The organism is Rhizomonospora bruguierae (assembly GCF_018397995.1).
Classification (GTDB): domain Bacteria; phylum Actinomycetota; class Actinomycetes; order Mycobacteriales; family Micromonosporaceae; genus Rhizomonospora; species Rhizomonospora bruguierae.
In genome coordinates this window covers 1-56,467 of sequence record NZ_BBQH01000029.1, presented here as the reverse complement: position 1 = coordinate 56,467, position 56,467 = coordinate 1, and the positions used below count along the sequence as shown (strand labels likewise).

Annotated in this window: 57 protein-coding genes and 2 pseudogenes (1 of these 59 cut by a window edge); 19 read left to right on the top strand and 40 right to left on the bottom strand. The window is 73.4% G+C overall.

Annotation, left to right across the window (positions count from 1 at the left end; translation table 11 throughout):
• The 6 genes from KJS59_RS16560 to KJS59_RS16535 form a co-directional block, all read right to left on the bottom strand.
• Positions 1–333: the 5' end (the start) of an ABC transporter ATP-binding protein gene (locus tag KJS59_RS16560; RefSeq protein WP_213453794.1), read on the bottom strand. The gene continues 453 nt to the left of window position 1, outside the view; the window shows 333 of its 786 coding nt (coding positions 1–333); it begins with the start codon at positions 331–333; the stop codon falls past the left edge of the window.
• Positions 334–366: 33 nt separating this feature from the next.
• Positions 367–1,242: a fumarylacetoacetate hydrolase family protein gene (locus KJS59_RS16555; RefSeq protein WP_213453793.1), complete on the bottom strand. Its 876-nt coding sequence runs from the start codon at positions 1,240–1,242 to the stop codon at positions 367–369.
• Positions 1,243–1,252: 10 nt separating this feature from the next.
• Entirely contained in the window at positions 1,253–1,885 is a 633-nt protein-coding gene (locus KJS59_RS16550) for an RraA family protein (protein WP_213453792.1), read from the bottom strand.
• 19 nt (positions 1,886–1,904) lie between these two features.
• Positions 1,905–4,127, bottom strand: coding sequence for a hydantoinase B/oxoprolinase family protein (locus KJS59_RS16545; RefSeq protein WP_213453791.1), 2,223 nt, complete (start codon positions 4,125–4,127; stop codon positions 1,905–1,907).
• Positions 4,124–6,223, bottom strand: a complete 2,100-nt coding sequence (locus KJS59_RS16540; protein WP_213453790.1) for a hydantoinase/oxoprolinase family protein — start codon at positions 6,221–6,223, stop codon at positions 4,124–4,126. Before KJS59_RS16540 ends, KJS59_RS16545 begins: the two co-directional genes overlap by 4 nt.
• Positions 6,224–6,456: 233 nt before the next feature.
• The gene (locus tag KJS59_RS16535; RefSeq protein WP_213453789.1) at positions 6,457–7,419 is read right to left on the bottom strand and encodes a GlxA family transcriptional regulator; all 963 of its coding nucleotides are present in this window, start codon (positions 7,417–7,419) and stop codon (positions 6,457–6,459) included.
• Positions 7,420–7,509: 90 nt separating this feature from the next.
• Between KJS59_RS16535 and KJS59_RS16530 the strand changes: the two genes are divergently transcribed.
• Positions 7,510–7,680: a hypothetical protein gene (locus KJS59_RS16530; protein WP_213453788.1), complete on the top strand. Its 171-nt coding sequence runs from the start codon at positions 7,510–7,512 to the stop codon at positions 7,678–7,680.
• 13 nt (positions 7,681–7,693) lie between these two features.
• Here the strand turns inward: KJS59_RS16530 and KJS59_RS16525 are convergent, their stop codons facing one another.
• On the bottom strand, positions 7,694–8,377 hold the full coding sequence (locus tag KJS59_RS16525) for a response regulator transcription factor (protein ID WP_213453787.1): 684 nt from the start codon (positions 8,375–8,377) through the stop codon (positions 7,694–7,696).
• Between the two features lie 12 nt (positions 8,378–8,389).
• Positions 8,390–9,610, bottom strand: a complete 1,221-nt coding sequence (locus tag KJS59_RS16520; RefSeq protein ID WP_249714301.1) for a sensor histidine kinase — start codon at positions 9,608–9,610, stop codon at positions 8,390–8,392.
• A 262-nt stretch (positions 9,611–9,872) separates the two neighbouring features.
• Between KJS59_RS16520 and phoU the strand changes: the two genes are divergently transcribed.
• Positions 9,873–10,520: a phosphate signaling complex protein PhoU gene (phoU, locus tag KJS59_RS16515; protein ID WP_213453841.1), complete on the top strand. Its 648-nt coding sequence runs from the start codon at positions 9,873–9,875 to the stop codon at positions 10,518–10,520.
• Positions 10,521–10,546: 26 nt separating this feature from the next.
• On the opposite strand, the gene KJS59_RS16510 is transcribed toward phoU, so the two are convergent.
• From KJS59_RS16510 to mshA, 4 genes are all read right to left on the bottom strand, one after another.
• On the bottom strand, positions 10,547–11,308 hold the full coding sequence (locus tag KJS59_RS16510; RefSeq protein WP_376771190.1) for a phosphoglyceromutase: 762 nt from the start codon (positions 11,306–11,308) through the stop codon (positions 10,547–10,549).
• 97 nt (positions 11,309–11,405) lie between these two features.
• On the bottom strand, positions 11,406–12,554 hold the full coding sequence (locus KJS59_RS16505) for a CaiB/BaiF CoA transferase family protein (protein WP_213453785.1): 1,149 nt from the start codon (positions 12,552–12,554) through the stop codon (positions 11,406–11,408).
• Between the two features lie 240 nt (positions 12,555–12,794).
• Entirely contained in the window at positions 12,795–13,301 is a 507-nt protein-coding gene (locus KJS59_RS16500; protein ID WP_249714293.1) for a type III secretion system chaperone family protein, read from the bottom strand.
• A complete protein-coding gene (gene mshA, locus KJS59_RS16495) occupies positions 13,298–14,653 on the bottom strand; it encodes a D-inositol-3-phosphate glycosyltransferase (protein WP_213453784.1) in 1,356 nt (451 codons plus the stop codon). Before mshA ends, KJS59_RS16500 begins: the two co-directional genes overlap by 4 nt.
• Positions 14,654–14,790: 137 nt before the next feature.
• On the opposite strand from mshA, the gene KJS59_RS16490 reads away from it, so the two are divergent.
• Entirely contained in the window at positions 14,791–15,567 is a 777-nt protein-coding gene (locus KJS59_RS16490) for an SDR family oxidoreductase (RefSeq protein ID WP_213453783.1), read from the top strand.
• A 17-nt stretch (positions 15,568–15,584) separates the two neighbouring features.
• Positions 15,585–16,352, top strand: coding sequence for a class I SAM-dependent methyltransferase (locus tag KJS59_RS16485; RefSeq protein WP_213453839.1), 768 nt, complete (start codon positions 15,585–15,587; stop codon positions 16,350–16,352).
• A gap of 49 nt (positions 16,353–16,401) precedes the next feature.
• Here the strand turns inward: KJS59_RS16485 and KJS59_RS16480 are convergent, their stop codons facing one another.
• Positions 16,402–17,559 carry a glycoside hydrolase family 26 protein gene (locus KJS59_RS16480; RefSeq protein ID WP_249714291.1) on the bottom strand — a complete coding sequence of 386 codons (1,158 nt, stop codon included), beginning with the start codon at positions 17,557–17,559 and terminating at the stop codon, positions 16,402–16,404.
• Between the two features lie 323 nt (positions 17,560–17,882).
• Here KJS59_RS16480 and KJS59_RS16475 point away from each other — a divergent pair, with 323 nt between their 5' ends.
• Positions 17,883–18,695, top strand: a complete 813-nt coding sequence (locus tag KJS59_RS16475; protein ID WP_249714290.1) for a sensor histidine kinase — start codon at positions 17,883–17,885, stop codon at positions 18,693–18,695.
• A 7-nt stretch (positions 18,696–18,702) separates the two neighbouring features.
• Here KJS59_RS16475 and KJS59_RS16470 read toward each other — a convergent pair whose 3' ends face one another.
• Positions 18,703–19,086: a response regulator gene (locus tag KJS59_RS16470; protein WP_213453780.1), complete on the bottom strand. Its 384-nt coding sequence runs from the start codon at positions 19,084–19,086 to the stop codon at positions 18,703–18,705.
• 162 nt (positions 19,087–19,248) lie between these two features.
• On the opposite strand from KJS59_RS16470, the gene KJS59_RS16465 reads away from it, so the two are divergent.
• Positions 19,249–20,907, top strand: a complete 1,659-nt coding sequence (locus KJS59_RS16465; RefSeq protein ID WP_213453779.1) for a sensor histidine kinase — start codon at positions 19,249–19,251, stop codon at positions 20,905–20,907.
• A gap of 4 nt (positions 20,908–20,911) precedes the next feature.
• Here the strand turns inward: KJS59_RS16465 and KJS59_RS16460 are convergent, their stop codons facing one another.
• Entirely contained in the window at positions 20,912–21,151 is a 240-nt protein-coding gene (locus KJS59_RS16460; protein WP_213453778.1) for a hypothetical protein, read from the bottom strand.
• Positions 21,152–21,273: 122 nt separating this feature from the next.
• Positions 21,274–21,687, bottom strand: coding sequence for a VOC family protein (locus tag KJS59_RS16455; protein ID WP_213453777.1), 414 nt, complete (start codon positions 21,685–21,687; stop codon positions 21,274–21,276).
• A gap of 260 nt (positions 21,688–21,947) precedes the next feature.
• On the opposite strand from KJS59_RS16455, the gene KJS59_RS16450 reads away from it, so the two are divergent.
• Positions 21,948–22,805 (top strand): sigma-70 family RNA polymerase sigma factor, encoded by an 858-nt coding sequence (locus KJS59_RS16450; protein ID WP_213453776.1) that lies wholly within the window; start codon positions 21,948–21,950, stop codon positions 22,803–22,805.
• A 152-nt stretch (positions 22,806–22,957) separates the two neighbouring features.
• On the opposite strand, the gene KJS59_RS16445 is transcribed toward KJS59_RS16450, so the two are convergent.
• The 3 genes from KJS59_RS16445 to KJS59_RS16435 all read right to left on the bottom strand — a co-directional run bounded on the left by KJS59_RS16445 (position 22,958) and on the right by KJS59_RS16435 (position 27,104).
• Positions 22,958–24,754: a glycoside hydrolase family 6 protein gene (locus KJS59_RS16445; protein ID WP_213453775.1), complete on the bottom strand. Its 1,797-nt coding sequence runs from the start codon at positions 24,752–24,754 to the stop codon at positions 22,958–22,960.
• Positions 24,755–25,109: 355 nt separating this feature from the next.
• A complete protein-coding gene (locus tag KJS59_RS16440) occupies positions 25,110–25,826 on the bottom strand; it encodes a response regulator transcription factor (protein ID WP_213453774.1) in 717 nt (238 codons plus the stop codon).
• Positions 25,827–26,018: 192 nt separating this feature from the next.
• Complete coding sequence (locus KJS59_RS16435; RefSeq protein WP_213453773.1) at positions 26,019–27,104, bottom strand: UDP-N-acetylmuramate dehydrogenase; 1,086 nt, start codon at positions 27,102–27,104, stop codon at positions 26,019–26,021.
• Positions 27,105–27,174: 70 nt separating this feature from the next.
• Between KJS59_RS16435 and KJS59_RS16430 the strand changes: the two genes are divergently transcribed.
• Both KJS59_RS16430 and KJS59_RS16425 read left to right on the top strand, forming a co-directional pair.
• Positions 27,175–27,939 (top strand): maleylpyruvate isomerase family mycothiol-dependent enzyme, encoded by a 765-nt coding sequence (locus KJS59_RS16430; RefSeq protein WP_213453772.1) that lies wholly within the window; start codon positions 27,175–27,177, stop codon positions 27,937–27,939.
• 98 nt (positions 27,940–28,037) lie between these two features.
• A complete protein-coding gene (locus KJS59_RS16425; protein WP_213453838.1) occupies positions 28,038–29,042 on the top strand; it encodes a LacI family DNA-binding transcriptional regulator in 1,005 nt (334 codons plus the stop codon).
• A gap of 58 nt (positions 29,043–29,100) precedes the next feature.
• On the opposite strand, the gene KJS59_RS16420 is transcribed toward KJS59_RS16425, so the two are convergent.
• The 11 genes and pseudogenes from KJS59_RS16420 to KJS59_RS16370 all read right to left on the bottom strand — a co-directional run bounded on the left by KJS59_RS16420 (position 29,101) and on the right by KJS59_RS16370 (position 36,720).
• Positions 29,101–29,613: an O-acetyl-ADP-ribose deacetylase gene (locus KJS59_RS16420; RefSeq protein ID WP_213453771.1), complete on the bottom strand. Its 513-nt coding sequence runs from the start codon at positions 29,611–29,613 to the stop codon at positions 29,101–29,103.
• Between the two features lie 10 nt (positions 29,614–29,623).
• A pseudogene (locus KJS59_RS16415) lies at positions 29,624–30,303 on the bottom strand (EI24 domain-containing protein).
• A 14-nt stretch (positions 30,304–30,317) separates the two neighbouring features.
• Complete coding sequence (locus KJS59_RS16410; protein WP_213453770.1) at positions 30,318–31,055, bottom strand: alanyl-tRNA editing protein; 738 nt, start codon at positions 31,053–31,055, stop codon at positions 30,318–30,320.
• Between the two features lie 10 nt (positions 31,056–31,065).
• A complete protein-coding gene (locus KJS59_RS16405; RefSeq protein ID WP_213453769.1) occupies positions 31,066–31,953 on the bottom strand; it encodes an alpha/beta fold hydrolase in 888 nt (295 codons plus the stop codon).
• A complete protein-coding gene (locus KJS59_RS16400) occupies positions 31,950–32,261 on the bottom strand; it encodes a DUF2516 family protein (protein ID WP_213453768.1) in 312 nt (103 codons plus the stop codon). The genes KJS59_RS16405 and KJS59_RS16400 overlap by 4 nt, the downstream gene beginning before the upstream one ends.
• 61 nt (positions 32,262–32,322) lie before the next feature.
• On the bottom strand, positions 32,323–32,898 hold the full coding sequence (locus KJS59_RS16395) for a hypothetical protein (protein WP_213453767.1): 576 nt from the start codon (positions 32,896–32,898) through the stop codon (positions 32,323–32,325).
• A gap of 20 nt (positions 32,899–32,918) precedes the next feature.
• A pseudogene (locus KJS59_RS16390) lies at positions 32,919–33,287 on the bottom strand (helix-turn-helix domain-containing protein); the annotation flags it as partial.
• Between the two features lie 100 nt (positions 33,288–33,387).
• Complete coding sequence (locus KJS59_RS16385) at positions 33,388–34,347, bottom strand: asparaginase (RefSeq protein WP_213453765.1); 960 nt, start codon at positions 34,345–34,347, stop codon at positions 33,388–33,390.
• 21 nt (positions 34,348–34,368) lie between these two features.
• The gene (locus KJS59_RS16380; RefSeq protein WP_213453764.1) at positions 34,369–35,214 is read right to left on the bottom strand and encodes a BKACE family enzyme; all 846 of its coding nucleotides are present in this window, start codon (positions 35,212–35,214) and stop codon (positions 34,369–34,371) included.
• Positions 35,215–35,233: 19 nt separating this feature from the next.
• Positions 35,234–36,292, bottom strand: coding sequence for a CAF17-like 4Fe-4S cluster assembly/insertion protein YgfZ (gene ygfZ / locus KJS59_RS16375; RefSeq protein WP_213453763.1), 1,059 nt, complete (start codon positions 36,290–36,292; stop codon positions 35,234–35,236).
• Positions 36,289–36,720, bottom strand: coding sequence for a Fur family transcriptional regulator (locus KJS59_RS16370; protein WP_249714288.1), 432 nt, complete (start codon positions 36,718–36,720; stop codon positions 36,289–36,291). Before KJS59_RS16370 ends, ygfZ begins: the two co-directional genes overlap by 4 nt.
• Before the next feature lie 158 nt (positions 36,721–36,878).
• Here KJS59_RS16370 and KJS59_RS16365 point away from each other — a divergent pair, with 158 nt between their 5' ends.
• Positions 36,879–37,832, top strand: coding sequence for an aminotransferase class IV (locus KJS59_RS16365; RefSeq protein WP_249714286.1), 954 nt, complete (start codon positions 36,879–36,881; stop codon positions 37,830–37,832).
• 32 nt (positions 37,833–37,864) lie between these two features.
• Here the strand turns inward: KJS59_RS16365 and KJS59_RS16360 are convergent, their stop codons facing one another.
• Positions 37,865–38,380: a winged helix-turn-helix domain-containing protein gene (locus KJS59_RS16360; protein ID WP_249714284.1), complete on the bottom strand. Its 516-nt coding sequence runs from the start codon at positions 38,378–38,380 to the stop codon at positions 37,865–37,867.
• 223 nt (positions 38,381–38,603) lie between these two features.
• Here KJS59_RS16360 and KJS59_RS16355 point away from each other — a divergent pair, with 223 nt between their 5' ends.
• Entirely contained in the window at positions 38,604–42,941 is a 4,338-nt protein-coding gene (locus KJS59_RS16355) for a S8 family serine peptidase (protein WP_213453760.1), read from the top strand.
• A gap of 92 nt (positions 42,942–43,033) precedes the next feature.
• On the opposite strand, the gene KJS59_RS16350 is transcribed toward KJS59_RS16355, so the two are convergent.
• On the bottom strand, positions 43,034–43,627 hold the full coding sequence (locus tag KJS59_RS16350; RefSeq protein WP_213453759.1) for an FABP family protein: 594 nt from the start codon (positions 43,625–43,627) through the stop codon (positions 43,034–43,036).
• A 52-nt stretch (positions 43,628–43,679) separates the two neighbouring features.
• Complete coding sequence (gene mtfM, locus KJS59_RS31815; RefSeq protein ID WP_283775789.1) at positions 43,680–43,784, bottom strand: small membrane protein MtfM; 105 nt, start codon at positions 43,782–43,784, stop codon at positions 43,680–43,682.
• 14 nt (positions 43,785–43,798) lie between these two features.
• On the opposite strand from mtfM, the gene KJS59_RS16345 reads away from it, so the two are divergent.
• Entirely contained in the window at positions 43,799–44,173 is a 375-nt protein-coding gene (locus tag KJS59_RS16345) for a DsrE family protein (RefSeq protein ID WP_213453758.1), read from the top strand.
• Here the strand turns inward: KJS59_RS16345 and KJS59_RS16340 are convergent.
• The 6 genes from KJS59_RS16340 to KJS59_RS16320 form a co-directional block, all read right to left on the bottom strand.
• Positions 44,167–44,976: a hypothetical protein gene (locus tag KJS59_RS16340; protein ID WP_213453757.1), complete on the bottom strand. Its 810-nt coding sequence runs from the start codon at positions 44,974–44,976 to the stop codon at positions 44,167–44,169. The genes KJS59_RS16345 and KJS59_RS16340 overlap by 7 nt on opposite strands.
• 113 nt (positions 44,977–45,089) lie before the next feature.
• Positions 45,090–45,431, bottom strand: a complete 342-nt coding sequence (locus KJS59_RS16335) for a DUF1416 domain-containing protein (RefSeq protein WP_213453756.1) — start codon at positions 45,429–45,431, stop codon at positions 45,090–45,092.
• Positions 45,432–45,433: 2 nt separating this feature from the next.
• Positions 45,434–46,282 (bottom strand): sulfurtransferase, encoded by an 849-nt coding sequence (locus KJS59_RS16330; protein ID WP_213453755.1) that lies wholly within the window; start codon positions 46,280–46,282, stop codon positions 45,434–45,436.
• A 161-nt stretch (positions 46,283–46,443) separates the two neighbouring features.
• Complete coding sequence (locus tag KJS59_RS32260; protein WP_376771192.1) at positions 46,444–46,521, bottom strand: Ms5788A family Cys-rich leader peptide; 78 nt, start codon at positions 46,519–46,521, stop codon at positions 46,444–46,446.
• Between the two features lie 80 nt (positions 46,522–46,601).
• Complete coding sequence (locus KJS59_RS16325; RefSeq protein ID WP_213453754.1) at positions 46,602–47,387, bottom strand: LmeA family phospholipid-binding protein; 786 nt, start codon at positions 47,385–47,387, stop codon at positions 46,602–46,604.
• A gap of 69 nt (positions 47,388–47,456) precedes the next feature.
• Entirely contained in the window at positions 47,457–48,455 is a 999-nt protein-coding gene (locus KJS59_RS16320) for a hypothetical protein (RefSeq protein WP_249714282.1), read from the bottom strand.
• Positions 48,456–48,740: 285 nt separating this feature from the next.
• Between KJS59_RS16320 and KJS59_RS16315 the strand changes: the two genes are divergently transcribed.
• From KJS59_RS16315 to pstB, 6 genes are all read left to right on the top strand, one after another.
• Positions 48,741–49,454 (top strand): winged helix-turn-helix transcriptional regulator, encoded by a 714-nt coding sequence (locus tag KJS59_RS16315; protein WP_213453753.1) that lies wholly within the window; start codon positions 48,741–48,743, stop codon positions 49,452–49,454.
• Between the two features lie 61 nt (positions 49,455–49,515).
• A complete protein-coding gene (gene mshD / locus KJS59_RS16310; protein ID WP_213453752.1) occupies positions 49,516–50,490 on the top strand; it encodes a mycothiol synthase in 975 nt (324 codons plus the stop codon).
• 216 nt (positions 50,491–50,706) lie between these two features.
• Positions 50,707–51,789, top strand: a complete 1,083-nt coding sequence (pstS, locus tag KJS59_RS16305; protein ID WP_213453751.1) for a phosphate ABC transporter substrate-binding protein PstS — start codon at positions 50,707–50,709, stop codon at positions 51,787–51,789.
• Positions 51,790–51,860: 71 nt separating this feature from the next.
• Positions 51,861–52,883 (top strand): phosphate ABC transporter permease subunit PstC, encoded by a 1,023-nt coding sequence (gene pstC / locus KJS59_RS16300; protein ID WP_249714280.1) that lies wholly within the window; start codon positions 51,861–51,863, stop codon positions 52,881–52,883.
• The gene (pstA, locus tag KJS59_RS16295) at positions 52,880–53,767 is read left to right on the top strand and encodes a phosphate ABC transporter permease PstA (RefSeq protein WP_213453750.1); all 888 of its coding nucleotides are present in this window, start codon (positions 52,880–52,882) and stop codon (positions 53,765–53,767) included. Before pstC ends, pstA begins: the two co-directional genes overlap by 4 nt.
• Before the next feature lies 1 nt (position 53,768).
• A complete protein-coding gene (gene pstB, locus KJS59_RS16290) occupies positions 53,769–54,641 on the top strand; it encodes a phosphate ABC transporter ATP-binding protein PstB (RefSeq protein ID WP_213453749.1) in 873 nt (290 codons plus the stop codon).
• On the opposite strand, the gene KJS59_RS16285 is transcribed toward pstB, so the two are convergent.
• Entirely contained in the window at positions 54,638–55,447 is an 810-nt protein-coding gene (locus tag KJS59_RS16285; RefSeq protein ID WP_213453748.1) for an NUDIX hydrolase, read from the bottom strand. The two genes, pstB and KJS59_RS16285, sit on opposite strands and share 4 nt — an antisense overlap.
• A 52-nt stretch (positions 55,448–55,499) precedes the next feature.
• Between KJS59_RS16285 and KJS59_RS16280 the strand changes: the two genes are divergently transcribed.
• On the top strand, positions 55,500–56,467 hold a 968-nt coding region (locus tag KJS59_RS16280; RefSeq protein WP_213453747.1), incomplete at its 3' end, for a Gfo/Idh/MocA family protein.

Below are 56,467 nucleotides of genomic sequence, written 5' to 3'. Positions count from 1 at the left end.
GCGCTTCGACGCGCCGCGCACCCGCACGCCGTACGCGACGTTGGCCTCCACGGTCTTCCACGGGAACAGCCCGAACTGCTGGAAAACCATGGCCACGCCGTCGGGAGTCGCCTGAACCGTCTCGCCGTCGACAACGACGGCACCCCGCGCCGGCGTCAGCAGCCCGGCGATGGCCCGCAGGAGCGTGGTCTTGCCGCAGCCCGATGGTCCGACGATGGAGAGCACCTGCCCGGCCGGGACAACCAGGTCGATGCCGCGGGTGACCTCGCGCTCGCCGAACCGCATCCCGACGTCGCGCAGCTCGACCTGCGCCGCCCTTGTCCCTGCCCTCATTTCTTGCTCCTCCCGACCGTTCCTGGTCACTTCCTAGCGGCCATCGTTCCGGTAGGCGGGGTCGAGCTCGACGGTGTTACCGATCCGGCCCAGCCCGGCGATTTCGCACTCCACGGTGTCGCCGGGCTGGAGGAAGACCGGCGGGCGGAAGCCCAGGCCCACTCCGGGCGGGGTGCCGGTGAGAATGACGTCACCCGGATACAGGGTCATGGTCGAACTCAGGTACACGAGAAGCTCCCGAACGGAAAAGAGCATCTGCGCCGTCGTGGAGTCCTGTCGGACCTCGCCGTTGACCCGCGAGGTGATCCGCAGATCCTGCGGATCGGCGATCTCGTCGGCGGAGGTGAGCCAGGGACCGATGGGGCAGAAGGTGTCGTAGCTCTTCGAGCGGGAGAATTGCGCGTCGGTGCGCTGCCAGTCGCGGGCCGAGACATCGTTGGCCACCGCGTAGCCAAAGACGCTGTCCAGCGCGTTCTCATCGGTGAGGCGGCGAGCCGCCCGGCCGATGATCACGGCGAGTTCGGCCTCGTAGTCGAGCTCGCTGGTCAGGCGCGGGTCGAGGATCGTCGGGTCCGTCGGCCCGGCGAGCGCGTTGGCGTACTTCGCGAACAGGATCGGCCGTTCCGGCTGGGTGGCCCCGGTTTCCTTGATGTGGTCCAGGTAGTTCAGGCCGATGGCAAGAATCTTCGACGGGGCGACGACGGGGCACTCCAGCGCCGGCTGGCCATCGGCAAGCGTCGAGGCATTGCCCTGCGCCAGACGCGCCCGAATTGTGGCCGACTGTTCGATGACGTCAGCCGTGGTGCGTGCTTCGACGCCCAGGTTCGGCACCGGCACCCACGCGTCCTGTTCGCTCAACCGGGCGGCGAACTGGGTGACACCGCACTGCCTCAGCCGTGAAATCTGCACGATTGGTTCCTCAACTCTCGTCCGGATCGGCTAATCCCATAACGACACTGCTGGGGATTCCGGCCCTGATCTTTTCTTTCCAAGTGTGCTCGAGCTCGAGTCGGGCCCGGGCACGCTGATAGGTGGCATCCACGAGGTCGCCGGGCACCACGGTGACCCCGTCGGAGTCGCCGACAATCAGGTCGCCCGGATTCACCGGCACCCCGCCGCAACTGATGCGGGTGGCGGAAACGCCGCCGCCGCTCTTGTGCGGCCCGGCCGGGGAGGTTCCCCGGGCGAAGACCGGGAACCCCGCGGCGGTCATGTCGTCGACGTCGCGAACGGCCCCGTCGATCACCACGCCCAGGATGCCACGCATGGTGGCGGCGAGGGCCAGCACGTCACCCCAGACGGCACGGTCGTCGTACCCGCCGGCATCGATGACGAGCACGCTGCCCGCGGCGACCGAGGTGAGCTCCCGGTGGATGGAGGCGTTGTCGCCGACCACCGTTCGCAGCGTGTGCGCCGGGCCGACGACCCCCATCCCGGTCAACGGGCGGATCGCCGAGGACATCGCCGCGAAGCGATCCAGGCAATCCGACGCGACGGACGACGGGATGTCCGACCAGGGCGCGTAGTCCGGATGTACGACGTTGCGTGCCATGTCACCCACCGCCGCCCGGTCAGTCCTGCCCCGCCGGGGACCGCAGGTGGAACAGAGCGTGCGGACCCTCGGGGGCGGCCACCTCCGCCTCGATCTGGCGGGCACAGCCGGGGCAGTAGAACCGGCGGAGCATGACGGCGTCGCGTCCGTAGTCCTGGCCGCGGGCGGGTCCGGCCACGGCGACCGGGCTCACCTCCACCAGGCATCCGTACTTGAAGTCGGCGTCCGCGCTGCCCAGGTTCCAGGAGCAACGCGCGCACCGGGCCTCGTTGGCGGCGAAGTCGAAGTCCACGAGGTCGCCGTAGCTCGACCGGCCGGTCGCACCGGCCACCCGGGGCTCGCCGGTTGCCGCGTCCAGGATCGGATCCGGCCGCCCGAGGACATCGCGGGCGGGCTTTGCCGTGGCCAGGCGCCCGCTCACGATCGCGTCCCGCGCGGCGGCCGTCGCTTCGACGTCGACCTCGCCGCCGTCGGTCACGACCACTCCGTAGACGTCCAGCGCCACCCGCACCGAAACGGCCTGGGCCAGGACGTCGGCCGCCACCCGGTCGGCGGAGCGTTCGATGGGGTCGCCGTACCCGCCGCCGCCCTGCCAGTTGTGGTACTCGATGGTGTCGGTCTCGAACAGCGCGAGCGCGCGGTTGATGCCCGTGACCCGGGCGTCACCCGGCAGGGTCTCCTCGGAGCCCGGCAGTTCCGCGCCCGCCGCGAGGAGGTCGGGCAGGCCAGAATCCACGTAGCGCACGAACCGCACCGCCGCACCCGGCAGGCCGCCGCCCAGGCCGAAGGCGTTCGGGGTGTCGGCGCCGACACCGGCGAAGGTCGTGTGCATGTCCCCCATCGCCCCGTACGGGGCGATGGCCACTCCGGCCGACATGCCGCCGCGGTACTTGCCGGGGCCGCCCGAGTCCCGAAGCTGCCGCCGGAAGAGATAGAGCAACGGGTACTCGGCCTCGGTCTGCTCGATCGAGGGGATGTTGGCCGTGGTGTTGATGATGATGCCGCCGGTGTCGACGCCGTCGGCATAGGTGCGGGCCCCGCCGCCGGCGGCGAAGTGACTGGATTCGGGGGCCACGGTCATCAGGCCGCGGTCGTTGTACCCGAGCATCGAGACGCCGAGCGAGGTACCGCACCAGTTGGCCATGGCCTCGTCGTGGTGCTTGGGGCTGGAGAGCAGCATCTTCGACAGGGCCGCGAACACCAGGTTGAGGTTGACGATGATCGCCGAGATGGTGGCCATCGACACCGGAGTGGGGTATTCCGCGGTCATCGCGGTGCCCGGCGGCGCCACGATGTCCACGCAGCGGGCGATGCCGTCGTTCCAGGTGAGGTCGTAGCCGAGCAGGATGCACACGGCGCTGAGGGTGGAGGCGCGCAGGCCGCCGTACGCGGCGTTCGCGAAGCCCTCGACCTGGGGATCGGTGCCGGTAAAGTCGATACTCAGCCGGTCGCCGCGCTTGGTGATCGTGCAGACGATGCGGCGCAGGTTCGGCTTGTGGCCGTCGTGGTCGAGGAACTGCACCTCGCGCCAGACGCCGTCGGGCAGGGAGCGCAGCCGGGCGCGCAGCCGGCGCTCCACATGCGAGATTCCCTCCTTCATCACCGCGGTGACCGCGTCGCTGCCGTAGTCGTCGAAAATCTCGGTGAGGCGCTGGATTCCGGCCTCGTTGGAGACGATCTGGCCGCGCAGGTCCAACTCCACCAGCGGCTCACGCACCTGGCTCATGATCAGTTCAACGAGGTCCTCGCGGACGGAGCCGTTCTCGACGATCCGGGTCGGCGGCAGGCGCAGCCCCTCGTCGAAGACGCTCGTCGCGTTCATGTTGAAGCCACCGGGCTCGGATCCGCCGATGTCGAGCCAGTGTCCGGAGGAGCCGACCCAGGCGCTGAGCTGGTCGCCGACGAAGAACGGCGCCACGGTGGCGACGTCCGGCTGGTGGGTGGCACCCAGGTAGGGGTCGTTGCAGATGTACATGTCGCCGGGGCCGAGACCGGGAGCCGCCTGGCGCTTCTTGATCACCGAGTCGATGATCAGCCGGAGGACGTGCGCCTGCGTGGTGATGTAGGGCCCCATGGCGACGAGCTGGCCGTCGGGCAGGCAGATTCCGGTACTGGCGTCGTACGCGCCGACGAGGATGGGCGATCCGGAGGTGCGCATGTACTTGATGCCCATTTCCTCCGTGGTGTCCAGCAGCCGGTGCCAGATCACCTCGAAGGTGACGGGGTCAAGGTTCTCGCTCACTTGCTGCCTCCTACGGCCAGGTGGATGACGTTGTTTCCGAAACGGTCGACCGTGGAGGTGGCGCCGGGCGGCACAACGATGGTGGTACCGGGCTGCTCGATAATCGCGGCGCCGGCAAAAACGTTGCCTGGCCGCAGCAAAGTTCCGTCGTAGATCGGCGTCTCCGCCCATTCCATGAGCTCGGGCCAGAACACCTGCCGGGTACCTGACCGGGCTGCGCCGGCGTCTTCGCCCTCCAGCTCGAGCTCGTGAACGGTGGGCTTGGTGATCGCCCCGACGACGTCGACGCCGATCCGCAGCAGTTGCGGCGAGGCGTTCGGCAGGGTGGCGCTGCTGCCGTAAAGCGCCTCATAGCGTTCGATGAATGCCTCCCGCAGCCCAGCGGAGACCTGCTCACCGACGGCGTCCTTGGCATCGACGCGCACGTCGTGGAGTTGCCGCTCGTAGCGCATTTCCGCCCACCGGGAAGAGCTGATGTCCGACCGGGAGACGTTCTGCTTCTCGACGAGCGCGCGGGCCTCTTCTTCGATGTCGAGGTATGCCCGGTCGAGCGCGGCGGGGTCGTCCAGCAGGTCGGCGCGAACCGAACGATGGATGGAGTGCTGGATGTCGCTGGCCGCGGCGCCGTAGGCGGAGAATCCGGTGGCGGCCTGGGGAACCAGAATCGTCTTGACGCCGATACCCCGGGAATACCCGCTGGCGTGCAACGGCCCCGCCCCGCCGTAGGCGACCAGGACGAAGCCTCGCGGGTCGTGGCCGCGTTCGATCGTGGCCTTGCGAACCAGGTCGCCCATCTGGGAGTCGACGATGTGCCGGATCCCGGCCGCGGCCTTGACCACGTCACCGCCGAACAACCGGTCGGCCACCTGCTCCTTGATGGCGGCTTCCGCCTTCTCGCGGCTGAGCGAGAGCCGGCCGGCGAGGAACCGGTCGGGGTTGAGGAAGCCGAGCACCAGGTCGGCATCGGTAACCGTGGGCTGGGTGCCGCCCCAGCCGTAGCAGGCCGGGCCCGGATCGCCGCCCGCGCTCAGCGGGCCGATCCGCAGACGCGTGTCGTCGACCCAGGCGATGCTGCCGCCGCCGGCTCCGATCGAGACCAGGTCGATCATGGGGATGAGCAGGCTGTACTGGTTGATGATGGTCTCTTGGGTCACCGACCACTGGCCGTTGACGAGCAGGCCGACCTTGAACGTGGTGCCCCCCACGTCGGTGGCGATCACGTTGTCGTAGCCCACGTTGTCCATCAGCGCCTTGACGCCGACCATGCCGGCGGCGGGGCCGCTTTCGATCGTCTTGATCGGCACGGTCTCCTCGGCGCTGTTGACGCCGCCGCTGGCCTGGAGCACGAGAAGGGGCGCCTGAAGTTTCAGGTCGGTCATGCGCCCCACGAGCCGGTCTAGGTAGTGCTCGACGGTCGGAGCGACGAATGCGTTGATGACTGCCGTTGAGGCCCGCTCGTACTCGCCGGCCACGCGGGCCAGTTCGTGACCGAGGCTGACGTGCATACCGGGGGCCAGCTCGTTGATGATCTCTTTGATGAGCAGTTCGTGCGCCGAGTTCTCCTGCGCCCACAGCAGCGAGACGGCGATCGACTCGACGCCCTTGTCCAGCAGTTCGGTGACGACCCGGGTGGCCTCTTCCCGGGTGAGTCCGGTCAGGACCCGGCCGCGGTGGTCGATCCGCTCGGCGGCCTCGGCGATGAGGTGCCTGGGCACGATCTGCGGCGGCTTCTGCGTCTCGCGCAGCTTGCGGCGATCGGCCAGCCCGAGCCCGGCGACCCGGCCGCGGGCCCGCATGATGAGGATCTCGTCGGCGAATCCCCGCGTGGTGATCAGGCCGGTCTTCGCACCCACCCAGGTGAAGATGACATTGGAGGTCTGGGTCGTTCCATGGGCGAACTTCACCGTGTCGGCGAGCAGTTCCTCCGTGGTCAGCCCGGCCTGCTCGGCAACGAGACCCAGGCCCTCCACCAGCCCCTCGACGAGGTCCCACGGGGTGGAACGAGCCTTCGCCGTGTAGATGGCTCCGGTCTCTACCGAGACTGCGGACACGTCGGTGAACGTTCCGCCGATATCGAGTCCGGTTATGTAGCCCATGGAGTTCCTTCCCACCGCGCCAAACGATTGCACGCAACGTAGCCCGGTCCGGCGAGGCTGTAAAGACTCGCGATGAAAAACCTGGTCGGGGCCGGTTTGTCGGACCGTGAGCTACGATCGGTGACCCATCGTCGGCTAGCCGACGATGGGTCACCTCGCGCGTCCGCCGGTGGCCAGGTCAGCAGGAGTCGAAGATCCCAGCGGCATGGCCGGGAAACCCGCAGAATACGGGCCTAGCGGGTGTGGGAGAAGGTGCGGCGGTAGTCGCGGGGCGGGATGCCGCGGCGGCGGATGAACTGCTCGCGCAGCGCGGCGGCGGTGCCGAAGCCGACCCGGCGGGCGATCTGCTCGATCGGCACGTCGGCGGTCTCGAGCAGTTCCTCGGCGCGGTGCAGGCGCTGGCCGAGCAGCCAGGCGTGCGGGGTGGCGCCGGTGGCGGCCTTGAAATGGCGGGCGAAGGAGCGGGGGCTCATCAGCGCGCGGGCGGCGAGGGTCTCCACGGTGAGGGGTTCGTGGAGGTTGCCGCGGGCCCAGTTGATGACGTCGGAGAGGCGGTCGTCGTCGCAGTCGGCGGGGACGGGCGAGGTGACGAACTGGGCCTGGCCGCCGTCGCGGTGCGGCGGGACGACCATGTCGCGGGCGATGGCGGTCGCCACGGCGGCGCCGTACTCCCGGCGGACCAGGTAGAGGCACAGGTCGACGCCGGCGGCGGCGCCCGCGCCGGTGACCAGACGACCCTCGTCGATGTAGAGCACCTCGGGGAGTACCTCGACGGCGGGGAACCGGCGCGCGAGGGCGTCCGCCCAGCGCCAGTGGGTGGTGGCGCGCCTGCCGTCGAGCAGGCCGGTCGCGGCCAGGACGAAGGTGCCGGTGCAGTGGGTGGCGATGGTGGCGCCGTTGTCGTACGCGGCGCGGATGGCCGCCAGGACCGGGGGCGACGGCTCGCGGCCGAAGTCGTCCCAGGACATGATCATGACCAGGTCGGCGGCGGCGAGGCGGTCCAGGCCGTGGTCGACGATCAGGGTGAGGCCGGTGTCCGTGCGGACCGGGCCGGGGGTCTCGGCGCACACGGTGAAGTCGAACGCGGGGATGCCGTGGTCGGTGCGGTCGTAGCCGAACACCTCGCTGACGATCCCCACACCGAACCCGCCCGTGCGGGTGTGCACGTAGGCCGCGACCGACCGGAAGGGCGCCATGGACGGCAGCGTACGCCGTTGGCAGGAAACTTGCGATGGTCGGCCCGACTGCCACTCGTGCGGCCGCCCGCACGGCGCGAGCATCGAGGCATGTTCACCATTGACTGCCCCACGCACGGGGCCAGGATGCTCCTGACCGAGCGGCGCATCCGCAGCCTGCGCAACACCGACGCCGGCATCGTGCTGGAGGTGGAGTGCTACTGCGGGTACCGCGAAGCGATCACCACCGGCCGGCGGCGACCCGCCGCGGCGGCGGCCTGAGCGACCAGCCGGGCTACGGCTCGAACTTGTACCCGAGGCCGCGGACCGTGACGATGAACCGCGGCGCGGAGGGCTCCGGCTCCACCTTCGAGCGCAGCCGCTTCACGTGCACGTCCAGCGTCTTGGTGTCACCGACGTAGTCGGCGCCCCAGACCCGGTCGATGAGCTGGCCGCGGGTCAGCACCCGGCCGGCGTTGCGCAGCAGCAGTTCGAGCAGCTCGAACTCCTTGAGCGGCAACTGCACCGGGGCGCCGCCGACGGTCACCACGTGCCGTTCGACGTCCATCCGGACCGGCCCGGCGGACAGCGTCGGCGTGGTCACCTCGGCCACCTCGCCGCCCTGCCGGCGCAGCACCGCGCGGATGCGGGCGACCAGTTCGCGGGGCGAGTAGGGCTTGGTGACGTAGTCGTCGGCCCCGATCTCCAGGCCGACCACCTTGTCGATCTCGCTGTCCCGGGCGGTGACCATGATGATCGGCACGTACGAGCGCTGCCGCAGTTGCCGGCAGACCTCGGTGCCGGACATCTCCGGCAGCATGAGGTCGAGCAGCACGATGTCGGCGCCGGTCCGGTCGAACTCGGTCAGCGCCGCGGTACCGGTCGCCGCGACGGAGACCTCGAACCCCTCCTTGCGCAGCATGTACGACAGCGCGTCCGAGAACGATTCCTCATCCTCGACGACGAGCACACGGGCCACGTGCGTTCCTTCCTAAGTACCCGGCACGGCCGCGGCCGAGTCGGATTCGATCTCAACCGAGGGTGGTAGCGGCAGGGCTGCATCCGGTGGGCGGGCCGGCAGCCGCAGAGTGAACGTCGAACCGGCGCCGACCGAGCTGGATACGTCCACCCGGCCGCTGTGGTTGGTGGCGATGTGTTTGACGATCGCGAGACCCAGGCCGGTCCCGCCGGTGGCACGCGAGCGGGCCTGGTCGGCGCGGTAGAAGCGCTCGAAGATCCGATCGACGTCACCGGGGGCGATGCCGATGCCCTGGTCGGTGACCGCGATCGCAACCATCTCCTCGTCGCCGCCGACGATGACCGTGACCGTGGTCTCCTCCGGCGAGTACGCGATCGCGTTCTCCACAAGATTAACCACCGCGGTGGCGACCTGGCTGTCGCTGCCGTAGACGGTCCGGCCGCGCTCGCCGCCCACTGTCAACTCGATGCGCTTGGCGCTGGCGGCGGTGCGGGTGCGGTCCACCACCTCGGCGAGCACCCAGTCCACGGAGACCGGCTCGGGGGTGGGCAGCGGGTCCGCGCCCTGCAGCCGGGTCAGCTCGATCAGCTCACTGACCAGTCGGCCCAGCCGGGTGGACTCGTGCTGGATGCGCTCGGCGAAGCGGCGGGCGGCGGCCACGTCCTCGGCGGGGTCGGGGCTGACCCCGGCGCTGCTCGGGTCGGTGGCGTCCAGCAGCGCCTCGGCGAGTAGCTGGAGCGCCCCTATCGGGGTCTTGAGCTCGTGGCTGACGTTGGCGACGAAGTCCCGCCGGACCCGGGCGACGCGGTGCGCGTCGGTCACGTCGGCGGCCTCGACGGCGATGTAGCCGTTGCTCAGCGCGACCGCGCGCAGGTGCACCCCGAGCGGGGCCTGCGTGCCGCCCTCGCGGCCGCGGGGCAGGTCCAGTTCGACCTCGCGGCGCACGCCGGTCCGGCGGACCTGGCCGGCCAGGGTCCGGATGATCGGGTGGGCGGCCATCGTGCCGGGCTTGGCGCCGGCGCGGAGCAGCCCCATCGCCCGGGCGGACGGGTTGACCAGGACCGGCTCGTCGGCGGGGTCCAGCACGATGACGCCGACCCGCAGCGAGTCCAGGCTCTTGCGGCCGAGCCCGCTGGCGGGCTGCTGCTCCTCGCCGATGACACGCCTCCCTTGCCACGGTCGGCCGGCCGGGGCACCCGGCCGGCGGGGTCTCGTCCGGAGGGCGGCGGCCAGCAGCCCGGCGAGGATGCCGATCAGCACCCCGGCCAGCACCCCGGCTCCACCCGCCCAGTCCACGCCGCGATCGTAGGACGGTTGTTAACCCGACGATTGCTCAAATCGGGACATAACCGGCGACCAATTCCGAGTGTTCACCGCTCAGCCGGGCCCCGTTCATCCCCGTTAACCTGGGGGAGTCCGGCCGGGTCCTACGGTCGTTCTCAGCGACAGCGCGTGCAGCGGACAGGAACATTCAGTACGGAGACGTGACGTGGCGATGCGGGAAGAGTTCCGAGCCGACCTACTGGAGATCGGCAGGCTGCTGGTCTCCATGGGCGAGGCGGTCCGCACCGCCATGCGGCTGGCCACGACCGCGCTGCTGCGCGCGGACCGGGAGGCGGCCCTGGCGGTGATCAGCCGCGACGACGAGGTGGACGAGTTGTACCACCGGATCGAGGAGCTGGTCTACGCGGTGCTGGCCCGGCAGGCGCCGGTCGCCTCGGACCTGCGCCTGACCGTCACCTCGCTGCACGTCGCGACCGACCTGGAGCGGATGGGCGACCTGGCGGGGCACGTGGCGAAGACGGCGCTGCGCCGGTACCCGGCCTGCGCCGTCCCGGCCGAGTTGCGGGACGTGATCGGCGAGATGGCCGAGCGGGCGGACCGGATAGCCGGCAAGATCACACTGGTCCTCTCCGGCCCCACCGTCTCCGTCGCCAGCTCGCTGGAGCACGACGACGACGCGGTGGACGAGTTGCAGCGCCAGCTCTTCGGCACGCTGCTGGACGACCACTGGACGCACGGCGTCGAGGCGGCCGTGGACGCCGCCCTGCTGGGCCGGTACTACGAGCGCTACGCCGACCACGCGGTCAACGCCGGCCAGCACGTGGTCTACCTGATCACCGGCGAGGCGCTGGGCGGTTAGCCCGGGCGCCCCGCCGGTGGGGCGGCTCAGCGGCCCTGGTTCGCCACCGCGGCCGCCGCCTCCTTGGCCGCCTCGGGGTCGAGGTAGGCGCCGCCGGTGACGGTGGGCCGCAGGGTGGCCGGGTCCAGGTCGTAGCGCAGCGGGATGCCGGTCGGGATGTTCAGCTTGGCGATCGACTCGTCGCTGATCCCGTCCAGGTGCTTGACCAGCGCCCGCAGCGAGTTGCCGTGCGCGGCCACCAGCACCGTCCGACCCGCCATCAGGTCCGGCACGATCTCGTCGTACCAGTAGGGCAGCGCCCGGTTCAGCACGTCCTTCAGGCATTCGGTGCGCGGCGCCAGCTCGGGCGGGAGCAGCGCGTACCGGGGGTCGCCGACCTGCGACCACTCGTCGTCGGCGGCGATCGGCGGCGGCGGGGTGTCGTACGAGCGGCGCCAGAGCATGAACTGCTCCTCGCCGTACTCCTCCAGGGTCTGCTTCTTGTTCTTGCCCTGGAGGGCGCCGTAGTGGCGCTCGTTCACTCGCCAGGACCGGCGCACCGCGATCCAGTGCCGGTCGCAGGCGTGCAGGGCCAGCTCGGCCGTGCGGATGGCGCGGCGCAGCACGCTGGTGTGCACCACGTCCGGCAGCAGGCCGTGCTCGCGCAGCAGCTCGCCGCCGCGGCGCGCCTCGGCCTCGCCCTGTGCGGTGAGGTCCACGTCGACCCACCCGGTGAACAGGTTCTTCGCGTTCCACTCGCTCTCGCCGTGCCGGAGCAGCACCAAAGTACCCAGACTCATGCCACCCATCCTGCCGGAACCGGCGCTCCGCCGCGCCGCACCCACGGTGACGACCACCACGTGGAAATCGGTGCGGGCGCTCCGGGCCGCCGGCCGGGCCCCGCCCTCAGGCGTCCCCGAGTTGGACGGCGACACCGTCCGCGATGAGGGACTCCACGTCGGGGACGCCCCACTCCGTCAGCGCCGCCCGGGTGTGCTCACCGGGCATCGGCGGGGGCAGCGCCGGGACCCGCGGCGGCGCGCCGTCGAAGCGGGGCGCCGGGGCGGGCTGGGTCACCCCGTCGGGTGCGACGAACACGCCGCGCGCCGCGTTGTGCGGGTGCCGGGGCGCCTCCGTCAGGCTCAGGACCGGCGCCACGCAGGCGTCGCCGCCCTCGAACGCCGCCACCCACTCGTCCCGGGTGCGGGTGGCGACGCGCTCGCCGATCAGTTCGGCCAGGCGCGGCCAGTTGGCGGTGTCGTACTGGTCGGGTGCGTCGTCCGGCAGGCCGAGACGGGTGGCGAACTCCGCGTAGAACCGGGGCTCCAACGGGCCGACCGCGAGGTACCCGCCGTCCGCGGTGCGGTACGTGCGGTACCAGGGCGCGCCGCCGTCGAGCAGGTTGGCGCCGCGCTCGTCCCGCCACAGTCCGGCGTGGAGCAACCCGTGTACCTGGGTGGCCAGCAGCGCGGCCCCGTCCAGGACGGCCGCGTCGACGACCGCGCCGGCGCCGGTGCGCGCCGACCGCCACAGCGCCGCGAGGACTCCGCCGAACAGCAGCAACCCCCCGCCGCCGTAGTCGCCGAGCAGGTTCAGCGGCGGCGGTGGCGGGTCGCCCGCCGGGCCGATGGCGTGCAGCACCCCGCTCAGCGCCAGGTACGTGAGGTCGTGGCCGGCGGTGTGCGCCAGCGGGCCGGCCTGGCCCCACCCGGTCATCCGCCCGTAGACCAGGGCCGGGTTGACCGCGTGCAGATCGGCGGGGCCGACGCCGAGGCGCTCGGCGACGCCCGGGCGGAAGCCCTCGATCAGCACGTCGGCCCGGGCGGCGAGGGCGCGCACGGCGGCGGTGGCGCGCGGGTCCTTGAGATCCAGGGCGGCCGAGCGCTTGCCCCGGCCGAGCAGATCCTCGCGGCCGCTGGGGCCGATGCCGGCCGGCCCGGCGCGGTCCACCCGCAGGACATCGGCACCCAGGTCCGCCAGGAGCATGCCGGCGAACGGTGCCGGGCCGATGCCGGCCAACTCGACCACGGAAAGTCCGGCGAGCACACCCGTCATGACCGAGAACGATAGGGGCCGCGAGCCGGCGGCCGCGGACGACACTCACCCCCGTAAGCGTCGTCCGCTGTCGCCGCCGGTCAGGTGGCGCCGTCCCCCAACGGCGTAAGTGCCACCCGTTCCCCCGAACGCCTCCCAGCACGGCGCGGTGCCGATGACGTTATTCGGCACCGCTGCCGCCGACAAGCCGATTACCCTGTTTCGCCCGTCACAGCCTGCGACGATGGTCACACGAGATGTCTACTGTGGAGGTTCGGACCCGGGGGACCCGGTGGGGAACAGGTGGGCGAAGGCCCGCAGGTTCGCCAGCGACTCGCCGCGCTTGACCCGCCACTCCCACTCCCGCCGGATCGCCGCGCCGAAGCCGATCTCCAGCATCGTGTCGAACGACTCGTCCGCGTAGGTGAGCACCGCGCCGAGCAGCCGGTCGAGCTCCTCCTCGGTGACCGCCGCCAGGCCGACCCGGCCGGTCAGGTACACGTCGCCGTTGGCGTCGATGGAGAACGCGACCCCGTACAGGCGGGCATTGCGCCGCAGCAGCCAGGCCCACAGCTCCTCGCGGCGCTCGTCCGGCTGGCGCATCACGAACGCCTCGACCCGCAGCGCGTGCTCGCCGACGATCAGGTTGCACACCGTCCTGAGCTTGTGCGTACCGGGCAGCGTGACCGCGTACGAGTTCTCGCCGGTCCGCTCGCAGGGCAGCTCGCGCTCGGCGCAGACCCGCTCAATCAGTTCGTTGACGCTCACCAGGCACCGGCCCCCAGGGCGGCGGCCTCGCCGGCCAGCTCGGCGGCGACCCGGGCCCGGTACTCGGCGACCGCACCCCGGTACACGCCGAGCAGGCCGGCGGCCGTGCGGTCCCAGGAGAAGTGGCGGGCGTGGGCCACGGCGCCCCGGGCCAGTTGCGCGCGCCGCCCGGGCGAGGCGAGCAGCCGGCCCAACACCCGGGCCCAGTCCTGGGGGGCGTGGCCGTCGATCAGCACACCGCTGCCGCCGTCGCGCACCGCGGTCGCCAGGCCGCCGACCGCGGCCGCCACCACCGGCGTCCCGCACGCCTGCGCCTCCAGCGCCACCAGCCCGAAGGACTCGTTGTACGAGGGCACCGCCACCAGGTCAGCGGCCCGGTACACGGCGGCCAGGTCGTCGCCGGACTGGGGCGGCAGGAACCGCACCGCGCCGGTGATGCCGAGTGAGGCGGCCAGTTCCATCAGCGCGTGCGGCTTGTCCAGACCGCTGCCGCTGGGGCCACCGACGACCGCCACGGTCAGCCGGGCGGCCACCTCGGGCTGCCGGGACCACAACTCGGCGACCGCGCGCAGCAGCACGTCCGGCGCCTTCAGCGGCTGGATCCGGCCGACGAACGCGACCACGTGGCCACGCTCGGGCAGGCCCAGCCGGCGCCGGCCGGCGAGCCGGCCCGCCTCCACCCGGCCGGGCTCGGCGGGGCGGAATCGCTCCAGGTCCACACCCGGCTCGACGACCGCGACCCGCTCCGGGGCGGCGGCGTACCGGTCGGTCAGGTCCCGCGCCTCGGCCGGGGTGTTGGCGACCAGCCGGTCCGCCTCGGCGATCACCTGCTCCTCGCCGACCACCCGGGCCTTCGGCTCCGGCCGGTCGCCGGCCGCGAGCTGGGCGTTCTTGACCTTCGCGAGGGTGTGCGCGGTGTGCACCAGCGGCACCCCCCAGCGCTCCTTCGCCAGCCAGCCCACCTGCCCGCTGAGCCAGTAGTGCGAGTGGACCAGGTCGTACCAGCCGGGGGCGCGGGCCGCCTCGGCGCGCAGCACGCCCGTGGTGAACGCGCACATCTGCGCCGGCAGCTCCTCCTTCGCCAGCCCCTCGAACGGTCCGGATGTGACGTGCCGCACAGTGACCCCGGGCGCCATCTCGACCGCGGGCGGCAGGTCGCTGGCCGTGGCCCGGGTGAAGATCTCCACCTCGACGCCGGCCGCCGCGAGCCGCCGGGCCACCTCGACGATGTACACGTTCATCCCGCCGGCGTCCCCGGTGCCCGGCTGGTGCAGGGGGGAGGTGTGCACCGAGAGGGTCGCGATGCGCCTCGGCGTCGGCCAAGCGGGTCCGCTCGGATACTGCGGCTCCACCTCGGTGCTCCCTTCGACGGTGACGAAACGCCTCTGCAACAACCGAGCGACCGCCGTTCATCTTCCCCGACCGGGGCGCGCTCGAACGCCCGGGGCGCGGTTTGCCCCCGCTCGGTGCCGTGCGCGAGGATCGCGGCATGGCATCCGTCGCGTCCGTCGCCGTCGTCACCGGCGCCTCCAGCGGTATCGGCGCCGCCACCGCCCGCCGACTGGCCGCCGAAGGTTTCCACGTGGTCGCCGCCGCCCGCCGGGCGGACCGGCTCGAGGCGCTCGTCAAGGAGATCATGATGTCGGGCGGGCGGGCGACCGCGGTGCCCTGCGACGTGACCTCGGACGCCTCCGTGGCGGGGCTGGCCGCCGCCGTGGCCGGGCTCGCCGCGCCGGTCACGCTGCTGGTGAACAACGCCGGCGGCGCCCGCGGGCTGGACCCGGTCGCGACCGGCCCGGTCGCCGACTGGCAGTGGATGTACGACGTGAACGTGCTGGGCACCCTGCGGGTCACCCAGGCGCTGCTGCCGGCGCTGGAGCGGTCGGGCGCCGGCACGGTGATCGTGCTCTCCTCCACCGCCGGCCTCATCGTGTACGAGGGCGGCGGCGGCTACGCGGCCGCCAAGCACGCCCAGACCGCGCTGGCCGAGACGCTGCGCCTGGAACTGTGCGGCCAGCCGGTCCGGGTGGTCGAGATCGACCCAGGCATGGTGCGGACCGAGGAGTTCGGGCTGGTGCGGTTCGGCGGGGACGCGGAGCGGGCGGCGGGCGTCTACGCGGGCGTGGCCGAGCCGCTGACCGCCGAGGACATCGCGGACTGCGTCGCCTGGTGCGCCACCCGCCCGCACCACGTGAACGTGGACCGGCTCGTGGTCCGGCCGCTGGCCCAGGCCGCCCAGCACAAGGTGCACCGGGTCACCCCGTGACCGGCCGGCCGCGGGGCATGGTGACCCGCGGTACCACGCACCCGAACCGGCTGCGCCGGGTGGACCGATGGCTGGTCGCCACCTGCGCGGGCCGGCTCCGCGCCGCCGCCGACCCGCTGGTCGTGGACCTGGGCTTCGGGGCCACCCCGGTCACGGCGGTCGAACTGCGGGCCCGGCTGGCCGCGGTCCGGCCGGACGTGCGGGTGGTCGGCCTGGAGATCGACCCCGAGCGGGTGGCCGCCGCCGAGCCGGCCGCCGACCCACCCGCCCTCACCTTCGCCCGGGGCGGCTTCGAACTGGCCGGGCTGCGCCCGGTGCTGGTCCGCGCGTTCAACGTGCTGCGCCAGTACGACGAACCGGCGGTGCCGGACGCGTGGGCGGCGATGACCGGCGGCCTGGCACCCGGCGGCGCGGTGGTCGAGGGCACCTGCGACGAGGTGGGCCGGCTGGCCTGCTGGGTGCTGCTGGACGCGGCCGGGCCGCGCACGCTGACCCTCGCCGCCCGGCTGTCCACCCTGGACTCCCCGGCCGAGCTGGCCGAGCGGCTGCCCAAGTCGCTGATCCACCGCAACGTGCCGGGCGAGCCGGTGCACGCGCTGATCCGGGCGCTCGACGGCGCCTGGCGGGACGCGGTCCCGTACGCCGCGTTCGGGCCGCGCCAGCGATGGCAGCGGGCGGTGGCGGCGCTGCGGGACGCGGGCTGGCCGGTGGTGGACGGCCCGCGCCGGTGGCGCCTGGGCGAGGTGACCGTGCCCTACCCGGGCACCGCGGCAGGGGCCCCCTGAACGGGGCCGGCAGGCCCGCCGGAGGGGTGGGAACGCTCTTTCGGCGCCGCTACTTCAGGGTAACCGTGAACATCGGGTCGGCGGCGAGCCGGCGGAACGCCGCCAGGGCGGTGGCGCTGCTGTCGATGCTGATGTCCCGGTCGCCGGCGCCGTCGGCCTTGGTGTCGAAGTACACGATTCCCTTGATCGCCGGGCGCTTCCGCAGCTCCGCCGCGACGCCGCCGTACACCAGCGCCTTGTCGAGCACCGTGGCGACCGGGTGGTACGCGCCCCACTCGGCCACGATGATCGGCTTGTCCGGATGCCGGCTCGTGGCCCAGGCGTAGAAGCCGAGGTTGCCGGTGCCGGCGCCCTTGCGGTCCAGCAGGTCGGCGAAGGCGCCGTAGTGGTAGGCGCCGGGCTGGACGCTGACGTACGAGTCCAGGCCGATCCAGTCCACGTAGGAGTCACCGGGGTACAAGTCCGGCCACCAGCCCTGCCCGAGCCACTTCTCGTTGCCCAGGTAGGCGAGCACCGTGACCACGTTGGTCAGCCCCGCCGCGCGCAGCCTGGTGACGACGTGCCGGTACATGGCGGCGTAGTCCGTCGCGGTCATGCCGGACCCGGCGGCGGGCACCACGTCGTTCTCCGGCTCGTGGTGCGGCACGAGGAAGAACGTCTCCGGGAAGTTCGCCCTGACGTGGGCGGCCCAGCGGTCGATCCGGGCGTCCTGCTCCCCGGCGGCCACCCCGGCCCAGGTACTGCCGTTGGCGACCTTCCAGTTCAGCATCAGCACGCGCGGGTTCGCGGCGTCCCGGGCCATCGCGATCTCGGCCTTCGTCGGGAACAGCTCGTCGCCCCGGTGGTAGGCGTGGAAGATGGTCGCGGCGCGGCCGCTGAGCACCTCCCAGTCCCGCAGCGCCCGGTCCCGCGGGACGCTGCCGAACCCGCCGGCGGCCGCTCCCCACAGCAGGTTGCAGGAGGGTACGAGCTTCGCGTCCACCGTGCAGGTGGAGCCGGTCGGCGAGGGGGCCGGCGAGGCGGGCGCGGTCGTTGCCGGGGAGGTCGTGGGCGGCGGGGACGGGTATGGGTCACCGGTCGCGCCGAGGTCCACCCGCGCCGTCGTGGTGCGCCACGCGGCGGGGACGGCGTGCAGGACCGTGCCGGCGCCCAGTGTGGCAGTGACCGCGGCCAGTCCGGCCGCCGTCCACCGGCGAGCGCGAGTCAAGACCGTTCCCCCTCCGGACGGCCACGGTCGACCGCCCGGAATCGACGGTCCGGTACGCGGAGTGCGGCGGGACCGGCCGAACAGGTGCGGTCGGGGTGCCATCGCCCACGACGCGAGCGACCGCGTGGCGAATGGCGAAGATTACCCGGAATTATGGGCTTTGCATGCGAGAATCGCCATCCGGACGGTCAATTTCTCGTGGGGCGGTGGGCGTTGGCGCGGAACTTGCCACCGGACGCGACCGCCGCAATCACGGCGGGCGGCACGATCGCGCTGGCCAACGCGCAGTTCGGCGGGCCGGGCAGGCCGAACGGGAACGGCTGATGGCGCAGGTCGAACGGGAACGGCCGTGCCCCCGGCCGGAGCGGCCCCGGCGGCTGGAGAGCCTGAGCCAGCTCGCGGGCGCGGTGGCACACGACTACAACAACCTGCTCGCCGTGATCCTGAACTACACGGCGTTCGTCGCCGAGGAGATCGCCGACGCCGAGCGCGAGGACCCGGACCGGTGGCTGCCGGTCGCCCGGGACGTGGCCCAGATCGAGCGCGCGGCGCACCGGGCCATCGCGCTGACCCACCGGTTGCTCGCGTTCGGCCGGCAGGAGGTGGTCCACCCCGAGGTGCTGGACCTCAACCGGGTCGTCGCCGGCGTACGGGCCCTGCTCACCCGCGCGATCGGGGAGCGGGTGCGGCTCACCACCGCGCCCGCCGAGGGGCTGTGGCTGGTCAAGGCGGACCCGGGGCAGCTCGAACAGGTTCTGGTGAACCTGGCGGTGAACGCGCGGGACGCGATGCCCTCCGGCGGGACGCTGACCATCTCCACCGGCAACCGGGTGGCCGGCGACGCGGACCCCGTCCCGCCCGGGCGGTACGTGCTGCTCCGGGTCAGCGACACGGGCGTCGGCATGCGGCCCGAGGTGGTCAGCCGGGCGTTCGAGCCGTTCTACACCACCAAACCCAGGGGCGAGGGGACCGGGCTCGGCCTCGCCACCGTGCACGGGATCGTCGCCCAGGCGGGCGGGCACACGCGGATCGCCTCGATGCCGGGGCAGGGCAGCACGGTCAGCGTGCTGATCCCGGCCGCCGACGAGGAGCCGGAGCCCGGGGCGGAGGCGCCGGAGCCCGGGGCGGACGCCTAGCGGCCGCTCATCCGGCCAGCGATTCGGCCACCGCGGCGACCAGCGCCTGCGACGTGAACGGCTTTTCCAGCAGGCGGGCGTCGACGCCGACCAGTCCCTTGTCGACGGCCACCTCCCGGGGCAGCCCCGAGACGAACAGGATCCGGGTCTGCGGGCTCAGGCCGGTCACCGAACGGGCCAGGTCCCCGCCGCTGCGGCCGGCCAGGCCGAGGTCGGTCAGCAGCAGGTCGATCCGGCCGGCGTGGCTGGCCGCGAGCGACACCGCCTGGTCCGGCCCGGCGGCCTGCAGGGTCGCGAAGCCCCGCCGCTCGAGCATCCGGCGCATCGCCTCGCGCAGGTCCTCCTCGTCGTCCACCAGCAGCACGGTGGCCCGGGTCGCCGCCTCGATCATCCCGACCCTCCTTCCCGACGACTCCGAGGCTAGAGCGGATCATGAGGATTCGCGGGCAAATTGCGGATTAGCCGGGTACGAGGGGATCACTGTGGTATGTGCGGCCTATCGCGCCTTGCCGGTCGGGACGGGCCCGGCCCCACCATCCCTCGGGTACCACCGGTGCGCAGCGCCGCGGCGCGGTGGGGCTCCACAGCAGACCTCGGATCGACTGGTACGCTCCTTTCGCCCCGATTTAGGCGCTCAGGGTGGGGCGCCTACCCCGGTTCAGGAGGGGCCGCGCTGGAACTCGGCCACCGGCCGCGCCGGCTATCCGCCCTGCTCGCCGTCGCGGCGGGCGCGGCGATCGCCGCCGCCGGCCTGCTCGTCCTCGGCGCCTGGTGGCAGAAGCACCAGGCGGCGGCCGACGCTGCCCGGCCCCCGGCGCCCGGACCCGCCGGCACGCTCGCTCTGACCCTCGGCGGCACCGCCCTGTACCTGCTCGCGCCCGGTGACCCCGGCCGGTACCGCCGCCTCGCCGGGCAGGCCGCCGCCCTGGCCGCGCTCGTGACCGCGGTCGCCGGCGTGCTGGCGGGCGGCGACACCCGTAACCTCGGCCGCTCGCTGGCCGTGCTGCTCGCCACCGGCGCCGTCGCCGCCCTGGCCGGCCCAGCCGGCCGGCTGGGCCACCTGTCCGGCGCGCTCGGTTCGGCCGCCGCCACGGTGGCGCTGGTCGCGTTCGCCGGCTTCGCCTTCGGCGCGGCCGACCCGCACCGCCGCGCACCCCTGCTGCTCATGCCGCTGCCCACGGCCGCCGGCGCGCTGGTGCTCGCGGTGGGCGCCACGCTCGCGCGGACCGAACGCGGGTCGGCCAGTGCCTTCACCGGCGGCGGTCCGGGTACCGCGATGGCCCGCCGGCTCGCGCCCGCCCTGCTGCTCCTGCCGTTCGCCGCCGCCGGTCTGAGCGCCGCAGGCACCCGGACCGGCCTGCTTGACCCGGCCACCGCGATCGCCGCCGGCACCGTGCTGGCCGCGCTCGCGCTGGCCGGGGTCTTCGGGGCCGCCGTACGGCGGCTCAACGCCGAGGGCGCGCACCAGGAGGCCCTGCTCGCCCGGGTGCGCGCGGAGCGGGACCTCGCCCGCTCGCACCGGTGCGCCAAGGAGGGGCAGGCCGCCCGGGCCGACGCGCCGGAGCGGGCCGGCCCGCTCACGAGCGACCTGATGGTCCACGTCTCGCACCAGATGTCCCAACCGCTCAGCTCCAGCGCCAGCCTGGCCGAGCTGCTCGTCAGCGACTGGGCGGAGCTGCCGGACGGCGCGCGGCGGGAACTGGCCACGAAGATCGACCGGAACACCCGCCGGCTGGCCGCGATGATGCGCGACCTCACCCTGCTGTTCCGGCTGGCCGCCGGCAAGGTCACCACCCGGCCCGCGCCGGTGCCGGTGGCCGAGGTGGCGCAGTCGGTCATCGACGCGCTGCCCGAGCCGGTCACCCCGGTCCACAACGGCGTGGCCGGGGACCTGTACGCGCTGGTCGACCGGGACCACCTGGCGCAGATCCTGCGCAACCTGCTGGCGAACGCGGTCCGGCACGGCGAGCCGCCGGTCGGGGTCGAGGCGCGGGAGGACCGGGCGGGCGTGGTCATCACGGTCCGCGACCACGGCGCGGGCATCCCGCCGGAGCGGCTGGCCGGCCTGTTCGACCGGTTCGCGCACGGCGGCGGGCTGGGGCTCCACATCGCACGGCACCTGGCCGAGGCCAACGGCGGCACGGTCGGGTACGAGCCGGGCGAGCCGCGGGGCGCGTGTGTGCGCGTCCGGCTGCCCCGCAGGCCCGCCTGACCGGCTACGGGTTGCCGTACAACTCGGCGACGATCCCCAGCGCCCATCGCATCCGCCGCGCCGCCACGTCCGGATGCTCGCCGTACTCGTACGCGACCGCTGCGCTGCACCCTCGTACGCCGTATGCCCGGACCGCGTCCCGGATCGCGGCGTCGGCGCGGGACCGGTCCAGCACGGCGCCGGTCGGCGCGGTGGAGACGGCGAGCGCCTCGGCCCGCGCCGTGAACAGCAGGAATCGAGACACCGTGCCACCTCTCTGGTCCGCCGCCCGTCCACGGGCGAGCGGTTGTGCCCCCCGGAGGAGAAACGGTTGCGGACCGGATATGGTGATCGGCTCCCGGCACGGCATCACATCATGTGCCCGGCTCAGGGTTGGGACTGGCTGATGTTGACCATCCACGGGATGCCGAAGCGATCGACGCAGGCACCGAACTCGTCGCCCCACACCTGCTTCTCCAGCGGCACCATCACCGTCCCGCCGTCGGACAGCCGCTCCCAGTACCCGCGGAGCAGGTCGCCGTCGTCGCCGCTGAGGCTGACCGTGATGTTGTCCCCGATCGTGCGGGACATGCCGGGCGGCGTATCCGAGGCCATCAGCGTGAAGCCGTTCTCCGTCGCCAACTGCGCGTGCATGATGTTGTCGGCGATCCCCGGTTCGGGGCTGCCGACCTCGCCGAACGTGCTCATGCGCAGCTCGCCGCCGAAGATGCCCTGGTAGAACTCCATCGCCTGGCGCGCCTCGTCGCCGAAGCTGAGGTAGGGGTTGAGCCGGGTAGCCATCGGAACCTCCTTGGTCCGTGCTTTGCCGTGCGGACTGACCCCAGCAGGCTAGGCGCCGGGTCTGACATCGCGCGCGGAAACGGGCGGGTCGCACCCGGTGGCGGCCCGCCCGCGGGTCGGCGGAGCGGGTGCGGGGCCGGAACGGCGGCCGCAACCGTCGCGCAACCGTTCATGACCAGACGCCACACCCACGGTCACGGAACGTTCTCTCATCCGGCTCGGCCCGCTCGACGCGGGCCCGCCGCCGCAAAGGGGAACGCATGACCGTGAGGACCGCCGCCACTCCGATCGGCCGCCCGCAGGAGGACCTGATCCAAAACAACGTGGCGCTCGTCGGGCACCTGGTCCGGGAGCTGATCGGCCGGGTCCCCGCGCACGTCAACCGGGACGACCTGACCTCCGCCGGCCTGATGGCGCTGGTCGGCGCGGCGCGCTCGTTCGACGCGGGGCGCGGGATCCCGTTCGCCCGGTTCGCCACTGCCCGCCTCCGGGGCGCGCTGCTGGACGAGCTGCGCAGCCTGGACTGGGCCAGCCGCTCGGTACGGCACCGGGCCCGGCGCACCGACACCGCCCGGCAGGAGCTGACCGGGGCGCTGGGGCGCACCCCGACCACCGCCGAGCTGGCCGGGTACCTGGGCGTCGGCGCCGACGAACTGGACGCGGTGGAGGAGGACGTGCAGCGGGCCGTGGTGCTCAGCCTCCAGGGTTTCACCGCCGGCGCGGCCGAGGACCTGGTCACCGAGCGCGCACCCGGTCCGGAGGAGACGCTGCTGCGCCGGGAGCGGATCGGCTACCTGCACGACGCCATCCAGGTACTGCCGGAGCGGCTCCGGATGGTGGTCACCCGGTACTTCCTCGAGGAGCGCCCGATGGCCCGGATCGCCGAGGAGCTCGGGGTCACCGAGTCCCGCGTCTCGCAATTGCGCGCCGAGGCCCTCGCCCTGCTCCGGGACGGCCTCAACGCCCAACTCGACCCGGAGCTGGTCACGGCGACCGAGCGCCCGGACGGCTGCGTGGCCCGCCGCCGCACCGCCTACTACGCCCGGGTCGCCGCGCGGGGCACCTTGCGCTCCCGGCTGGCCATGACGGACCAGTTGGGCCTGCCGGTCGCGGCCTGACGCGCGAACGGCACGCTGAGCGAGATCGACGCGCAGACCCGGCTACGACGCGGCGACACCGCCTCGTCGCCGACCTCCTCGACCGGCACAGGGGACGGGGCCCGGTGCTCGCGCACCGGGCCCCGCTCGCGTGCCGTCGACTGATCAGATGATCAGAGCGCCGGGTACGCGTTCCGCATGAGCTCCTGGAACTGGGCCGAGAACCAGTGGCCCGAAACCGGAGCGTTGGCCATCGCGCCGCTCTGGTTGTTGCCGTTGCGCTCGTTGCCACCGTAGGTCGGGTCGCACATCCGGTCGAAGCCCTTGCCCTCGTCGTTCGCGATGGCCGAGCTGGAGCCGTCCGACTCGCCCGGAGGCTTGATCCAGACGTACGCGTCGATGCCGGTGGCCGGGTTCGCCCGCGGCCGCTCGCCCAGGCCCGCACCGCTCTGGTTGCACCAGTTACCGGCGTGGATCCGCCGGTCGACGCGGGACTCGTTGACGAACTGGTCCACGGTGGTCGCCGTGCTCGCCTTGGTGGGCCGGTTCGGGCCGCCCCAGCCGTTGCGCGAGGTGTCGATCAGCATGCCGATGCTCTGCGGGAAGCCCACGTTCGTCAGCTTCGTCCGGAACGCCTGCGCGAACGTCAGCTCGTCCACGTAGTCGTTCCAGTCAACCCACTTCGACTGCCGCACGGACTGGCCGTTGACCTGGGTGTTGATGTTGAAGTACGGCTCGGTGAGCGCCGAGTAGTTCGCGGTGTCGGTGATGAAGCCGTCCACCGTGGCGAAGCCACCGGTGGCGCCGCGGACCGTCGAGGCGAACAGGTCGGCGGACGGGCCGAAGTTGTCGCTCCAGCCGATCCAGCCGTGGTGCGCCGCGTCGATGTAGTTGTAGATGTTGGAGCCGGCCGCGTGCAGCTTGCTCAGCGCGTACTGGACGCCCTGCACGTACGCACCGGAGCTCTGCGCCTCGGCACACGCCGCCACGTTGGTGTTCGTGATCAGGTTCGGCAGCGAGTCGATCTCGATGATGTTGATGATCCGGATGTTCCGGTACTTCGAGTCCGCCTGGATCGCGGCGATCGGGTCGATGTACTCGGTCTTGTACCGGTTGATGCCGTTCTCAGAGACCTTCAGCTCGCCGTTCGAGGCCAGCGCCGAGCAGTCCCGGTTCGGCAGGTCGTAGATCACGAACTGGATGTAGCCGGCACCCTGGGCGACGGCCTCGTCCAGGTGCGCCCGCATGCCGCGGGCACCCGGGGTGCCGTTGATCGCGGCGATCCGGTCCATCCACACGCCGGTCGGGGTGTTGGAGACCCGGCTGCCGCCCGTCTCCGCGTCCGCCTTGGCCTTCCAGTCGGGGTTCACGTAGCCCTTGGCACCGGCGTACGGGTTGTCGACGTGGGTGCCCTGCGGCGGGTTGGTGGTGGGGCCACCCGTGGGCGGGTTGGTGGTCGGGCCACCCGTCGGCGGCCTCGTGGTCGGGCCACTCGTGGGCGGGTTCGTGGTCGGCGGCCGCGTGGTCGGCCCGGTGGTCGGCGTGCTGCCGTTGCAGGTCACGCCGTTCACACTGAACGAACTCGGGGTGACCGCCGAGCCGTTGGCCAGGAAGCCGACGCCGGTGACCGAGCCGCCGTTGGGGACGCTGCCGTTCCACGACTCATTGCCGACCGTGACCGTGGTCCCGCTCTGCGACCACTTGCCGCTCCAGCCCTGGGTAACCTGCTGGCTACCGGACCAGGTCCACTTGAGCTGCCAGGACGTCCACGCGTCGCCGACGTTCCTGATCGTCACGTCGCCCTGGAAGCCGCCCTGCCAGGAGTTCGTAATCGTGTAGGTGACGCTGCACCCCGTGGCAGCGGCGGCCGGCAGTGCCGGGAGCACCGCCAACCCACCCGCACCTAGCGCGGCAGCCGCCGCGGTAATGGCGAGCTTTCCTCGCCGGGTGCGACTCGAGACGAGTCTCATGCTTCTTTCTCCTGTTTCGTCGCTTACGCCGGGGCGGACGCCCAGGCAAGCCGGCACTCGGACGCGGATCTGGACGAATCGCGCCACCGGCACACCGAAGAAGTAGCCCGCCCTACCCGGACGGCAGGCTGGAAGAGTCCGATCGACACGGTCCACGGTGGCGGACCGCGCCGCGAAGGGCTCGCACTACGGGCGGCTGAGCCGACCGCATGCCCTGGCAAACCCCACTCGCATGGCTCCCGGATGCGACGTCAAAGAGTCTTGCATGGGAGGGCTCCCATACACAAGCATCGCTGCCCTTGACCCTTTCGCCCGCCCGATCCCCACCCGCCCACCAGCCCGTTGCGTGCCGGGCTCAGGCCCGCGCGGCCCGGCCGGACGGCTGGTTCGGCGGGCGCCGGTACCGGTACCCGAAGCCGCGCACCGACTCGACCGGCGAGTCCTCCGGGTCGGACCAGCCGAGCTTGCGCCGCAGCCGCAGCACCGCGAACTTGACCCGCTCCTGGCCGATGCCGGTCGGGTCGTCCCACGCCTGGGTCAGCAGCTGGTTCGGCGACAGCACCGCCCCGGCGTGCCGGAGCAGCGCGTTGAGCAGCCGGAACTCGGTCGGCGTCAGGCGCACCTCGCGCCCGGAGACGTACACCCGGCGCTGGGTCGGGTCCAGGTGCACCAGCCCGTCGTCGTAGATCTGACTGGCCCAGGTGGCCGAGCTGCCGGACCGGCGCAGCAGCGCCTCGACCCGGGCCAGCAGCTCCGCGTTGGCGAACGGCTTGGTCAGGTAGTCGTCGGCGCCGGCGCGCAGCCCGCGCACCTTCTCCGTCTCCTGGCCGTGCGCGGTCAGCATCAGGACCGGCACGTCGCTGAGGTCGCGCAGCCGCTCCAGCACCTGCCAGCCGTCCATTTCGGGCAGACCGACGTCCAGCACGACCAGGTCCGGGTGCTCGGCGTACGCCTCCCGCAGCCCCGCACGGCCGTTGCCGGCGTGGGACACGTCGTACCCCGCCCGGGTGAACAGCATCCGCAGCGCGAGCGTGAGGTCCGGATCGTCCTCGACCAGCAGCAGGTGGCTCACGTGGCCAGCTCCCCTCCGGCAGCCTTCTCCGGGCCCGGCCGGCTCAGCCGGGCCCGCGGGCCGGAGCCCGAATCGCGGCGCCATGAATCCACGGGTCTGTCGCCCCCACGATGGGACTCTTATGGATTATCGCCGGGTTTGCCCGTATCGGTGTATTTTAGCGGGCTGCCTTCGCGACCCGGCGACCGCGCGCTACACCCCGCAGCCGATCAGCACCGGTTCCGGGTGCAGGGTGACGCCGAACCGGTCGCGAACGCCGTCCCGGATCTCCCGGGCCAGCCGCAGCAGCGCGGCGGTCGAGCCCGCACCCCGGTTGGTGAGCGCGAGCGCGTGCTTGCCGGAGACGGCCACGCCGCCGGCGCCGCCGTCCGCGCCCAGGTAGCCCTTCGTGAACCCGGCCCGGTCGATCAGCCAGGCGGCGCTGACCTTCACCACCCCGTCCGGCGCCGGCCAGGAGGTGGGCTCCTCGTCGCCGGTCCGCTCCCGGAACGCCGCGAAGGCCGCCGCGTCCAGCACCGGGTTGGTGAAGAACGACCCCACCGACCAGGTGTCCCGATCGTCCGGGTCCAGCACCATGCCCTTGCCGGCGCGCAGCGCGAGTACCGCCCGGCGGGCGTCCTCCAGCGGGACCCGATCGCCGACCGCCACACCCAGGACACGGGCCAGTTCCGCGTACCGGACGGGGGCCGAGCGCCCGTCCACCGCCAGCCGGAACCGCACCGACAGCACCACCCACCGGCTGCTGCGCTTGAACACGCTGGCCCGGTACCCGAAGCCGCACTCCGCGGGGGTCATCGTCACCACGTCGCCGAGCACCCGGTCGTACGCCCGGACCGAGGCGATCGTCTCCGCGACCTCCTGCCCGTACGCGCCGACGTTCTGGATCGGGGTGGCACCGGCCGAACCGGGGACGCCGGACAGGCACTCCACGCCCGACCAGCCCCGCCGCACGGCGGTGTGTACCACGTCGTCCCACGGCTCGCCGGCGGCCACCTCGACGGTCACCCGGCCGGCGGACTCCTCGACGACCTCGATCCCCCGCGAGCGGACCAGCACCACCGTGCCCGGGAAGCCGGCGTCGCCGATCACCACGTTGCTCCCGCCGGCCAGCACGAGCACCGGGTCCTCGGCGGCGACGGCGCGCACGATCGCGGCCTCGTCGGCGGCGGTCACGAGCCCTGCGGCCGGGCCGCCCAGGCGCAGTGTCGTGTACCGGGACAGCGGAACGGGCGCATACGGGTCGGCGGCGGCGGGCCTTTCGGCACTAACGTCGGACACGCCACTCACCCTAGGCTGGTGCGGTGGCGAGCCCGCCCTCGGCGGGTCCGGCAGCGGCGGGAGGAACGCGATGACCAGGTTGCACGGCGCCAAGGACTTCTGGCTGGCCGGCCTGCGCGCCGAAGGGCCGGTGCTGCGCGCGGCGGCGACGGCCGCCGGAGCGCAGACAGCCGTACCAACCTGTCCCGGTTGGACGATTGATCACCTGATCCGGCACGTGGCCGGCTGCTACCGATGGGTCGGGCAGCACGTCACCCGGGGGGAGGTCAGCCGCCCGCCGGAGGAGCGCTCGGATCAGCCACCCGAGGACGCCTCCGGTGACCCCATCGAGTGGTTCGACGCGGAGTTCGTGGCGCTGCTGCGCCTGCTGGACGGCCTCGACCCCGAACTGCCCGCCTGGAACTGGGCGCCGCAGACCAAGAAGGCCGCGTTCTGGCACCGCCGGATGGCGCACGAGACGGCGGTACACCGCTGGGACGCCCAGATGGCGGCCGGTCAGGCGGAGCCGGTGGAGGCCAAGCTCGCCGCCGACGGGGTCAGCGAGGTGCTCGACACCTGGCTGCCCGCCGGGCGCCGCCGGGCGCCGGCCGGAGTGCACGGCGTGATCCACCTCGTCGCCACGGATGCCAGCGAGGAGTGGTTCGTGCGGCTGCGCGGCGCGGGCGTCGCGCTGCTGGACACCGGCACCCTGCTGGACACCGACGACCCGCACCCGCGCGCCCATGCCGCCGGCACCGCCAGCGACCTGCTGCTCGCCCTCTACGGCCGGGTGCCGTTCGAGGTGCTCACGGTGGCCGGGCAGGCCGGCCTGCTGGAGGCGCTGCGCACGGGGTGATCGGGCCTTTCCCGGCCGCCGATCGGTCATATCGGCCGATACCCCCCGCCGGGCGGCACCAAACGGCGGGCGGCTGGCCGTAAGGTCATGGCATGGCGATGCTCGGGGGCCGGCCAACCCTGGAAGAGGTGGCGCTGCGCGCCGGCGTGTCCCGGGCCACCGTCTCCCGGGTCGTCAACGGCTCGACCACGGTCGCCGAACCCATCCGCGATGCGGTGCTGCGCGCCGTCGAGGAACTCGGCTACGTGCCCAACCAGGCCGCCCGCAGCCTGGTCACCCAGCGCACCGACTCGGTCGCCCTGATCCTGCCGGAGACCCCCAACCGGGTCTTCTCCGACGACCAGTTCTTCCCCGGCATCATCCGCGGCGTCAGCCAGGAACTGGAGGCCGTGGACAAGCAACTCGTGCTCATGATGGCCGGCTCCACCGCCAGCCACGGCCGGGTCGAGCGGTACGCGCTGGCCCGCCACGTGGACGGCGTCCTGTTCGCCTCCATGCACGGCATCGACCCGCTCCCGGGCACCCTCGCCCGGATGGGCATGCCGGTCGTGTGCAGCGGCCGGCCGCTCGGCCGGGACACGGTCCCGTACGTGGACGTGGACCACGTCGGCGGCGTGCGCACCGCGGTCGGCCACCTGATCGCCAGCGGCCGCCGCCGGATCGCCACCATCGCCGGCCCGCTCGACATGGTCGCCGGCGTGGACCGGCTCACCGGGTACCGGGAGGCGCTGGCCGAGGCGGGGCTGCGCTGCCTGGTCGCCAGCGGGGACTTCACCCGCGAGTCCGGGCACACCGCCATGCGCCAGCTGCTCGTCGACGACCCCGACCTGGACGCGGTCTTCATCGCCTCCGACCTGATGGCGCACGGCGCCCTGCGCGCCCTGAAGGCGGCCGGGCGCCGGATACCGGAGGACGTCGCGGTGATCGGCTTCGACGACATCGAGCTGGCCCGCTACACCGACCCGCCGCTGTCCACGGTCCGCCAGCCGATTGTGGAGATCGGTCGCCGGATCGCCCGCCAACTGCTGTGGCTGGCCGCCGGCGAGGAGGTCGACCGGGAGGTCATCCTCCCCACCGAACTCATCCTCCGCGACACCACCTGACCCACGGCGCCGCCAGGTGAGCGGTCACGCGGCGCCGCCAAGCAGCACCGTCAGCCGGTCATGCCGGGGCTACCCGGCGGGCGGTCTCGTAGGCCGCGCGCCCGTGCAGGACCAGGCGGGCCTCGCGCACGCTGCCCGGTTCGGCCGAGCGCAGGCCGGCGAGGGCCTGCCGGACCGCGTCCGCCATTGGCCAGCCGTAGATGCCGGCGGAGACCAGCGGGAAGGCGACCGTCTCGGCGCCAAGGTCGTTCGCCACCGCCAGCGAGCGCCGGTAGCAGGATCGCAGCAGGGCCGAGCGGTCCTCCCGATCCGTCCACACGGGACCGACGGTGTGGATGACCCAGCGGGCGGGCAGGTTGCCGGCCGTGGTGGCGACGGCCTCCCCGACCGGCAGACCGCGGGCGTACTTCCCGGCCCGCAGGGCGCGCGTCTCGGCGAGGATGACCGGGCCGCCGGCCGCGTGGATGGCGCCGTCCACGCCGCCCCCGCCGAGCAGGGACGAGTTGGCGGCGTTGACGACCGCGTCGACGTGCTGGACGGTGATGTCGCCCTCGACCAGGGTGATCTCCACTCGCGGAAGGCTACGCGTCCGCGGTGAGGAGCCGGCGCGCGAGCAGCGTCCCGCCGGCCACGGCGGCAGGGGGCAGCAGGAGGGCGCCGAACGGGACGAGGAGGCACAGGAACACGGCGACGCCGAAGCCGAGGGCGACCGGGCGGTGGGCGCGCAACGCGCGGCGGCGATCGGCCAGGCGCAGCCCGCGGCGCTGGAACGGCAGGTCGACCAGTTCGACGGCCAGCAGCCACCCGGCGACCCCGGCGCAGCGCAGCGCCGAGGCTGCGCCCGAGCGAGCGGTACCAGGGCACCTCGACCGCGGCGGGGACGCCGCCGTGCCAGTCCTCCACCACCTCGCTGATCTTCGCGTAGAACGGGTCGCCGACCAGCAGCGTGACCGCCGTGAACGCGAGCACCGCGAGCAGGGCGCCGACGCCGGGCAGGGCCACGCCGGCGGCCACCCGTACCGTGCCGCGCCAACCGGTGGACCAGTCGTCGGCGAACCGGGTGACCAGGGCGGCCAGGTCGTCCGCGTACGCGACGAGGACGCTGAAAGCGGTGCGGAACAGCGCGGTGGAGATGACGGTCGGGAGGATGCCGAGCAGGAGCAGCCGGGGGGGTGCCACCGTAGGCGCGCACGCCCTGGGCGAGCAGACGGATCCCGGCGGCGAACTCGCGAACGGCCCCGGGACGGGCTTCGGGTACCACGGACGGCGGACCGCTCAGTCCGCCAGCCGCACCCGGACCCGCCGGTTGGCCCGCCCCTTGCTCTCCACCTTGACCACCCGGACCTTGCCGATCTGCGCCGTGGACCCGACGTGCGTGCCGCCGTCCGCCTGCACGTCCAGGCCGACGATGTCGACGATGCGGATCTCCTGCTCCGCCGGCGGGATCAGGTTGGCCTGGGTGCGGATGATGTCCGGGATGGCCAGCGCCTCGGTCCGCGGCAACACCCGCACCGCCACCGAGCGGTCGGCGGCGACCTCGGTGTTCACCAACTCCTCCAGGCGGGCCTTGAAGTCCGCCGGCACCTGCGGCAGGTTGAAGTCCATCCGGGCCTCGCCGGGTTCCATGTTGCCGCCGGTGACCAGCGCGCCGAAGTCCCGGAACACCACGCCACACAGGACGTGCAGCCCCGAGTGGGTACGCATGAGCAGCGTCCGGCGGGCGTCCTCGACGGCGCCGGTCACCTGGGCGCCGACCGGCGGCAGCGGGTCACCCTCCACCGGGATGAGGTACAGGTCGTCGCCCTTGCGGGTGCCGGCGACGCGGGTCTGCACGCCCTGCCAGAGCAGCACGCCGTGGTCCGGGGGCTGGCCGCCGCCGCCCGGGTAGAACGCCGACCGATCGAGCACGATGCCCCGCTCCGGGTCGACCTCCAGCACCGTGCACGGCCACTCGCGCACCGTCGGGTCGGCCAGGTCGAGCCGCTGCGTGCGGCCATGCTGCGTCACGCCCATGGCGGGCACCCTACTCGTTGAGGAAACCCGAGATCCGCTCGCGCAGGTCGGCCCGGTGGGTCCAGACCACGCCGGGCCGGTCGTAGACGACCAGCGTCGCGGCGGGCAGCGCGGCGGCGAGCCGCTCGGCCACCGGAAGCGGGTGCAGGTCGTCACCCGCACAGGCGATCACCAGCGCCGGCGCCCGGACGGCGGCCAGCGGCGCCGGGTCGGCGACCGCCACCTGGTCCGGCAGGTCGGCCAGCGCCTCGGCGAGGCCGTCCCGGGTGAGCTGGTCGAGGCGCTGGCGCAGGTAGGCCCAGCCGGCCGGGGTGTTGCGCACCTGGGGCGGCGCCTCCAGCGTGACCGCGTCGGCCAGCGCCGAAATGTCACCCTCGCGGGTGGCCGCCAGCAGCGCGGCCAGCCGGGCCCGGGACGCCGTGGGGCGGGGCTGGTCCAGCACGGCGGGCAGGAAGAACACCAGCCGGTCGAACCGGTCCGGACTGTCCACCAACAACCGGCACAGCGCGCCCGCGCCCATGCTGACCCCCACCGCGCGGGTGGCGCCGGAGAGGTCAGCGACCGCGCGCAGGTCCCGCGCGAGGTCCGCGTAGCTCCAGGGGCCGGGCGGAGCGGCGGAGCGGCCGTGCCCCCGGAAGGCGAAGAAGACCTTGCGACCACCGACCGCGCTGCCCAGCGGGCGGGTGTCGGCGATGCCGCCGGCCAGCCCGTGCGCGAACACGGTCACCGGTTCGCCGCCGCCGGTGACCAGCCGCTCCAGCGCGACCCCGTGCGGGGTGGCGAGCAGGTCGGTGGGCGGCTCGGGGAGCACCGGGCGGCCCGAGCGCGGGCCGCTGGGACCCGGCCCGTACGTCCGCGGCCCGCCGTCGGGCGGCGGCGGCCAGCGGAAGTCCCTCACCACATCCCGCGGCCGTCGGCGATGTCGCGCAGGCCCGGCCGGACGTCCAGCAGGTAGATGAGCGCCGCGGCGATGCCGATCAGGCCGAACACGCTGATCGTGCCGAACAGGTACGGGAAGCCGAGCAGCGTGCAGATGCCGATGATGGCCAGCCAGGCCGGCTTGGGCAGGGTGCCGATCGCGGGGAACGCCTCGGCGCGCTGGGTGAGCGCGTGCACGAACGCCGTGATGCCGAGGACGACCGCGCACAGGAACAGCAGCCAGCTGACGTAGTACACGACCACCGGGGCGAAGATTGGCGCAGCCATGCCAGCAAGCTTATGCCGGCCGGGCCCGGCGCCGGGGTGCGGCGTCGGGCCCGGCGTGGGCTCAGCTCTCGGCCGGCTTGCTCTTCTTGGCGGCACTGGACTTCGCCGGCTTGGCCGGCGCCTCGCCGGCGGTCGCGGCCGGGGCGGTGGCGGGCTGCTCGACCGCGGGCCGCTCGGCAGCGGGCAGTTCGGCGGGGGCCGTCGCGGCGTCCACCTCGGCCACCGTGTCGTCGGTCACCGTCTCGGCGGCGTCGCCGATCACCAGCGCGCCCCGGGCGACCAGGTCGCCGTACACGGCGGCGGCCTTGGCCTGGGCGGCCTGCGCGGCGGCGGTGACCGCGGCGGCATTGCGCCGGGCCAGCGCCCGCAGCCGGTCCACGTCCACGTCGAGGTCCCAATCGGTCTCGGCAGCGCGCTGGCGCAACCCGGCGGCCCGCTCGCGGGCCCGCTCGCGCAGCTGGACGCCGCGCTCGCGCAGGTGTGCGCCGCGCCCGCGCAGCTCGGCGCCGTTCTCGACGGCCCGGCCGCTCAGCTCGTCGACCAGCGCCGGCAGCTTGCGCAGCTGCTGGTAGGCCAGGTCACCGACGCCGGCGGCGGCGTACAGCGGGGCGGGGATTCGGTTCTTCGGCTCGGTCATGGCTTCTTCTCCTCCTCGGCCGCGTCGGCGGCCTCCTGTTCCACGCGGGCGTTCTCCCGCCGGAACGTCTCGTAGATCTGGGTCAGCGACTGCTTCTGCGCGAGGGTCAGGTGCGGGTCGGCCGCGATGGCGGCCGGCACCTCCTGACCCTCCTTCGGGTCCAGCAGGCCGGCACGCAGGTACATGACCGGGGTGGAGACCCGCAGCGCGCTGGCGAGCTGCTGGAGCACCTCGGCGCTGGGCTTGCGCAGCCCCCGCTCGATCTGGCTCAGGTACGGGTTGCTGACCCCGGCCTGCTCGGCGAGCTGGCGCAGCGAGATGCGCGCGTTGCGGCGCATGTCCCGGATGAACGCGCCGATGTCGCGGGGCAGATCCTTGGATGTGGCCACGCCTCGACGCTAACCCCGACTGCTAGCTCCTGCAAGCAGTTCGCTAGCGGGAGCTAGCGTGGCGTCCCACACAGATCACCCGCGCGGGCGAGCGGCGTCCCTACAGCGCGATCGGGCGGACCGCGCCGACCCGGCGCCCACCGCCGTGGACGGGCGTCTCGCGCAGCCCCTCGGGCGCCTCGACGCCCAGGCGGGACAGGGCGGCGGCGGTCACCGGCACGCTCGCCCGGTGCGCGCCGTCGTCGATCTTCACGGCGACCGCGCCGGCGCCCGGCACCGCGACCACCCACACACCCTCGGCACCGCCCTTGGCCAGCGCGCCCGGCACACCGGCCATCAGCACGGCGTCCGGCTCGCCGGTGCCGGAAACCAGTACCGGGTACCCCCGCATCGCGTCCACGACGGTGCGCTCCGCGGAGCCGGGCTCGGCGCCCACCAGACGCAGGAACGCGGTCGCCAGCCCGGTCAGGGACGCGGCGGTGACCACCGCGCCGCAGCCGTCCACGCCGCACGGCGGCTCGCCGGGGGCGCCGGTGAACTCCGCGACCGTCTCGACCAGCAGGCGCTGGAGCGGGTGCCCCGGATCGGCGTACCCCTCCGTGGGCCAGCCGGCGCCGAGGCAGGTCAGCAGCATGCCGGCGTGCTTGCCGGAGCAGTTCATCGCGATCCGGGCCCGGGTGCCGCCAGCGGCCAGGTACGCCTCCCGCGCCTCCTGCCCGCCCGGCAGATCCGGCGGGCAGGCGAGGGCGTCCTCGGTGAGCCCGCCGCTGCGCAGCAGGGCCGCGACCCGCTCCAGGTGCACCGGCTCGCCCCGGTGGCTGGCCGCCACCATGGCCAGGTCCGCCGCGTCACACAGCCGCAGGCCGGCGCGGAGCATGCCGACCGCCTGCATGGGCTTGTTGGAACTGCGCGGGAAGATCGGCCCCTGCACGTCGCCGGCCGTGAACACCGGCGCGCCGGACGCGTCCAGCACCACCAGCGACCCCCGGTGCACGCCCTCGGTGAAGCCGGAGCGGACCACCTCGGCCAGCGGGACGCCACCCGCGTAGATCTTGCCCATGCGGGCGAAGCTACCCGCCGGTCAGCGCGCCCCGGTGGCCGGGATGCCGAGCAGTGACCTGGCCGCGTCCGCCCCCATCGGCGGGCGCTGGGCGAGCTGGGCGAAGCCGACGGCACGCGCCACGAGCTGCATGTTCGAGTCGACCGGCTGACCCTTGGCGTACGTGATGGTGTCCTCCATCCCGACCCGCAGGTGCCCGCCGGTGGCCAGCGACGCGAGCAGCACCGGGATGGTGCTGCGCCCGATGCCGGTCGCCGAGAACGTGGTGCCCTCCGGCAGGTCGCGCATGGCCTGCCGGCACGCCACCAGCGCCTGCGCGGTACCCGGCATGCCGCCCGGGACGCCCATCACCAGGTCCACGTGGACGTGGCCGCCGAACGGCAGCCCGTACCGGTCCAGCAGGCGCTGGAGCGAGGTCAGGTGGCCCAGGTCGAAGATCTCGTACTCGGGGACGATCCGCCGCTCCCGCATCCGGGTGTGCAGGTCGACGATGAACTCCCAGCGGTTGGCGAACACGCCGTCGCCGAAGTTGACCGTCCCCATCGTGCAGGACGCCATGTCCGGCCCCGCGTCGAGCACCGCCAACCGGTCCGCCTCCGGATCGGTGACCGCGCCGCCGCTGGACAGCTGCACGATCAGCCCGGTGGCGGCGCGCAGCGCGGCGACCGTCTCGCGCAGCCGGCCCTGGTCCAGCGTGGGCCGGGCCTGGTCGTCGCGGATGTGCACGTGGATGACGGCGGCGCCGAGCGCCTCGCACTCCTTGGCGGTGGCGACGAGCTCGTCCAGGGTGACCGGCAGCGCGGGCACGTCGGCCTTGCTGGACTCCGCCCCGGTGGGGGCGACCGTGATCAGGGTTCCGGCGCTCATGCCGGCACCTTACGCCCGCCTACGGTTCGATGGCCGCCACGCTGTCGCCGATGCGCAGGTCGGCGTCGTCGGGCACGTTGCGCTTGACCAGGGCCAGCGCGATCGGGCCCAGCTCGAAGTGGGTCACCGCCGTGCCGACGAAGCCGACCGCGCGCCCGTCCGCCGTGTGCACGGCCGTGCCCGGCGCCGGCGGGCGGTCGGTCGCCACGCCGTCCAAGTGCAGCAGGACCAGGCGCCGCGGCGGTCGGCCCAGGTTGTGCACCCGGGCCACCGTCTCCTGGCCGCGGTAGCAGCCCTTGTCCAGGTGCACGGCGGACCGGGGCCACTCCACCTCGGCGGGGATGGTCCGGTGATCGGTCTCGAAGCCCTGGCGGGGTACCCGGGCCGCCACGCGCAGCGCCTCGTACGCCCACAGGCCCGCCGGGGGCACGCCCAGCCGCTCGTACACGGCGGCCACGCTGGCGCGCGGGACGAGCAGGTCCACGCCCAGGCGGGTGCGGCGCGCCCAGCCGCCGGAGTCGAGCTGGCGCACCGGGTACAGGATGCTGGGCCGGGCCGGCACGGCGCCGGCGGGGAACTTCGGGCCCGGCACCGGGAGCGCGTCGGGCTCGGCCAGCTCCAGGCCGAGCGCCTCGGCGGCGCGCGGGCCGGCGAGGGTGAGCAGCGCCCAGTCCGCGGTGGCGTCGCGGGGCTCGACCCGGGTCAGGAAGCGCATCTTCGCCAGGAACGCCAGCAGCTCGCCGGCGCTGGCCGGCTCCACGTCCAGCCAGGTCGTCTCGCCGTCCTCGGCCACCATCGCGTGCTGCTCGACGTGCCCGTGCGGCGAGAGCACCAGCAGTTCGGTGCCCTGCCCGGCGCGCAGGTCGGACAGGTGCTGGCTGGTGAGGCTGTGCAGCCAGGCCGCCCGCTCCGGCCCCGGCACCGCGAGCACCCCCCGGTGCGACCGGTCGACCAGGGCCGCCTCCGTGGCCAGCAGGCGCTGCTCGCGCAGCGGGTCGCCGTAGTGCGCGGCGACGCCCGCGTCCCGCGAGGCGGGGTCCACGGCCGCCACCGGCACCGCACCCGGAATCTCGATCATTCGTCCCCCTCGCCGCTCCCGCAGCCGCCGCACCGGCCGAACAGGGCGACGTGGCCGATGTCGACCAGGAAGCCGTGCTGCCGGCGCAGCGCCGACGCCAACGGCTGCAACAGCTCCGGCGGCAGCTCCTGTATTCCCCCGCAGCCCCGGCAGACCAGGTGCACGTGCTGGTCGTCATCCGCGGCGTGGTACGTCGGCGCCCCGTGCGACAGGTGCGTGTGGGTCACCAGGCCGAGCTCCTCGAGCAGCTCCAGTGTCCGGTACACGGTGGTGATGTTGACGCCGGGCGCGATCCGGCCGACCGCGACGTGCACCTGCTCCGGCGTGGCGTGGCCCAACGCCCGGACGGCGTCGAGGACCAGTTGGCGAGGGGCGGTCATCCGCAGTCCGCGCGAGCGGAGCACGGCCGCCAGCGACGTTTCCGGCACCGTCCGATCATATGCGGGCCGGCCCGGCCGGGGGCGACCGGCGAGGTCGCGCCGCCCTGGTGCGGGGCCGGGGGGTTCCGGGGATGCCCCCGCCCAGGTTCCGGGCGCGTCTCGCGGGGGTTGCCGCGGGCGCCCCGCAGTGGTTTACGCTCCCCGGCGTGCCTGATCGCGTACTCGCCATCCCGGGCCGGGGCGTGGTCCCGGCCGACACCCCGGTGCTGCGCGCCGACGACCTCGGCGTCCTGCGCGGCGACGGGCTCTTCGAGACCGTGCACGTGCGCGGCGGCCGTCCCTGGCTGCTGGACGAGCACCTGGACCGGATGTCCCGCTCGGCCGCCCGACTCGGCATCCCGCTCCCCCCGGCCGCCGACCTGACCGCGCTCGCCGAGCAGGCGTGCACGGGCTGGGGCGCCGACGAGGGCGCCCTGCGCCTGGTCTGCACCCGCGGAGCGGAGCACGGCGACGGCACGCCCACCCTGTACGCGACCCTCAACCCGGTCGGCGAGGCGAGCCGGCGCGCCCGCCGGGACGGCATCCGGGTCCTGACCGCGTCCCTCGGCCTGGCCGCCGCCGCCCGGTCGCAGGCGCCGTGGCTGCTCGGCGGGGTCAAGTCCCTCTCCTACGCGGTCAACATGGCGTCCCTGCGCTGGGCCACCGAGTCCGGTGCCGACGACGTCCTCTGGGTCTCCGGCGACGGCTACCTGCTCGAAGCCCCGACCGCGAGCCTCGTGTGGCTGGACGGCGACACGCTCTGCACCGTCCCGGCCGAGGCGACCGGTATCCTGCCCGGCACCACCGCGCGGTGGCTCTGCGAGCACGCCGAGAAGCTCGGCTGGCAGGCGGAGGAGCGGATGGCCCGCCCGGCCGACCTGTTCCTCGCCGACGCCGCGTGGCTCGCCTCCTCGGTGCGGGGGCTCGCCGAGATCCGCACCCTGGACGGCACGGACCTGCCGCCGTCCGAGCACACCGCCCGGATCCAGGATCTGCTCGGCTTCGGAGTACCGGCCGCGGCCGAGGAGCCCGCGGCCGCGCCGACCGCCGTCGCGTCGCCCGCCGTCGCTCCGCCGGTCGAAGCCGCCACCGACGACGAGGGACCGACGGACGTTCCCTGACCCGGCGCGCCCGCCGGGGCGGGCGACCGGCCCTACGAACGGGTGGTGAGCCGGTAGCCGACGCCGCGGACGGTCTCGATGGCCGGCGTCGGGCCGCCGGTGGCGCTACCCGCGGGCAGGGACTCGGCGTCGGCGCCGATCGCGCGCAGCTTGCGGCGCAGGCGCTTCACCGCGGAGTGCAGGATCGACGAGTCGCCCAGGTAGGAGCCGCCCCAGACGGCGTCGAACAGGCGCTGGTAGGTCCAGACGCCGACCGGTCGGCTGGCGAGGCGGGCCAGCAGGTCGCGCTCGATGCGGGTGAGCGGGAGCCGGGCGCCGCGCCAGGTGACGGCGTGGGCGGCCGGGTCGACGGCGAGGTCGCCGAGGCCGGCCGCGTCCGGGTCGGACGGTGGGGGCGGTGGCGGCGGCGTGCCGAGGGCGGCGCGCAGTTCGGCGAGGTCGGCGCACAGCAGCACGGCGCCGCGGCCGTCGAGCTGCCGGACGACGCGTTCGCGCAAGTCGGGATCGGTCGATACGCAGACGACGAGCGGTAGGGTCGATTCCAGCACCGAGCCTCCCCAGGACGGCATGCTCCGCTCAGCCAACCCCGCGCCATCGACGTCGTCAACTACGTGTGCACAGTTTGCTGTCCGGCGGCCCGCAACCTGCCCGGAAACTGCCCGCCGAGCGCCATTGATGACCATGGACGGATGACCGGAGCATGACTTCCAGACCCCGCCGGTGCCGCCGGAGTCCCCCGGCGGCCAGGTGGGGGATGTGGGGAGGACGTCAATGCTACGCAGAACGATCGCGGTAGCCGCCGCGGCGCTCGTTGCCGCGACGGCGGTGACGGCGACACCGGGGGCGGCCGGCGCCGCGGATCCCAAGCCCGAAGTGGACAGACAGGTTCTGGCCGAGTTGGCGGCCAACGGCCACGCCGGGTTCCTGGTGTACCTACGGGACCGGGCGGACCTGAGCGGTACGAAGAAGATGCGGGACGCGGACGCCAAGGCGACCCAGGTGTACCGCACCCTGACCGCCACCGCCGACTCCAGCCAGCGCGACCTGCGGGCCGACCTGGACGCGAAGAAGGCGTCGTACCGCCCGTTCTGGATCAGCAACGCGATCTGGGTGGACGGCGACCGCTCCACCCTGGACCTGGTGACCGGGCACGCCGAGGTGGAGAAGGTCGTGCCGAGCCGGACGGTGCCGCGGGTGCAGCCGGTGAGCACCGCGCCGGCCGCCGGCAAGGACGCGATCGAGTGGGGCCTGACGAACGTCCAGGCGCCAAAGGTGTGGTCCGACTTCGGGGTGCGCGGCGAGGGGATCGTGGTCGCCAGCATCGACGGCGGGGTGCAGTACCAGCACCCGGCGCTGGTCGGCAAGTACCGGGGGAACCTGGGCGACGGCAGCTTCGACCACAACTACAACTGGTTCGACCCGTCCCACCAGTGCGCCACGGCCGCGCCGTGCGACGCCCCGGACGGGCACGGCACGCACACCATGGGCACGATGATCGGTGACGACGGCGCCGGCAACCAGATCGGCGTCGCGCCCGGCGCCAAGTGGATCACCGCCCGCGGCTGCGAGACGGACACCTGCAGCGACGCCGCCCTGCTGGCCTCGGGCCAGTGGATGGTGGCACCGACCGACCTGAACAACCTCACCCCCCGGCCGGACCTGCACCCCGACGTGGTGAACAACTCGTGGGGCGGCCCCGGCGGCGACCGCTGGTACGACGACATCGTGAACGCCTGGCTGGCGGCCGGGATCTTCCCGGTGTTCGCCAGCGGCAACTCGGGCCCCCGCTGCGGCAGCGCCGAGTCGCCGGGCGACTTCGCCGGCGCGTACTCGGTGGGCGCCTACGACTCGACCAACCGCGTGGCGAGCTTCTCCAGCCGGGGCTCCGCCTCGGCCAGCGAGATCAAGCCCAACATCTCGGCGCCGGGCGTCGCGGTGCGCTCCAGCGTGCCGGACGGGTACGCCACGTTCAACGGCACGTCCATGGCGGCGCCACACGTCTCCGGCGCGGTCGCGCTGATGTGGTCGGCGGCGCCGTCGCTCAAGGGCGACATCGCCGCGACCCGGCAACTGCTGGACGACACCGCCACCGACACCGAGGACCTGTCCTGCGGCGGCACCACCGACGACAACCAGGTGTACGGCGAGGGCCGGCTGAACGCGTTCGCCGCGGTGGAGGCAGCCCCGCGCGGCCCGGTGGGCCGGATCACCGGCGCGGTGACCGACTCCGGCGGCGGCAACCCGATCGCCGGCGTCACCGTGGCGGCCGGTGAGCGGTCCGTGACCACCGGGCCGGACGGCCGGTACACCCTGGTGCTGCCCCCGGGCGAGCACACCGTGACGGCCACCAGATACGGGTACGCCACGCTGAGCGCCACCGTGACGGTGACCGAGGGCGGCGCGGTCACCCGCGACTTCGCCCTGGTCGCGGTGCCGATGGTGACCGTCTCCGGCCGGGTGTCGGACGGCTCCGGGCACGGCTGGCCGCTGTACGCGAAGCTGGCGGTCGGCGACCGGCCCGGCGGACCGGTGTTCACCGACCCCGCCACCGGCCGGTACTCGTTCAAGGTGCCCGGCGGGGCCGGTTACCGCGTGACGGTGACCGCCCAGTACCCGGGCTACCAGGCCGTGACCGTCGACGTGCCGGTCGGCACCGAGGACCGGACGCAGGACATCGCGGTACCCGTCCTGCCCGAGTGCACGGCGCCGGGGTACGGGTTCGGCACGCTGCTGTCCCAGCCGTTCGACGGCACCACCACGCCCAGCGGTTGGAGCGTGGTGAACCGGAGCGGCACCGGTGGCTGGCAGTTCACCGACGACGGCAACCGGGGCAACCTGACCGGCGGCAGCGGCGGCTTCGCGATCGTGGACAGCGACCGCCTCGGCTCCTCGAACGCGCTGGACACGGACCTGATCACCCCGCCGATGGACCTGTCCGGCACCACCGCGCCGACGCTGCGGTTCAACAGCGACTACCGGGCCTTCTCCAACGGCTCGGCCGACGTGGACCTGACCACGGACGGCGGCGCCACCTGGACCACGGTGTGGCACTACACCACGCAGAGCCGGCGCGGGCCGGTGGTCGAGGAGGTGCCGCTCGCGGCGGCGGCGGGCGCGCCGGCGGCGCGGGTCCGCTTCCGGTACCAGGGCAACTTCGCCTGGTGGTGGCAGGTGGACAACGTCCAGGTCCTGGAGAAGGTCTGTACACCACGGCCGGGTGGCCTGGTGGTGGGCCTTACCACGGACAAGAACACCGGCGCCGCGCTCAACGGCGTCGCCGTGACGAGCCCGGACGCGCCGGGCGAGGCGGCCGTCTCGGCCGGCACGCCGGACGACGACGCCCTGGCGGACGGCTTCTACTGGCTGTTCTCCACGCTGTCCGGCGGGCACCCGTTCACCGCCACCAAGGCGCCGTACCAGGCGACCTCGAAGACCGTGAAGGTGGCCGCGAACGGCGCCACCCGGGCGGACTTCACGCTCGGTGCCGGCCGGATCGCGGTCACGGCCACCTCGGTGGAGTCGCACCAGCCGTTCGGCACGACCCGCAACACCACGATCAAGATCACCAACACCGGCAGCGCGCCGGCCGAGGTGGACCTGGTCGGGCGGGCCGGCACCTACGAACTGACCCGCCAGCCGGGGGCCCCGCTGGCCGAGCACAAGCTGCCGGGCGGCGCCAGCAAGGCGCGCGGCGACGGGTCCGGCGCCGCGGTGACCGCCGCGCCGTCGGCCGACTCGTCCTGGAAGCCGGTGCGGGAGTACCCGACGGCGAGCTACGACAACCAGGCCGCCACGCTGAACGGCAAGGTGTACTCGCTCGGCGGGGCCACCTCGGCCACCAGCCGCAAGGCGTACGTCTACGACCCGGGCACGGACACCTGGTCCGCGCTGCCGGACATGCCGAACGGGCGGTCGCAGCCGTCCGTGGCGGCGGTGAACGGGATGATCTACGCGATCGGCGGCTGGGGCGACTCGACCGAGCCGGTCGCCTCGGTGGACGCGTTCGACCCGGAGCAGGGGGCGTGGCACACCGTCGCCGGCGCCACCAACCCGGCGCCGCGGGCGGCGGCCGGCACCGCCGTCGCCGACGGCCAGATCTACCTGGTCGGCGGCTGCGTCACCGGGGCCTGCCCGGACTCCGACGACGTGGTGATCTTCAACCCGGCGACGGGCACCTTCCGCGCCGGCGCGAAGTACCCGCACCTCGGCTCGTACATCGGCTGCGGCGGCATCGGCGGCCAGGTGTACTGCGCCGGCGGCTCGACCACCGAGTCGTTCAGCGACGCGTACTCGTACGACCCGCGCGGCGACGCCTGGACCCGGCTGGCGGACATGCCGCTGGACCTGTGGGCGTCGCAGTACACGGCGGCGAGCGGCCTGCTGATCCTGGCCGGCGGCGTCACCGACGGGTTCGCCACGGTCACCAACCGGGCGGTGGCGTACGACCCGGAGACCGACACCTGGAGCGACCTGCCGAACGCGGCGGCCCCGGCCTACCGGGGCGCGGGCGCGTGCGGCGCCTACAAGATCGGCGGACGCGGGGCGGGCAACGCCGCCCAGGCGACCGTCGAGCGCCTCGGCGGGCTGGACCTGTGCGGCGAGGGCGCGGACGCGGATTGGCTGAGCAGCAACCCGGCCAGCTTCACCCTCGCGGCCGGCGCGTCCAGGTCGGTCAAGGTCACGCTGACCGCCACCCCGGACGCGGGCATCGAGCAGCCCGGCACCTACACCGCGTCCGTCGCGGTGCGGTCGGACACGCCGTACCGGACGCCGGCGATCGGCGTGACGATGGTCGTCTCGCCGCCGCCGAGCTGGGGCAAGATCCAGGGGACGGTGACGGGGGTGAGCTGCAACGGGGTCATCGTCCCGGTGCCGGCGGCGGTGCGGGTCAACCTGGCGTCCGTCCCGTACGGCGGGTACACGCTGATGGCCGACCAGAACGGCCGGTACGCCTACTGGGTCCCGAAGGGCCGGTACCAGGTGATCGTGGCGAAGGACGGCTGGATCCCGGAGGTGCAGACGCTGAAGATCGAGGCGGGCATCACCGCGACCCTGGACTTCGGCCTGGAACCGGTGCGGGCCTGCGCCGGCAGGGTCGGCGGGATCTGACCGCCGCGGGGGCCGCCCCGGCGGCGGCCCTCGCACCCACCTCGGGGGCCGTCGCGCGAGCGGCGGCCCCCACATGCGCGGCGGCCTCCGCTTCAGCCGCCGACGCGGATGAGTCGCGCCGACAGGTGCGGGGCAAGCGGGTGGCCCATCGCGGACATCTCCTGCGCGTACAGCAGCGCCCCCTCGACGATGCCGAACAGCCGGCGCCCGCCGGTGACCTCCTTCGCGGTGGGGCTGCGCACCACGGCGTCCGTGGCGATCTCCACCTGGGTGCCGGTCACCCGGCCGAGATACAGCTCCAGCACGCCGGTCGGCGTGGTCAGCGTGACCTCCAGGTCGTCGGTCGGCCGGTCACCGTCGAACACCGGCCGCCACCAGCCCACCTCCCGCCCGGCCGGGCGGACCGGCCGGCTCTGCCCGTCCAGCAGCCAGGCCCGGGACTCGTAGTGCAGGAACGGCCGCCCGTCGTGGGTGATCCGGATCTCCTGCGCGTAGTCGAAGTCCTCGATCGTCGGGTAGCCGCCCCGCCCCCGGCCGCGCCACAGCCCGACGTACGGCAGCAGCCCCAGCAGCGAAGGGTGCAGGTCCGGGCCGGTCCGCAGGTCGTAGGTCTCCTCGTACGGGTACGGCTCGACCGGCGGCGCGTTCAGCCACGGCGGCGGCCGCATCGGATTGTCGTCGCTCACCGCGCCATTCTCGCGCAGCGCGATCGGGGCGCCGGCGGGGGCGGCCCGCCGGTCACCAGCGGCCGCGACTGATCTTGACGGCCAGGTAGATCAGGCCGCCGGCGAGGGCGCCGAAGCCGGCGACCAGCAGGCTGACGAACCCGATTTCGGTAACCATGACCGCCCAATCCTATGCTGGCCGGCATGGCACGCACCCTGATCGTGAAGGTCACCGCCGGCTCCGACGCGCCGGAGCGGTGCGCGCAGGCGTTCACCGTCGCCGCGACCGCGCTCGCCGCGGGCGCGCAGGTGTCCCTGTGGCTGACCGGCGAATCGACGTGGTTCGCGCTGCCCGGCCGGGCCGCCGAGTTCGACCTGCCGCACTCCGCCCCGCTCACGGACCTGCTGGAGTCGGTGCTGGCCGCCGGGACGGTGACGGTGTGCACGCAGTGCGCCGCCCGCCGGAACCTCACCGGGGAGCAACTCCTCCCGGGGGTACGGGTGGCCGGCGCCGCCGTGTTCGTCGAGGAGGCGTTGGCCGACGGGGCCCAGGCGCTCGTCTACTGAGCAGCCGGGCAGCCGGTCGTCGCGGTGACCAGCAACGACCGCTCCCCCGACCGGACCGCCACGCCCGCGTCACCGTCCCGGTAGGCGTACCGCTGCGCGTCGGCGAGCACCCCGCTGCCCGGGTGCCGGGCCAGGGCGGCGGCCAGCGACCCCTGCCACGGCGGCGCCTCGGCCTCGACCGTGCGGGCCTGCCCGCCGCCGGGGCACGGCGCCACGAACGCCCGCCAGCCGGTCGCGGCCGCGCCGAGCAGGTCGAGCGCCCGCTGGACGGGCTCCCGGCCGGCGGCGTCGGCCACCGGCGCGGCCAGGGTGGGGTCGGCACCGGGCCGGCAGTCGGTGCTGATCCGGAACCGCACCTCGCCCGGGTCGCCCGGCCCGCCGCGCAGCCCGACGAAGTTGCCCGCGTCCGCGAACACGCTCTTGACCTCGCCGCTCGACGACTCCGCCCGGTACCCCGGGGGGAGCCCCGCCACGATGCGGGTCAGCAGCTCCTCCTCGGTGCCGACCGCGGTGAACAGCCGCACGGTGCGGCGCAGGTTCGTGCCGCCGCGGGCGGGGGTGATCCGGCACGACGCCAGAACCTCGTACGCCTCCAGCGCCGGCACCGCCGCCGGCCCCGCGGCCCGCAGCAACTCCCCCGTGGCGGCGTCCAGCGTGCGGTGCGCCTGCGCGAGGGTGGTCTGGTCCTTCCAGGTGGGGCGGTCGCGGAACGCCGAGAAGGCGCCGACGGCGACGACCAGCACCGCCCACGCGGCGACGGCCGCCACGATCAGCCGGCGCCGGCCGGCACGCCCCGAACTCACCGCGCCATCCTGTCAAACCCGCGCCCGACGCGGCGAGGCCGCTCCCGGCTGACCGGAAGCGGCCTCGTCCAGACGTACCCGGGGTGCCTCAGGCGACGCAACCCACGGCCGCCTCAGGCGGCGGAGACCCGCACCGCCACCTCGTTGACGCCCCGGTCCGCGCTGACCGACGCGTCGCCGTTGCCCGCCCGGGACAGCGCCCGCAGCGTCCACGAGCCGGGGGCGGCGAAGAACCGGAACTGGCCGGCCGGCGACGTCACCACCTCGGCGGTGAACTCGCCGCTGGCGTCCAGCAGGCGCACGTACGCCCCGCCCACCGGCTCACCCTCGGCGGAGCTGACCACCCCGGTGATCACCGTTTCCCTGGTGAGGTCGACGCTGAGCGGGATCGGAGCGGACTGGTCCGGTGCGGCGCACCCGTCCGCGGTCACGGCGCCGGTCGCGGTGCTCGTCATCGTCACGCCTCCCCCGGCTCGTCGCCGAGCGCCACGGGGACGCCGACCAGCGAGCCGTACTCGGTCCAGGACCCGTCGTAGTTCTTCACGTCCTCGTGGCCGAGCAGCTCCTTCAGCACGAACCAGGTGTGCGAGGAGCGCTCGCCGATCCGGCAGTACGCGATCGTCGGCCGCCCGCCGTCCAGGCCCGCGTCACCGTAGATCTTGCGCAGCTCGTCGTCGGACTTGAAGGTGCCGTCCTCGTTGGCCGCCTTGGACCACGGCACGCTGATCGCGGTCGGAATGTGCCCGGCCCGCTGCGCCTGCTCCTGCGGCAGGTGCGCCGGCGCCAGCAGCCGGCCGGCGAACTCGTCGGGGGAGCGCACGTCGACCAGGTTCTTCACGCCGATCGCCGCGACGGTCTCGTCCCGGAACGCGCGGATCGACAGGTCCGGCTCCTGCGCCCGGTACTCGGTCGCCGGGCGGGCGACCGCGTCCTTGGTCAGCGGGCGGGCGTCCAGCTCCCACTTCTTGCGGCCGCCGTCCAGCAGCTTGACGTCGCCGTGGCCGTACAGCTTGAAGTACCAGTACGCGTACGCGGCGAACCAGTTGTTGTTGCCGCCGTACAGCACGACGGCGTCGTCGTTGCCGATACCGCGGGCCGACAGCAGCGTCTCGAACTGCTCCTTGTTGACGAAGTCCCGGCGCACCGGGTCCTGCAGGTCGGTCTTCCAGTCCAGCTTGATCGCGCCGGGGATGTGCCCGGCGTCGTACGCGGTGGTGTCCTCGTCGACCTCGACGAACACCACGTTCGGGGCGTCCAGGTTCTTCTCGGCCCAGTCGGCTGATACGAGTGCGGTCTCGCGACTCATGAAACTCTCCCTGATGAGGTGGGTTTGTCGAGTCGCCGCGCTGGCGGAACGTGTGTCGCACCCGCGCGGGACCCAGTGGAGGCATCTCGGATACGTGCGACGGCGCCGCTGCCGGGCAGATGGACGCGTTCAGCGCTTGCGCAGGATGGGCAGCCCCGCCGTCAGATGACGGGGCGACACAGGCAGGTGGTGACGCGGCACAGATCCACCGCACGCCTTTTGGTGAGCAACTCGCCCATGCGCGGAGCCTAACAAGCGGCACCACGGCAGGGACAGGTCCGACCACCATCCGAGACCGGCGACACAGCCACCCGGGCCGTCACCCGTTCAGCGGGACGTTGTCCGCGGACCCGCTGATCGCCAGCCCCTCGGCCAGCGGCTTGACCTCGGTGATCCGCAGCCCGAACGGCAGCGCCGGGATCTGGACGGGCAGCGACAGTTGCTGCGCGTACCGGGTCAGCGCGTCCTTCGCCAGCGGGACCTGGTCCAGCCCCTCGGCGGTGAGCTGGCGGAACCGCACCTGCACGACACCGTTCTTGACGGTCAGGTCCGCGGTGCCGTTGAGGGTGACCGGCCGGTTCAGGATCTGGGTGGGCAGCACCGCGTGCAGCTTGCCGTCCTTTTCGGACAGCGTGAGGTCCGGCAGGTTGACCCGCTTCTTGATCAGCTCCGTGACGCTGGCGTACCCCACGGTCGCGGTGCCCCGCACGTTCTGGGCGACGACCCGGCCGGTGCCGTTCATCAGGGTCTGCCGGGTGGCGACCACATTGGTCGCCTCCACGGTCAGCTTCGGCAGTTGGAGCCCCTCGCCGCTCACGTCCGAGAAGACGATCGTGATCTTCTTGAACTTCTCGTCCAGCACCTGGGTCAGGAACGGGAACCCGCCGACGGTGACCTCCGGCTCGCCCGCGCTGACCTGCCGCCTGGCCAGTTCCTGCCGGGCCTGGTCGGCGATCACCCGCTCGGCGGCGTGCGCCGCCACCCGGTCGCCGACCACCAGCAGCCCGCCCACCACCAGCACGAACACCAGCAGCACCAGGCCCCAGCGGCGCCCGCCGCGGCGCCGGCGCGGCGACGCGTGGGCGTACTCGGGGTCATCGGTCACGTCGACTCCTCCCCAGGATCGTGGCGGCACGGGGGTTGATACCCGATCGGCGCGGCCACCAAGCGCGGATCAGGGTACGAGGAACAGCACGCTCACGACGTACGCGACCGGGGCGGCGAGGGCGAAACCGCCCAGCGGGCCCTGCATGTGCCGGGCCACCCAGAACGTGGGGCGCTGGCCGGCCATCTGGCGGCCCGCCTCCGCGTACGCGACGGACAGGTCGGCCAGCACGGCGGCCGCGGCGGCGACCAGGCCGGCGACGGCGCCCCGGCCCGGGTCGAAGCCGACCAGGTACTTGCCGAGTACCGCGGCGGCCAGCGTACCCGCCATCGCGCCGACCACCACGCCGGCCGCGCCCCGGGGCACCTGCGGCGACAGCCGCGGCGCGGGCACCACGGTGTCGGCGCCGTGGGCGACCGCCAGGGCGACGCCGATCGCGGTGAGGCAGACCGTGATCGCCTGGGTGCCGCCGGCCAGCCGGGTGCAGACCACCAGCGTGGCGAACGAGACCACGCCGATCACAGTGATCAGGGTGGCGCTCATCGACTCGGTCGCCTCCGCCCGGCCCCGGCGGATCAGCTGGCCCAGCGCGGCGACCGCCACGGCGGCGGCGGCCACGTAGGCCAGCGGCGCCAGCGCGACCGCCTTGGGGTAGACCGCCGCGACGTCCGCGCCGGCCGCGGCCAGCACCCCGGTCCCGGCCACGATCTTCGCGCCGGGCGGGCGCATCGCCATCGCCCAGACCAGCACGAACATCACCTGAACCCCGAAGATCACCACCGCGTACGGCCAGCGCGCCGCGCCCGGGCCGGCGGTCTGCGCGCCGACCGTGAGGCCGACGCAGAGCAGGGCGGCGAACCCGGCGACGGCCAGCGAGAGCAGCCGCCGGATCGGCACCGACCGGACCCGCAGCCGGGCCCGCTCGGTCGGCGCGAGATCCGGGTCGTCGGGCACCGGCGCGGCGGCGCCACCGGGGGGTGTCACGTCGCCGCCCGGCTGCGCGGGCTGCGCACCCGGGTGCGGCGCCGGGTCGGCGGCCGTGGACCCCGGGGACGAGGAGGGAAACACGCTCCGATCGTGCCAGACCGCGGGGTGCGACGCCTGCCGCGCCGGCGCCGTCGACGGCGGCGCCGCACCGGCGGACGGCGGGGGATCAACCGTTCGTCACCCGCCGGTGGATGAACGGCGTGCGACACCCGCCGTTCACCCGGCGCGGTCCGGGTAGGAAGCAAGGTCACAGGAGCTTTCGCCGCACCCCGTCCGCTAAGCTCGGCGCTAGGCTCCGCCCGCCAACGCAGCCGGGACCCACGTTCGCTCACCGCGGCCCGCGCGCCGTGAGGACGGAGGCTCCACGTGGAGATTCTGCTGCTGGTCACCGCGCGCGCCGGTGAACCATCGGCCGTGCTGCCGGCGCTCGACCTGCTGCCGCACTCGGTCCGCACCGCCCCGCGCGACGTACGCACCCTGGTCGCCGGTCCGAGCCCGGACGCCGTCCTGGTGGACGCCCGCTCCGAACTCGCCGACGCCCGCGCCACCTGCCGCATGCTGCACGCCACCGGGCTGGGCATGCCGCTGATCGCGGTGGTGACCGAGGCCGGCCTGATCGCGCTGAACGCCGAGTGGGGCGTGGACGACGTGATCCTGGCCGGCGCCGGTCCGGCCGAGGTGGAGGCCCGGCTGCGGCTCGCGGTGGGCCGGATCGCCAGCGCCACCGGCGGCGCTGGCGGGCTGATCCGGGCCGGCGAGCTGAGCATCGACCCGGACACCTACGCCGCCAAGCTGAAAGGGCGCCCGCTCGACCTGACATACAAGGAGTTCGAGCTGCTCAAGTTCCTCGCCCAGCACCCCGGCCGGGTGTTCACCCGGGACCAGTTGCTGCGCGAGGTGTGGGGCTACGACTACTTCGGCGGCACCCGCACGGTCGACGTGCACGTGCGGCGGCTGCGGGCCAAGCTCGGCTCCGAGTACGAATCCATGATCGGCACGGTGCGCCAGGTGGGGTACAAGTTCGTCGTGCCGCCGAACCGCTCGCTGCCGGATTCGGAGCTGGCCCCGCTGCCGGTCTGACGCGCTTCCCGGCACGCGGGGCGTAATGTGCCGACCCGTGCCGGCCGGTTACGGTGAGCGCATGACCGGAACCGCCCCCGCCCCGGAGACCGGCGGTGTCCGCCGCGCGCAGCGGCTGACTTCCGCCGAGGTCGCCGAGGTTCTGTCGCTGGCCGACGCGGCCGCCGACACGGACGGCGCGGACCCGCTCTCCGAGCACGTCGTGCTCCAGGTGCGGCACGGCGGCGAGGCGGCCGCGGTCCACCTGCTGAGCGCCGCGCCCGGCGGCGGCCTGGCGGGGTACGCGCACGTGGACGTGGCCGACCCGGTCGACGGCCCGGCGGCGGAACTGGTCGTGCACCCCATGCACCGCCGGCGCGGGCTGGGCCGGGCGCTGATGCGGGCCGCGGTGGGGGTCGCCGAGCAGGCGGACCCGCGCGGCCGGCTGCGCCTGTGGGCGCACGGGGACCACCCGTCCGCAAGCGCGCTGGCGCTCTCCTCAGGCTTCGAGCGCACCCGCGTCCTGTGGCAGATGCGCCGGTCGCTGCTCACCCCGGTACCCGCCCCGCAGTTGCCCCCGGGCATCCGGCTGCGCCCGTTCGAGCCCGGCCGGGACGAGCACGCCTGGCTGGCGGTCAACGCCCGCGCCTTCGCCGACCACCCCGACCAGGGCCGCTGGACCGCCGAGGACCTGCGGCTGCGGATGGCCGAGCCGTGGTTCGAGCCGGCCGGATTCCTCCTCGCGGTGGTCGAGGGAGGGCAGCGCGACGGCGAGATCGCCGGCTTCCACTGGACCAAGGTGCACGGCGGCGACGGCGGCGGGCACCAGCACGCCGCCGTCGGGGAGATCTACGTGCTGGGTGTGGACCCGTCCGCGCACGGGCTCGGCCTGGGCACCGCGCTCAGCCTGGCCGGCCTGCGGCACCTGCGCGGCCGGGGGCTGGGGCAGGCGATGCTCTACGTCGACGAGTCCAACCGCGCCGCCGTCGCCCTCTACACCAAGATCGGGTTCGCCCGCTGGACCACGGACGTGAGCTTCCGCCGGGCCACCGCCTGACCGCCCGGAGTGGGCGGCCTGGCGGGCCGTTCCCGACATGTCCACCGAGCGGGTGCCGGTTCACGCACCAGCCACTTGGCCCTCAGCCTCGGTAAACCCAAGCACATAAACGAGTTCACTCGCCGTTCACCGAGGTCCCGGTAGCCGGCTACCTGCCCCTCCTACCGTCGCGGTCGACAACGAAGAAAACGACCTCGACAGGAAGGCATACCTGAGGTGAACCGCAACGTGCTCTCGCGGCGCGTACTGGCTGGCGTGGCGCTCGCCACGCTCGCCCTCGCCGGCTGCTCCGAGAAGTCCAACGACACGCCGGGCTCCGGTAGCAGCTCGGGCGCCACCGGCGGATCCGAGTACGCGAACCTCTCCGGCGCGCTCAAGGCGTCGGGCGCGACCTTCCCGGACGCGTACTACCAGGAGGTTGTCTCGGCGTTCAAGGAGGCCGCTCCGAACGTCACGGTGACCTACAACGCCGTCGGCTCCGGCACCGGCAAGAAGGAGTTCGGCGAGGGCCTGACCGACTTCGCCGGCTCGGACAGCCTGGTCAAGGAGGGGCAGGGTCCGAAGGAGGGCGAGTTCCTCTACGTGCCGACCGTGGCCGCGCCGATCACCGTCTCGTACAACCTCAACGGGGTGAGCGAGCTCAAGCTGAGCCCGGACACGCTCGCCGGCATCTTCGGCCGGACCATCAAGACCTGGGACGACGCCGCGATCAAGGCCGACAACCCGGGCGCGACCCTGCCGAGCAAGCCGATCACGGTGGTGCACCGCTCGGACGGCTCCGGCACCACCAGCAACTTCACCAAGTACCTGGAGTCCGCGTCGACCAAGTGGACGCTCGGCAGCGGTGACACCGTGGACTGGCCGAAGGACACCCAGGGTGGCGAGAAGAACAGCGGCGTCTCCCAGCTGATCAAGCAGAGCGACGGCGCGATCGGCTACGTCGACCTCAGCGACGCCAAGGCCAGCCAGCTCGTGTTCGCCAGCATCAAGAACAAGGACGGCCAGTTCGTCGCCCCGACGCTGGAGGGCGCGCAGGCCGCGCTCGACGGCGCCAAGATCAACGACGACCTCAGCTACGACCCGCTGAACGCGTCGGGCGCCACCGCGTACCCGATCACCTCGCCGACGTACCTCCTCGTCAAGACCAAGTACGACGACCCGGCCAAGGCCGCGCTGGTCAAGGGCTTCCTGAAGTTCTTGCTCAGCAGCGAGGGCCAGGGCCTGGCGAAGGACGTGGACTTCGCGGCGCTGCCCCAGTCGCTGCACGACAAGGCGCTGGCTCAGATCGAGAAGTTCTGACGGACGGTTGACGGCCCGGGGGCGGCGAACGCCCCCGGGCCGCCGGCCCACCCAGTGGCCATGGAGCAGACGTGACAAAGACCCTCAACAGACCCCCGGCCAGCACGCCGGCACCCCAGACCGATCTGACCACCTCCGGTGGCGGGGTCTGGGGTGATCGCGTGTTCGCCGCCGTGTGCGTCGCGGCCGGCGCGCTCGTGCTGGCGATCCTCGCGCTCATCCTCGTCACCACCACGCAGCAGTCGTGGGCCGCGCTGCGCGACTCCGGCCTGAGCTTCGTCACCAGCCCGCGCTGGGTCGCCAACGACCCGGACGGCGACGGCCCGCTCGGCCCGCGGTTCGGCGCGCTGGCGCTGATCTACGGCACCGCGATCGTCTCCCTGATCGCACTGGTCATCGCGGTGCCGATCTCGATCGGGATCGCGCTGTTCATCACCGAGCTGGCGCCGCGCCGGCTGCGCGGGCTCTCGGTCACCGTGATCGACCTGCTCGCCGCGGTCCCGTCGGTGGTCTTCGGCCTGTGGGGCATCCTGGTCGTCGCTCCGGCGATCGTCCCGGTCTACCAGTGGATCCACGACCTCGTGGACGGGATCCCGGTGCTGGACACCGTGTTCGGCGTGCCGGTCAGCAGCGGGCGCGGGTACATGACCGCCGGCCTGATCGTCGCCATCATGATCATCCCGATCATCACGTCGATCGCCCGCGAGGTGTTCGCCACCGTCCCCGAGGCGGACAAGCACGCGGCACTCGCGCTCGGCGCCACCCGCTGGGAGATGATCCGTGGCGCCGTCTTCCCGCACAGCTTCGGCGGCCTGGTCGGCGCCGTGATGCTCGGCCTCGGCCGGGCCATGGGCGAGACCATCGCGGTCGCGCTCACCATCGGGGCGGCCATCCAGATCACCGGCAACGTGTTCCAGGCCGGCGAGGCGCTCCCGTCGATCATCGTCCGCCAGTGGGGCGAATCCGCCGGCCAGCACCGGGCCGCGCTGATCGGCCTCGGCGTCGTGCTGTTCGCGCTGACCATCCTGATCAACCTGCTCGCCCGGATCGTGGTCCGGCACGCCGAGGCCCGGATGAAGGGAGCCGCGCGATGACCACCACCGACCGCGCACCGGACCTCACCCGGCGCTCCCTGGGCACCGGCCGCCGGGTCCGCAACGGCCTCGCCACCGGGGCGATCGCGCTGGCGCTGCTGCTCGCGGTGATCCCGCTCGGCCTGGTCGTCTACTACGTGATCGCCAAGGGGGCCGGCGTCATCGACGGCGCCTGGTTCACCGAGGACATCGTGAACCGGGCCCGCCGGGCCGGCGGCGGCATGCAGCCGGCCATCGTCGGCACCCTCGTCGTCACCGGCGCGGCCGCGCTCATGGCCATCCCGCTCGGCGTGCTCGGCGCGATCTACCTGAACGAGTACGGCAAGCAGCGGCCGCTGGCCCGGATCGTGCGCACCATGGCGGACGTGATGACCGGCGTCCCGTCGATCGTCATGGGCCTGTTCATCTACGTGACCGTGGTGCTGGTCACCAAGTCCCAGTCCGGCTTCGCCGCCGCGCTGGCGCTGGCCTGCCTGATGCTGCCGGTGGTCATCCGCAGCGCGGAGGAGATCCTGCGCCTGGTGCCGGACGAGCTGCGCCAGGCCAGCGCCGCCCTCGGCGCCCGGCGCTGGCGGACCACGCTCACCGTGGTGCTCCCGGCCGCCCTCTCCGGCATCACCAGCGGCTCGATGCTCGCGATCGCCCGCGCCGCGGGCGAGACCGCGCCGGTCGTGGTCACCGCCGGCCTGACGTTCTCCAGCACCTGGAGCCTGTTCAAGCCGAACACCACGCTGTCGATGCAGATCTTCAGCAACGCCAGCCAGCCCTTCGCACCCGCGCAGGACCGCGCCTGGGGCGCCGCCCTCACCCTCGTGGCGATCGTGCTGACCTTCACCGTCCTCGCCCGGTTGATCTCCAGCCGGTTCGCCATCAAGGAGCGCTGAGATGACCGATCGTCCCCTCGTCAACGTCGTGGCGCCGGTGGACGCCCCGCCGGCCGGGTACGCGCTGCCCGGCGCGGTCGACCAGCCCACCGGCTACGGCAGCACCCTGATGGAGCTGTCCAAGGTCAGCGTGTTCTACGGCGACTACGAGGCCGTCCGGGACACCTCCATGCCGGTCCGCAAGCACCAGATCACCGCGATGATCGGCCCCTCGGGCTGCGGCAAGTCCACCATCCTGCGCTCGCTGAACCGGATGAACGACCTGGTGTCGGGCGCCCGGGTGGCCGGCCGGGTCACCTACCACGGCCAGGATCTCTACGCCCGGGACGTGGACCCAATCCAGGTCCGCCGGCACATCGGCATGGTCTTCCAGAAGCCCAACCCGTTCCCCAAGTCCATCTTCGACAACGTCGCGTACGGCCTGCGGATCAACAAGATCAAGGACAACATCGGGGACCGGGTGGAGGAGGCGCTGCGCGGCGCCGCCCTGTGGGACGAGGTCAAGGGCAAGCTGAAGACCAGCGGGCTGGCCCTGTCCGGCGGGCAGCAGCAGCGGCTGTGCATCGCCCGGACGATCGCCGTGCGGCCCGACGTGATCCTCATGGACGAGCCCTGCTCCGCCCTCGATCCGATCGCCACCAGCAAGATCGAAGATCTGATGCACGAGCTGGCGAAGCAGTACACCATCGTGATCGTCACGCACAACATGCAGCAGGCGGCCCGGGTCAGCCACTACACGGCGTTCTTCACCGCCGAGGTGGACCAGGCCGGGGTCCGGCACGGCCGGCTGGTCGAGTTCAACGACACCGGCAAGATCTTCACGAACCCGGCGGACAAGCGCACCGAGGACTACATCACCGGCCGCTTCGGCTAGTGCGTCAGCCTTACCGTGCCGTCCGGGTCCAGGACGGCGCGCGGGGCGACCGTGGTGATCGGCCGGGTCGCCGCGGCCGCCAGCAGCGTGGCGACGTCCGGGAAGCGCGCGAGTTCCCGGAGCGTGGCGCGGGTCGGCGGCAGCATCCGCATGGCGGGGTCGGCGAGCGCCTCGGCCGGCGTGACCCACACCGTGTGGTCCGCCTCGCCGGAGACGTCCCGGGCGCACTGCCCGGCGGGCAGCGCCGCCACGAAGAAGAACGTGTCGTAGCGACGCGGTTCGAACTCGGGGGTCAGCCAGCGCGCCCACGGCCCGAGCAGGTCGCTGCGCAGCGCCAGCCCTCGCTCGGCCAGCACCGTGCTCAGGTGCGTCTCACGGCGGACCAGCGCCTGCCGCACCGCCTCGCCGGCGACGCCCTCCCCCGCGCCGCCGACCCCGGCAGCCCCGTCCGCGAGCAGCACCCCGGTCTCCTCGAACAGTTCCCGGACCGCGGCGCACACCACCGCCTGGGCCTGCGACGGCTCCAGCCCCAGCCGCGCGCCCCACTCCCGCGGCGCCGGACCCGCCCACGCCACGTCCGCCGCCGCGTCCACCGGGTCCACGCCGCCGCCCGGGAACGCGTACATCCCCGAGGCGAACGCCATCGACGCGGCGCGCCTGATCGCGTACACCTGGAAGCCGGCCGGCGCGACCGGGCGCACCAGCACGACGGTGGCCGCGGTGCGCGGCGCCGGCGGCTCGCCGCCACCGGTGAGAAACGCCCGGGCCCGCCCGACCAGCGCCGGCGGTAGTTCCCAATCGCCCATCGTCGCAGCCTACGGTGCGCCCGCCCGGCGGCTTGGGCTACCTTCTCCGGTCATGACGCGTTGGGGAATCCTGGCCACCGGCGGCATCGCCACCGCCTTCGTCCAAGACCTGCGGCTGCTACCCGACGCCGAGGTCGTCGCCTGCGGCTCCCGCCGCCCAGACACCGCCCGCGCCTTCGCCGACCGCCACGGCATCCCCCGCGCCCACGGCACCTGGGCCGACCTGGCCAACGACCCCGACGTCGACGTCGTCTACGTGGCCACCCCGCACGCCTTCCACCACGCGGCCACCCGCGCGTGCCTGGACGCCGGCAAGCCGGCCCTGTGCGAGAAGCCGTTCACCCTGGACCGCCCCACCAGCGCCGAACTCATCGACCTGGCCACCGGGCGCGGCATCTTCCTGATGGAAGCCATGTGGACCCGCTGCAACCCGGTCATCCGCCGGCTCCAGGCCCTGGTCGCCGACGGCGCCATCGGCGACGTCACCACCGTGCACGCCGACTTCGGCATCGCCGGCCCGTTCGAACCCACCCACCGCATGCGCGCCCGGGCCCTCGGCGGCGGCGCCCTGCTCGACCTCGGCGTCTACCCCATCACCATCGCCCACCTGTTCCTGGGCGCCCCCACCGAGATCACCGCCTGGGGCCGCCTCAGCCCCGAGGGCGTCGACGAGAACACCGGCCTGATCCTCGGCTACCCCAACGGCGCGATGGCCTCCCTCACCTGCGGCATCCTCGGCGCCACCCGCAACACGGCCAGCATCACCGGCACCCGCGGCCGGATCGACCTGAACGGCACCTTCTTCGCCCCTCGCGGCTACACCCTCTACCGCAACGACACCGAACCCGAGACCGTCGACATGTCCTTCCCCGGGGCCGGCTACCACTTCGAGGCCGCCGAGGTGCAGCGCTGCCTCGCCGAGGGCCTGATCGAAAGCCCACTCGTCCCGCACGCCACGACCCTCGAGATCATGGGCATCCTGGACGAGATCCGCGCCCAGTTGGGCGTCCACTACTCCGA

Coding starts and splice junctions, on each gene's coding strand:
- KJS59_RS16430 (WP_213453772.1), top strand. CDS start 27,175: ATGACCAGGTTGCACGGCGCCAAGGACTTCTGGCTGGCCGGCCTGCGC.
- KJS59_RS16400 (WP_213453768.1), bottom strand. CDS start 32,261: ATGGCTGCGCCAATCTTCGCCCCGGTGGTCGTGTACTACGTCAGCTGG.
- ygfZ (WP_213453763.1), bottom strand. CDS start 36,292: ATGATCGAGATTCCGGGTGCGGTGCCGGTGGCGGCCGTGGACCCCGCC.
- KJS59_RS16345 (WP_213453758.1), top strand. CDS start 43,799: ATGCTGGCCGGCATGGCACGCACCCTGATCGTGAAGGTCACCGCCGGC.
- pstA (WP_213453750.1), top strand. CDS start 52,880: ATGACCACCACCGACCGCGCACCGGACCTCACCCGGCGCTCCCTGGGC.
- KJS59_RS32260 (WP_376771192.1), bottom strand. CDS start 46,521: ATGGGCGAGTTGCTCACCAAAAGGCGTGCGGTGGATCTGTGCCGCGTC.
- KJS59_RS16485 (WP_213453839.1), top strand. CDS start 15,585: ATGGTGACCCGCGGTACCACGCACCCGAACCGGCTGCGCCGGGTGGAC.
- phoU (WP_213453841.1), top strand. CDS start 9,873: ATGCGGGAAGAGTTCCGAGCCGACCTACTGGAGATCGGCAGGCTGCTG.
- KJS59_RS16445 (WP_213453775.1), bottom strand. CDS start 24,754: ATGAGACTCGTCTCGAGTCGCACCCGGCGAGGAAAGCTCGCCATTACC.
- KJS59_RS16490 (WP_213453783.1), top strand. CDS start 14,791: ATGGCATCCGTCGCGTCCGTCGCCGTCGTCACCGGCGCCTCCAGCGGT.
- KJS59_RS16475 (WP_249714290.1), top strand. CDS start 17,883: ATGGCGCAGGTCGAACGGGAACGGCCGTGCCCCCGGCCGGAGCGGCCC.
- KJS59_RS16355 (WP_213453760.1), top strand. CDS start 38,604: ATGCTACGCAGAACGATCGCGGTAGCCGCCGCGGCGCTCGTTGCCGCG.
- KJS59_RS16425 (WP_213453838.1), top strand. CDS start 28,038: ATGCTCGGGGGCCGGCCAACCCTGGAAGAGGTGGCGCTGCGCGCCGGC.
- pstB (WP_213453749.1), top strand. CDS start 53,769: ATGACCGATCGTCCCCTCGTCAACGTCGTGGCGCCGGTGGACGCCCCG.
- KJS59_RS16335 (WP_213453756.1), bottom strand. CDS start 45,431: ATGACGAGCACCGCGACCGGCGCCGTGACCGCGGACGGGTGCGCCGCA.
- KJS59_RS16395 (WP_213453767.1), bottom strand. CDS start 32,898: ATGACCGAGCCGAAGAACCGAATCCCCGCCCCGCTGTACGCCGCCGCC.
- KJS59_RS16455 (WP_213453777.1), bottom strand. CDS start 21,687: ATGGCTACCCGGCTCAACCCCTACCTCAGCTTCGGCGACGAGGCGCGC.
- KJS59_RS16550 (WP_213453792.1), bottom strand. CDS start 1,885: ATGGCACGCAACGTCGTACATCCGGACTACGCGCCCTGGTCGGACATC.
- KJS59_RS16410 (WP_213453770.1), bottom strand. CDS start 31,055: ATGGGCGTGACGCAGCATGGCCGCACGCAGCGGCTCGACCTGGCCGAC.
- KJS59_RS16535 (WP_213453789.1), bottom strand. CDS start 7,419: ATGGCGCCCTTCCGGTCGGTCGCGGCCTACGTGCACACCCGCACGGGC.
- mtfM (WP_283775789.1), bottom strand. CDS start 43,784: ATGGTTACCGAAATCGGGTTCGTCAGCCTGCTGGTCGCCGGCTTCGGC.
- KJS59_RS16285 (WP_213453748.1), bottom strand. CDS start 55,447: ATGGGCGATTGGGAACTACCGCCGGCGCTGGTCGGGCGGGCCCGGGCG.
- KJS59_RS16385 (WP_213453765.1), bottom strand. CDS start 34,347: ATGGGCAAGATCTACGCGGGTGGCGTCCCGCTGGCCGAGGTGGTCCGC.
- KJS59_RS16510 (WP_376771190.1), bottom strand. CDS start 11,308: ATGGGTGGCATGAGTCTGGGTACTTTGGTGCTGCTCCGGCACGGCGAG.
- KJS59_RS16380 (WP_213453764.1), bottom strand. CDS start 35,214: ATGAGCGCCGGAACCCTGATCACGGTCGCCCCCACCGGGGCGGAGTCC.
- KJS59_RS16530 (WP_213453788.1), top strand. CDS start 7,510: ATGTTCACCATTGACTGCCCCACGCACGGGGCCAGGATGCTCCTGACC.
- KJS59_RS16450 (WP_213453776.1), top strand. CDS start 21,948: ATGACCGTGAGGACCGCCGCCACTCCGATCGGCCGCCCGCAGGAGGAC.
- mshD (WP_213453752.1), top strand. CDS start 49,516: ATGACCGGAACCGCCCCCGCCCCGGAGACCGGCGGTGTCCGCCGCGCG.
- KJS59_RS16330 (WP_213453755.1), bottom strand. CDS start 46,282: ATGAGTCGCGAGACCGCACTCGTATCAGCCGACTGGGCCGAGAAGAAC.
- KJS59_RS16505 (WP_213453785.1), bottom strand. CDS start 12,554: ATGACGGGTGTGCTCGCCGGACTTTCCGTGGTCGAGTTGGCCGGCATC.
- KJS59_RS16540 (WP_213453790.1), bottom strand. CDS start 6,223: ATGGGCTACATAACCGGACTCGATATCGGCGGAACGTTCACCGACGTG.
- KJS59_RS16470 (WP_213453780.1), bottom strand. CDS start 19,086: ATGATCGAGGCGGCGACCCGGGCCACCGTGCTGCTGGTGGACGACGAG.